This is a genomic window from Halorubrum salinarum (assembly GCF_013267195.1).
Classification (GTDB): Archaea; Halobacteriota; Halobacteria; order Halobacteriales; family Haloferacaceae; genus Halorubrum; species Halorubrum salinarum.
In genome coordinates this window covers 1,669,218-1,722,923 of the sequence record NZ_CP053941.1, presented here as the reverse complement: position 1 = coordinate 1,722,923, position 53,706 = coordinate 1,669,218, and the positions used below count along the sequence as shown (strand labels likewise).

At 71.4% G+C, this 53,706-nt stretch carries 61 protein-coding genes (2 of these 61 running past the window's edge); 33 read left to right on the top strand and 28 right to left on the bottom strand.

Annotated elements, in window-relative coordinates; translation table 11 throughout:
- Both HPS36_RS08715 and HPS36_RS08710 read right to left on the bottom strand, forming a co-directional pair.
- Positions 1-18, bottom strand: partial view of a 4Fe-4S dicluster domain-containing protein gene (locus tag HPS36_RS08715; RefSeq protein ID WP_137716728.1) — the 5' portion only. Its footprint begins 312 nt before the window's first position; only the first 18 of its 330 coding nucleotides appear in the window; it begins with the start codon at positions 16-18; its stop codon lies beyond the left edge, outside the window.
- A gap of 92 nt (positions 19-110) precedes the next feature.
- The gene (locus HPS36_RS08710; RefSeq protein WP_173229846.1) at positions 111-1,883 is read right to left on the bottom strand and encodes a glutamate--tRNA ligase; all 1,773 of its coding nucleotides are present in this window, start codon (positions 1,881-1,883) and stop codon (positions 111-113) included.
- A 358-nt stretch (positions 1,884-2,241) separates the two neighbouring features.
- Between HPS36_RS08710 and HPS36_RS08705 the strand changes: the two genes are divergently transcribed.
- Positions 2,242-2,478: a hypothetical protein gene (locus HPS36_RS08705; protein ID WP_121563394.1), complete on the top strand. Its 237-nt coding sequence runs from the start codon at positions 2,242-2,244 to the stop codon at positions 2,476-2,478.
- A 57-nt stretch (positions 2,479-2,535) separates the two neighbouring features.
- Here HPS36_RS08705 and surE read toward each other — a convergent pair whose 3' ends face one another.
- Both surE and carA read right to left on the bottom strand, forming a co-directional pair.
- A complete protein-coding gene (gene surE / locus HPS36_RS08700; protein WP_173229845.1) occupies positions 2,536-3,420 on the bottom strand; it encodes a 5'/3'-nucleotidase SurE in 885 nt (294 codons plus the stop codon).
- A 201-nt stretch (positions 3,421-3,621) separates the two neighbouring features.
- Entirely contained in the window at positions 3,622-4,683 is a 1,062-nt protein-coding gene (gene carA / locus HPS36_RS08695; RefSeq protein WP_173229844.1) for a glutamine-hydrolyzing carbamoyl-phosphate synthase small subunit, read from the bottom strand.
- Positions 4,684-4,779: 96 nt separating this feature from the next.
- Here carA and HPS36_RS08690 point away from each other — a divergent pair, with 96 nt between their 5' ends.
- A complete protein-coding gene (locus HPS36_RS08690) occupies positions 4,780-5,193 on the top strand; it encodes an Lrp/AsnC family transcriptional regulator (protein ID WP_137716732.1) in 414 nt (137 codons plus the stop codon).
- A gap of 417 nt (positions 5,194-5,610) precedes the next feature.
- On the opposite strand, the gene icd is transcribed toward HPS36_RS08690, so the two are convergent.
- Both icd and HPS36_RS08680 read right to left on the bottom strand, forming a co-directional pair.
- Entirely contained in the window at positions 5,611-6,873 is a 1,263-nt protein-coding gene (gene icd, locus HPS36_RS08685) for an isocitrate dehydrogenase (NADP(+)) (RefSeq protein WP_173229843.1), read from the bottom strand.
- A gap of 136 nt (positions 6,874-7,009) precedes the next feature.
- On the bottom strand, positions 7,010-8,014 hold the full coding sequence (locus HPS36_RS08680; protein WP_173229842.1) for a glycosyltransferase: 1,005 nt from the start codon (positions 8,012-8,014) through the stop codon (positions 7,010-7,012).
- Between the two features lie 168 nt (positions 8,015-8,182).
- Between HPS36_RS08680 and HPS36_RS08675 the strand changes: the two genes are divergently transcribed.
- Positions 8,183-9,157: an isoaspartyl peptidase/L-asparaginase gene (locus tag HPS36_RS08675; protein ID WP_173229841.1), complete on the top strand. Its 975-nt coding sequence runs from the start codon at positions 8,183-8,185 to the stop codon at positions 9,155-9,157.
- 54 nt (positions 9,158-9,211) lie between these two features.
- Here the strand turns inward: HPS36_RS08675 and HPS36_RS08670 are convergent, their stop codons facing one another.
- Entirely contained in the window at positions 9,212-9,862 is a 651-nt protein-coding gene (locus HPS36_RS08670) for a potassium channel family protein (protein ID WP_173229840.1), read from the bottom strand.
- Between the two features lie 3 nt (positions 9,863-9,865).
- Entirely contained in the window at positions 9,866-11,329 is a 1,464-nt protein-coding gene (locus tag HPS36_RS08665) for an APC family permease (RefSeq protein ID WP_173229838.1), read from the bottom strand.
- Positions 11,330-11,424: 95 nt separating this feature from the next.
- On the opposite strand from HPS36_RS08665, the gene cofD reads away from it, so the two are divergent.
- From cofD to HPS36_RS08625, 8 genes are all read left to right on the top strand, one after another.
- On the top strand, positions 11,425-12,462 hold the full coding sequence (cofD, locus tag HPS36_RS08660) for a 2-phospho-L-lactate transferase (protein WP_173229836.1): 1,038 nt from the start codon (positions 11,425-11,427) through the stop codon (positions 12,460-12,462).
- Positions 12,459-13,355, top strand: a complete 897-nt coding sequence (locus HPS36_RS08655; protein WP_173229834.1) for a tRNA-dihydrouridine synthase — start codon at positions 12,459-12,461, stop codon at positions 13,353-13,355. The genes cofD and HPS36_RS08655 overlap by 4 nt, the downstream gene beginning before the upstream one ends.
- Positions 13,352-14,329 (top strand): triphosphoribosyl-dephospho-CoA synthase, encoded by a 978-nt coding sequence (locus HPS36_RS08650; RefSeq protein ID WP_173229831.1) that lies wholly within the window; start codon positions 13,352-13,354, stop codon positions 14,327-14,329. Before HPS36_RS08655 ends, HPS36_RS08650 begins: the two co-directional genes overlap by 4 nt.
- Positions 14,326-14,961, top strand: coding sequence for a DUF447 domain-containing protein (locus tag HPS36_RS08645; protein WP_173229830.1), 636 nt, complete (start codon positions 14,326-14,328; stop codon positions 14,959-14,961). Before HPS36_RS08650 ends, HPS36_RS08645 begins: the two co-directional genes overlap by 4 nt.
- Positions 14,962-15,062: 101 nt before the next feature.
- On the top strand, positions 15,063-15,257 hold the full coding sequence (locus tag HPS36_RS08640) for a 30S ribosomal protein S17e (RefSeq protein ID WP_137717916.1): 195 nt from the start codon (positions 15,063-15,065) through the stop codon (positions 15,255-15,257).
- Positions 15,258-15,340: 83 nt separating this feature from the next.
- The gene (locus HPS36_RS08635; RefSeq protein WP_137717915.1) at positions 15,341-16,576 is read left to right on the top strand and encodes a tripartite tricarboxylate transporter permease; all 1,236 of its coding nucleotides are present in this window, start codon (positions 15,341-15,343) and stop codon (positions 16,574-16,576) included.
- Positions 16,577-16,698: 122 nt separating this feature from the next.
- Positions 16,699-16,878, top strand: coding sequence for an HVO_2753 family zinc finger protein (locus HPS36_RS08630; protein ID WP_053770574.1), 180 nt, complete (start codon positions 16,699-16,701; stop codon positions 16,876-16,878).
- 1 nt (position 16,879) lies between these two features.
- Positions 16,880-17,146, top strand: coding sequence for an elongation factor 1-beta (locus tag HPS36_RS08625; protein WP_053770573.1), 267 nt, complete (start codon positions 16,880-16,882; stop codon positions 17,144-17,146).
- A gap of 129 nt (positions 17,147-17,275) precedes the next feature.
- Here the strand turns inward: HPS36_RS08625 and HPS36_RS08620 are convergent, their stop codons facing one another.
- Together HPS36_RS08620 and HPS36_RS08615 are read right to left on the bottom strand one after the other, a co-directional pair.
- Positions 17,276-17,713 (bottom strand): DUF5809 family protein, encoded by a 438-nt coding sequence (locus HPS36_RS08620; RefSeq protein ID WP_121563015.1) that lies wholly within the window; start codon positions 17,711-17,713, stop codon positions 17,276-17,278.
- Positions 17,714-17,749: 36 nt separating this feature from the next.
- The gene (locus HPS36_RS08615) at positions 17,750-18,193 is read right to left on the bottom strand and encodes a DUF5810 domain-containing protein (RefSeq protein ID WP_137716968.1); all 444 of its coding nucleotides are present in this window, start codon (positions 18,191-18,193) and stop codon (positions 17,750-17,752) included.
- 250 nt (positions 18,194-18,443) lie between these two features.
- On the opposite strand from HPS36_RS08615, the gene HPS36_RS08610 reads away from it, so the two are divergent.
- Genes HPS36_RS08610 through HPS36_RS08590 form a run of 5 tightly spaced genes read left to right on the top strand, consistent with a single transcriptional unit; the run spans position 18,444 to position 21,587 of the window.
- Positions 18,444-19,688 carry a translation initiation factor IF-2 subunit gamma gene (locus HPS36_RS08610; RefSeq protein ID WP_173229828.1) on the top strand — a complete coding sequence of 415 codons (1,245 nt, stop codon included), beginning with the start codon at positions 18,444-18,446 and terminating at the stop codon, positions 19,686-19,688.
- A gap of 1 nt (position 19,689) precedes the next feature.
- A complete protein-coding gene (locus HPS36_RS08605; protein WP_137716966.1) occupies positions 19,690-20,145 on the top strand; it encodes a PIN domain-containing protein in 456 nt (151 codons plus the stop codon).
- A gap of 21 nt (positions 20,146-20,166) precedes the next feature.
- Positions 20,167-20,742, top strand: a complete 576-nt coding sequence (locus HPS36_RS08600) for a DNA-directed RNA polymerase (protein ID WP_004597309.1) — start codon at positions 20,167-20,169, stop codon at positions 20,740-20,742.
- Positions 20,742-20,939 (top strand): transcription elongation factor subunit Spt4, encoded by a 198-nt coding sequence (spt4, locus tag HPS36_RS08595; protein WP_053770568.1) that lies wholly within the window; start codon positions 20,742-20,744, stop codon positions 20,937-20,939. Before HPS36_RS08600 ends, spt4 begins: the two co-directional genes overlap by 1 nt.
- Before the next feature lie 24 nt (positions 20,940-20,963).
- Entirely contained in the window at positions 20,964-21,587 is a 624-nt protein-coding gene (locus HPS36_RS08590; protein ID WP_173229826.1) for a GTP-dependent dephospho-CoA kinase family protein, read from the top strand.
- 21 nt (positions 21,588-21,608) lie between these two features.
- On the opposite strand, the gene HPS36_RS08585 is transcribed toward HPS36_RS08590, so the two are convergent.
- Positions 21,609-22,190, bottom strand: a complete 582-nt coding sequence (locus tag HPS36_RS08585; RefSeq protein WP_173229824.1) for a hypothetical protein — start codon at positions 22,188-22,190, stop codon at positions 21,609-21,611.
- Positions 22,191-22,339: 149 nt separating this feature from the next.
- On the opposite strand from HPS36_RS08585, the gene HPS36_RS08580 reads away from it, so the two are divergent.
- From HPS36_RS08580 to HPS36_RS17000, 4 genes are all read left to right on the top strand, one after another.
- Positions 22,340-22,645, top strand: coding sequence for a 30S ribosomal protein S24e (locus HPS36_RS08580; protein WP_173229822.1), 306 nt, complete (start codon positions 22,340-22,342; stop codon positions 22,643-22,645).
- A 9-nt stretch (positions 22,646-22,654) separates the two neighbouring features.
- Positions 22,655-24,355: a bifunctional N(6)-L-threonylcarbamoyladenine synthase/serine/threonine protein kinase gene (locus tag HPS36_RS08575; RefSeq protein WP_173229820.1), complete on the top strand. Its 1,701-nt coding sequence runs from the start codon at positions 22,655-22,657 to the stop codon at positions 24,353-24,355.
- A gap of 83 nt (positions 24,356-24,438) precedes the next feature.
- Positions 24,439-24,738 (top strand): DUF5808 domain-containing protein, encoded by a 300-nt coding sequence (locus tag HPS36_RS08570; RefSeq protein ID WP_121563022.1) that lies wholly within the window; start codon positions 24,439-24,441, stop codon positions 24,736-24,738.
- 106 nt (positions 24,739-24,844) lie between these two features.
- Entirely contained in the window at positions 24,845-24,979 is a 135-nt protein-coding gene (locus HPS36_RS17000; protein WP_017343858.1) for a hypothetical protein, read from the top strand.
- Here HPS36_RS17000 and HPS36_RS08565 read toward each other — a convergent pair.
- The 4 genes from HPS36_RS08565 to pyrH form a co-directional block, all read right to left on the bottom strand.
- Positions 24,963-25,874 carry a sensor histidine kinase gene (locus tag HPS36_RS08565; RefSeq protein WP_173229818.1) on the bottom strand — a complete coding sequence of 304 codons (912 nt, stop codon included), beginning with the start codon at positions 25,872-25,874 and terminating at the stop codon, positions 24,963-24,965. The genes HPS36_RS17000 and HPS36_RS08565 overlap by 17 nt on opposite strands.
- A gap of 88 nt (positions 25,875-25,962) precedes the next feature.
- The gene (locus HPS36_RS08560; RefSeq protein WP_173229816.1) at positions 25,963-26,238 is read right to left on the bottom strand and encodes a DUF7573 domain-containing protein; all 276 of its coding nucleotides are present in this window, start codon (positions 26,236-26,238) and stop codon (positions 25,963-25,965) included.
- Positions 26,239-27,993, bottom strand: a complete 1,755-nt coding sequence (gene lysS, locus HPS36_RS08555; protein ID WP_173229814.1) for a lysine--tRNA ligase — start codon at positions 27,991-27,993, stop codon at positions 26,239-26,241. It abuts the gene before it with no gap.
- On the bottom strand, positions 27,990-28,709 hold the full coding sequence (gene pyrH, locus HPS36_RS08550) for a UMP kinase (protein WP_173229812.1): 720 nt from the start codon (positions 28,707-28,709) through the stop codon (positions 27,990-27,992). The genes lysS and pyrH overlap by 4 nt, the downstream gene beginning before the upstream one ends.
- Before the next feature lie 124 nt (positions 28,710-28,833).
- Between pyrH and HPS36_RS08545 the strand changes: the two genes are divergently transcribed.
- The 4 genes from HPS36_RS08545 (at position 28,834) to HPS36_RS08530 (ending at position 32,556) form a co-directional block, all read left to right on the top strand.
- Positions 28,834-29,703, top strand: a complete 870-nt coding sequence (locus HPS36_RS08545; protein ID WP_173229810.1) for a molybdopterin synthase — start codon at positions 28,834-28,836, stop codon at positions 29,701-29,703.
- A 390-nt stretch (positions 29,704-30,093) separates the two neighbouring features.
- Positions 30,094-30,354 (top strand): DUF7123 family protein, encoded by a 261-nt coding sequence (locus tag HPS36_RS08540; RefSeq protein ID WP_004597322.1) that lies wholly within the window; start codon positions 30,094-30,096, stop codon positions 30,352-30,354.
- A gap of 203 nt (positions 30,355-30,557) precedes the next feature.
- On the top strand, positions 30,558-31,706 hold the full coding sequence (locus HPS36_RS08535; protein ID WP_173229808.1) for a site-2 protease family protein: 1,149 nt from the start codon (positions 30,558-30,560) through the stop codon (positions 31,704-31,706).
- A 7-nt stretch (positions 31,707-31,713) separates the two neighbouring features.
- Positions 31,714-32,556: an FkbM family methyltransferase gene (locus tag HPS36_RS08530; protein WP_173229806.1), complete on the top strand. Its 843-nt coding sequence runs from the start codon at positions 31,714-31,716 to the stop codon at positions 32,554-32,556.
- A gap of 27 nt (positions 32,557-32,583) precedes the next feature.
- On the opposite strand, the gene HPS36_RS08525 is transcribed toward HPS36_RS08530, so the two are convergent.
- The 4 genes from HPS36_RS08525 to HPS36_RS08510 form a co-directional block, all read right to left on the bottom strand.
- Positions 32,584-34,257 (bottom strand): ABC1 kinase family protein, encoded by a 1,674-nt coding sequence (locus HPS36_RS08525; protein ID WP_173229804.1) that lies wholly within the window; start codon positions 34,255-34,257, stop codon positions 32,584-32,586.
- 3 nt (positions 34,258-34,260) lie between these two features.
- Positions 34,261-34,635 (bottom strand): Hsp20/alpha crystallin family protein, encoded by a 375-nt coding sequence (locus tag HPS36_RS08520; protein WP_121563032.1) that lies wholly within the window; start codon positions 34,633-34,635, stop codon positions 34,261-34,263.
- A 120-nt stretch (positions 34,636-34,755) separates the two neighbouring features.
- Complete coding sequence (locus HPS36_RS08515) at positions 34,756-35,451, bottom strand: DUF2391 domain-containing protein (RefSeq protein WP_173229802.1); 696 nt, start codon at positions 35,449-35,451, stop codon at positions 34,756-34,758.
- A 95-nt stretch (positions 35,452-35,546) separates the two neighbouring features.
- Positions 35,547-36,317 (bottom strand): alpha/beta fold hydrolase, encoded by a 771-nt coding sequence (locus HPS36_RS08510; protein ID WP_173229800.1) that lies wholly within the window; start codon positions 36,315-36,317, stop codon positions 35,547-35,549.
- Between the two features lie 213 nt (positions 36,318-36,530).
- Here HPS36_RS08510 and HPS36_RS08505 point away from each other — a divergent pair, with 213 nt between their 5' ends.
- Both HPS36_RS08505 and HPS36_RS08500 read left to right on the top strand, forming a co-directional pair.
- Positions 36,531-36,782, top strand: a complete 252-nt coding sequence (locus tag HPS36_RS08505) for a DUF7127 family protein (protein WP_173229797.1) — start codon at positions 36,531-36,533, stop codon at positions 36,780-36,782.
- On the top strand, positions 36,779-39,046 hold the full coding sequence (locus HPS36_RS08500) for a CDC48 family AAA ATPase (protein WP_173229795.1): 2,268 nt from the start codon (positions 36,779-36,781) through the stop codon (positions 39,044-39,046). The genes HPS36_RS08505 and HPS36_RS08500 overlap by 4 nt, the downstream gene beginning before the upstream one ends.
- Positions 39,047-39,102: 56 nt before the next feature.
- Here the strand turns inward: HPS36_RS08500 and HPS36_RS08495 are convergent, their stop codons facing one another.
- On the bottom strand, positions 39,103-39,345 hold the full coding sequence (locus HPS36_RS08495) for a hypothetical protein (protein WP_121563037.1): 243 nt from the start codon (positions 39,343-39,345) through the stop codon (positions 39,103-39,105).
- Positions 39,346-39,768: 423 nt separating this feature from the next.
- Between HPS36_RS08495 and HPS36_RS08490 the strand changes: the two genes are divergently transcribed.
- On the top strand, positions 39,769-42,924 hold the full coding sequence (locus tag HPS36_RS08490; protein WP_173229793.1) for an adenosylcobalamin-dependent ribonucleoside-diphosphate reductase: 3,156 nt from the start codon (positions 39,769-39,771) through the stop codon (positions 42,922-42,924).
- 152 nt (positions 42,925-43,076) lie between these two features.
- On the opposite strand, the gene HPS36_RS08485 is transcribed toward HPS36_RS08490, so the two are convergent.
- From HPS36_RS08485 to HPS36_RS08470, 4 genes are all read right to left on the bottom strand, one after another.
- The gene (locus HPS36_RS08485) at positions 43,077-43,520 is read right to left on the bottom strand and encodes a hypothetical protein (protein ID WP_173229791.1); all 444 of its coding nucleotides are present in this window, start codon (positions 43,518-43,520) and stop codon (positions 43,077-43,079) included.
- 91 nt (positions 43,521-43,611) lie between these two features.
- Positions 43,612-43,767 carry a hypothetical protein gene (locus HPS36_RS08480; protein ID WP_173229789.1) on the bottom strand — a complete coding sequence of 52 codons (156 nt, stop codon included), beginning with the start codon at positions 43,765-43,767 and terminating at the stop codon, positions 43,612-43,614.
- 95 nt (positions 43,768-43,862) lie between these two features.
- The gene (locus HPS36_RS08475; protein WP_137716949.1) at positions 43,863-44,840 is read right to left on the bottom strand and encodes an aldo/keto reductase; all 978 of its coding nucleotides are present in this window, start codon (positions 44,838-44,840) and stop codon (positions 43,863-43,865) included.
- Positions 44,841-44,929: 89 nt separating this feature from the next.
- Positions 44,930-45,124, bottom strand: coding sequence for a hypothetical protein (locus tag HPS36_RS08470; protein ID WP_137716948.1), 195 nt, complete (start codon positions 45,122-45,124; stop codon positions 44,930-44,932).
- A gap of 123 nt (positions 45,125-45,247) precedes the next feature.
- Between HPS36_RS08470 and HPS36_RS08465 the strand changes: the two genes are divergently transcribed.
- Positions 45,248-46,972: a cryptochrome/photolyase family protein gene (locus HPS36_RS08465; protein WP_173229787.1), complete on the top strand. Its 1,725-nt coding sequence runs from the start codon at positions 45,248-45,250 to the stop codon at positions 46,970-46,972.
- Positions 46,973-47,012: 40 nt separating this feature from the next.
- On the opposite strand, the gene HPS36_RS08460 is transcribed toward HPS36_RS08465, so the two are convergent.
- Positions 47,013-47,258 carry a hypothetical protein gene (locus HPS36_RS08460; RefSeq protein WP_173229785.1) on the bottom strand — a complete coding sequence of 82 codons (246 nt, stop codon included), beginning with the start codon at positions 47,256-47,258 and terminating at the stop codon, positions 47,013-47,015.
- 75 nt (positions 47,259-47,333) lie between these two features.
- Positions 47,334-47,513, bottom strand: a complete 180-nt coding sequence (locus HPS36_RS08455; RefSeq protein ID WP_137716945.1) for a DUF7470 family protein — start codon at positions 47,511-47,513, stop codon at positions 47,334-47,336.
- Between the two features lie 98 nt (positions 47,514-47,611).
- On the opposite strand from HPS36_RS08455, the gene eif1A reads away from it, so the two are divergent.
- The gene (gene eif1A / locus HPS36_RS08450; protein ID WP_004597376.1) at positions 47,612-47,902 is read left to right on the top strand and encodes a translation initiation factor eIF-1A; all 291 of its coding nucleotides are present in this window, start codon (positions 47,612-47,614) and stop codon (positions 47,900-47,902) included.
- A gap of 335 nt (positions 47,903-48,237) precedes the next feature.
- The gene (locus HPS36_RS08445; RefSeq protein WP_173229783.1) at positions 48,238-49,137 is read left to right on the top strand and encodes an ATP-grasp domain-containing protein; all 900 of its coding nucleotides are present in this window, start codon (positions 48,238-48,240) and stop codon (positions 49,135-49,137) included.
- A gap of 26 nt (positions 49,138-49,163) precedes the next feature.
- On the opposite strand, the gene HPS36_RS08440 is transcribed toward HPS36_RS08445, so the two are convergent.
- Positions 49,164-49,544, bottom strand: coding sequence for an Hsp20/alpha crystallin family protein (locus tag HPS36_RS08440; RefSeq protein WP_137716943.1), 381 nt, complete (start codon positions 49,542-49,544; stop codon positions 49,164-49,166).
- Between the two features lie 218 nt (positions 49,545-49,762).
- On the opposite strand from HPS36_RS08440, the gene gap reads away from it, so the two are divergent.
- Positions 49,763-50,815 carry a type I glyceraldehyde-3-phosphate dehydrogenase gene (gene gap / locus HPS36_RS08435; protein WP_137716942.1) on the top strand — a complete coding sequence of 351 codons (1,053 nt, stop codon included), beginning with the start codon at positions 49,763-49,765 and terminating at the stop codon, positions 50,813-50,815.
- Between the two features lie 92 nt (positions 50,816-50,907).
- A complete protein-coding gene (locus HPS36_RS08430; protein ID WP_173229781.1) occupies positions 50,908-52,137 on the top strand; it encodes a phosphoglycerate kinase in 1,230 nt (409 codons plus the stop codon).
- 29 nt (positions 52,138-52,166) lie between these two features.
- On the opposite strand, the gene lrp is transcribed toward HPS36_RS08430, so the two are convergent.
- On the bottom strand, positions 52,167-52,625 hold the full coding sequence (lrp, locus tag HPS36_RS08425; RefSeq protein WP_004597351.1) for an HTH-type transcriptional regulator Lrp: 459 nt from the start codon (positions 52,623-52,625) through the stop codon (positions 52,167-52,169).
- 126 nt (positions 52,626-52,751) lie between these two features.
- Here lrp and glnA point away from each other — a divergent pair, with 126 nt between their 5' ends.
- Positions 52,752-53,706, top strand: partial view of a type I glutamate--ammonia ligase gene (glnA, locus tag HPS36_RS08420; RefSeq protein WP_053770537.1) — the 5' portion only. The gene runs 416 nt beyond the window's last position; 955 of the gene's 1,371 nt are visible here — the first part of the coding sequence; it begins with the start codon at positions 52,752-52,754; its stop codon lies beyond the right edge, outside the window.

The window sequence follows — 53,706 nt, the reverse complement described above, 5'->3', positions numbered from 1 at the left end:
GTTCGAGTCGATAGCCATCGTTGCCCTCGCTTCGCCGGTCGCGGGTTTAAACTCCGCGACGAACGGATTCGGTCGGCCGAGCGAGGGCAGCCGGCCGCCCGGCGACCGATCTACGGGTGCGCGTAGTACGCCAGCGCGTCCTCGGTGCCGTCCGGGCCGTCGTCCTCGTCGGTCGCCGCGGGCTCGAACGCGTCGATCCGGGCGAAGCCGACGCGCACGAACTGGACCACGGTGTCGGGCTCGACGTCGGCGAGGGCGGGCTCGGCGACGCCTCGAACGTCGCCGTCGACCGTGCGGAGGAGGGTGTCGAGGCCCTCGTCGGCCGGCGCCCAGTGGATCACGTCCACGTCGCCCTCGCGGACGACGTCGATGTCGGCGTCGAGGAAGGCCAGTTCGTCGCCCTCGTAGCGGACGCAGCCGTACCCCTTCAGCCAGACGCGCTCGCCCTCGCTCGGGAGGTCCGGCGACTCGACGACGACCGTCCCGGCGGGCACCTCGCGGTCGCCGCGGTCCGGGTGGTCGGGGTGGAGCGGCGGGTGACCGGCCTCGGGCGCGGGCGCGTCGCCGTCGACGACCGGGAGCTCGACCGCGGGGGCGTCGTCGCGGTCGCGGACGAAGAAGTAGCGGTTCGCCGCGTCGTCGACCAGGTCGCGGTTGTTCGCGTAGACGGACGACATCGCGAGGTCGACGTCGGAGGTGGACATGCCGAGCTCCGTCATCGAGTCGACGAGCGCCTGACCCTGGATGCCGCGGCGGCGCATCGACTGGATCGTCGGGGCGCGCGGGTCGTCCCAGCCCGTCAGTTCGCCGTCCGCGATGAGCTGCTTGATCGTCGACGTGGACAGCGTCACGGCGTACTCGTCGACCTGGACGTGGCCCCAGTGGAGCACCTCGGGGTACTCCCAGCCGAAGTAGTCGTAGACGAACCGCTGGCGCTTCGCGGAGTCCTGGAGGTCGATGCCGCGGATGATGTGGGTGACGCCCGTGAGGTGGTCGTCGACGCCGGACTGGAAGTCGAGCATGGGCCAGCAGCGGTACTCGCTGGCCGCCTCGCGCGGGTGCGGCGTGTCGATCATCCGGAAGGCGACCCAGTCGCGGAGGGCGGGGTTCTTGTGCTCGATGTCGGTCTTCACGCGGAGCACCATCTCGCCGGAGCCGTACTCGCCGTCGACCATGGCGTCGAACTCCTCGTGAACCGTCTCGGCGTCCTTCTCGCGGTGCGGACACGCCTCGCCGGCGTTCTTCAGCTCCGAGAAGTCGTCGCCGGAACACGAGCAGGTGTAGGCGCCGCCGGCGTCGATCAGGTCGCGGGCGTGGTCGTAGTACGTCTCCAGCCGGTCGGACGCGCGGAGCACGCGGTCCGGCTCGAAGCCGAGGTACTCGATGTCGTCGAGGATGGCGTCGTACGCGTCGAGGTCGGGGCGCTTCGTCTCCGGGTCCGTGTCGTCGAACCGGCAGATGAACTCGCCGTCGTAGCGCTCCTTGTACGTCCCGATGACGGCGGGCATCCGCGCGTGACCGACGTGCCACGGGCCGTTCGGGTTCGGCGCGGCGCGCATCACGACCTCGCCGTCCTCGGCGTTCGGGAGGTCGGGGAGGACGCGCTCGTCCTCCTCCTCGTCGGCCTCGAGCTCCGCGAGCCGCTCGGGGGCGAGCTCGCCGAGCCGCTCCCGGCGCGCCGCCTCGTCCATCTCGCCGACCTCGTCGACGACCGGCGCGAGGACGCCCGGGATCTCGTCGGCGTGCGGGCGGAACTCGGGGTTCTCGCCCATGATCGGGCCCATGATCGCGCCCACGTCCGGGTCGCTGCCGTGCTTGAGCGCGTTGTAGAGCGCCGCGGCCTCGCCGGCCGCCGCGACGCGCTCGCGGAGTTCGTCGTCCATGGGCGTCGCTTGTCGGGGTCGGGTCAAAAACGCCGCGAAACGGCGGGGAGGGGCGGATCCCGAGGGACCGCCGGGGCGGCGGGCGCCGGTGGCGGCCCGGGAGCGGGTAGGGGCACTCGACAACAGCGGTCGGACGGGCTTAAACGGTCCAGACCGTTCACGCCGGTTGCGGGCCGTCGCCGGCGTGAACGGTCGAGACGCTTTTCACCGATCGTGTCCGATCAGCGTGGTCGGTCGCCGCGTCGACCGGACGTCGCGCCGGGCGGACCGAACGGGTTCGTCGCCTTGATGGTCGCCGGGAGCGTGGGTGACGCATGAGCGTCGCGTCGGTCGCCGTCGGAACGCGGGGGGGATCGCGGTGGTAGGACCAATCTCCGAGGCGGAGCGAGACGCCGGTAACCGGAAGATCAGGCTCGTGCTGCTCGCGATCGTCACGGCCACGCCGCCGCTTATCGCCCTCCAGTTGGACCCGACGCCGGTCGAGCTGCTGGCGGCGGCCGGGGCCGGGTTCGGCCTCGGCCTCGTGGTCGTGTGGTACCTCGGTCGCCTCGCGGCGGAGTTCGCCGGGAGCGGGCGTCGGCGCCCGCGGCGCTGAACTCGATCGGTCCCCCGTTTCTGTCGCGCCAGCTTCCCGCCCGAGCGGCGCGACCGGTCAGTCGGCGCCCGTCTCGGCGCCCGGAGCGGGATCGACAAGCTCGCCCGTCCGCTCGCCCGCGACGGACCGGGAACTCGACAGCGGCGAGATGCTCACCTCGCCCTCGACGGCCGCGCGCCGGTCCGAGCCGGGGTCGTCCGGGACGTTTCCCCGCAGGAACTCCCGCCAGAAGCGGTCGCGGAGCTCCATCCCCATCTCGCCGCGGCGCTCGCCGAACTCCCACCCCTCCGGGACGTTCTCCTCGTCGGGGCCCTCCTCGCCCGGACGGAACTCGATGACGTCGAAGCCGCGCGCGGGCTCGGTCAGCCGGTAGGTCGGGTCCGCCGCCGCCTCGTCGTCGGCGGCCGGGACGTTCACGTTCAGCACGTCGGCGCCGAACGGGAGTTCGAGCCCCCCGTCACTGCCGACCGCGGCGCGGTCGATCAGGTCGGCGACGACCGAGCCGGCGACGGCGAAGTCGCCGTTGTCGAGCGTCGGCGGCACGGGGAGGTTGCCGCGGTCGTACAGCGAGACCGCAATGGCGGGCGTGCCGAGGAACGACGCCTCCATCGCGGCCCCGACCGTGCCGGACTGCCCGAGGATGTGCGCGCCGATGTTCGGGCCGTGGTTACAGCCGGAGACGACGACGTCGGGGTCGAGGTCGAGCGCCACGTCCGCGACCGCGACGCAGTCCGCGGGGGTCCCCTCGACCGCGTAGCCGCGGTCCGTCTCGGTGTAGTCGACCGTCGTGTCCCACCACGAGCGCGCGCCGCCGACGCCGGACTGGTTCGTCGCGGGCGCGACGACCGTCACGTCGTAGTCGCGGGAGAGCGCGTCCGCCAGCGCCCGGAGGCCGACGGCGTCGATCCCGTCGTCGTTGGTGAGCAGGATCTCGGTTGGCATACGACACCGTGCGCGGGGACGGGAGAAAACGTCGCCGGTCCGGGGCGAGGAGGAGGGACGGGCGCGAGAGGAAACGAGGAACCAGCGCGAGAGGGAAGCGAGCGCGAGGGGAACGAACTTCGGGGGCGTCGGCCGGGTGGTACTCCGTGTGGTCAGCGGAGGGCTCGGAACCGCGGAGAACGGGGCGTTCGGACCGTTGGGTCAGTCGGCCGCCACTCGACGCGACGAGGACGCGAGGTCCAGCACCTCGTCGAAGAAGCCGAGCGAGTCGTGCGGGCCGGGGTTCGCCTCGGGGTGGTACTGGCGCGTGATGACGTCGAGCTCCTCGCTGTCGAGCCCCTCGACGGTGTCGTCGTTGACGTTCACCTGCGTCACCTCCAGCGGGCCGGTGTCGTCGACCGTGTAGCCGTGGTTCTGCGTGGTCATCACGACCTTGTCGGTGCGGAGGTCCTTGACGGGCTGGTTGACGCCGCGGTGGCCGAACGCCATCTTCTCAGTCGAGCCGCCGAGCGCGCTCGTGATCACCTGCTGGCCGAGGCAGATGCCCGCGAGGGGGAGCTCGCCCGCGAACTCGTCGACCACGTTTTGCGCGGCGACGAAGTTCTCCGGGTCGCCCGGGCCGTTCGAGACGAAGAGCACGTCGGGCTCGACGGCGGCCACGTCCTCGGGGGTCGCGTCGTACGGGAGGACGTGGACGTCCGCGCCGCGGTCGGTGAGCGAGGAGATGATAGAGCCCTTCGCGCCGCAGTCGAGCAGGGCCACGTCGACGTCGCCGCCGCCCTCGTGGACGGTCGGCTCGGCGACCGACACCTGCGCGCCGATGTCGACGTGGTCGCTCATCGGCTTGCACGCCTCCATCTCGTCGACCGCGTCCTCGGGGGTCGCGTCCGGGCCGGCGGCGATCCCGCAGGCCATCGCGCCCTCCTCGCGGACGGTGGTGACGATCTCGCGGGTGTCGACGTGGTCGACGGCCGGCACGCCCTCGCCGGCGAGCCAGTCGGCGACGTCGTCGGTCAGCTCGCGGGCGATCGCCGCGCGGGGCTGGACCGACTCGGACTCGAACCGCTCGGTTCGGACGCCGTAGTTCCCGATGAGGGGGTACGAGAAGGTGAGGATCTGTTCGGCGTAGGAGGGGTCGGTGAGCGACTCCTCGTAGCCGGTGTACGCGGTCGTGAACACCAGTTCGCCGCGAGTGCGCCCCGGCGCACGGGCGCGCGCTTCGAGCACGCGTCCGTCGGCCAGCGCGATGTAGGCGTCCGACATTACGAGAAACGTACGCGCAGTGGATAATAAATGCGTCGTTCGAAGATTCGTTACGATATTCGTAACGGGTAAGGCGACGGGGAGAAACGCAGTGGTATGGACGACCTCGACCGACGGATCCTCTCGATCCTGCGACGGGACGCGCGGACCCCGTACACGGAGATCGCGGACCGGGTGGGGACCTCCGAGGGCACCGTGCGCAACCGCGTCGACCGCATGACCGAGGAGGGCGTGATCGAGCGGTTCACCGTCACGACCCGCACCGGGAACGTGAAGGCGATGATCGAGATATCGGTGGAGATGAACGTCAACACCGACGAGGTCGGCCAGCGGATGGTCGAGTGGGAGGAGGTCGACTTCGTCTGGCAGGTGTCGGGCGAGGAGGACGTCGTCCTCGTCGTCGACGCGGTCGACACGCGCGCGGTCAACGAACTGATCACGAAGGCCCGGGAGATGGACGAGGTCAAGTCGACGAAGACGCGGCTCATCCTCGACGAGCGGTTGGGGTAGGCGGGCGGCGGCTACTTATAAATGAATTCGCGGTGGCGCGCCTGCGAGCGGCCGCCACCGGCGGCCGCGAGCCCGCCCGCGAGGGAGTCGGTGGTCCGGAGCGGAGCGACGGACCACCGACGAGGCTGGGGAGGCGTGAGGTGCGGTAGCGGGGCGGTGCGGTACGGGGTGGGACTCAAAGGGGCAGCCGGGAGGCGGGCGCAGGCGACGTAAGGACCGCAACGAGGGAGCGAACGCAGTGAGCGACCGAGTGAGGACCGCAGCGAGCGTGCGCCCGCCTCCCGGCTGGGGCTTTGGCGGTGTTCGCCGTCGATCCACTGACAACGGTCGTTTATAAGTAAAGACGCCGCTCACGCCCGCAGGCAGAGAGAGAAAAAACGGAGTCGTCGACCGCGAGGTCGACGCCGCCGAACCGGCCTACGCCAGCTCGTCGATCTTGTCGACGACGGCGTCCGCGAACTCGCTGGTGGCGAGCTTCTCGCCGCCCTCGATCTGCCGGTGGAGGTCGTAGGTGACCTTCCCGGAGGCGATGGTCTCCTCGACGGCGTCGCGCACGAGGTCGGCGGCGTCGGACCAGCCGAGGTAATCGAGCATCTCGCGGCCGGAGAGGATCATCGCGGTGGGGTTCACCTTGTCCTCGCCGGCGTACTTGGGCGCGGAGCCGTGGACGGGCTCGGCGAGACAGCGGCCGTGACCGAAGTTAGCGCCGGGCGCGATGCCGAGGCCGCCGATCTGCGCGCCGGCGGCGTCGGACATGTAGTCGCCGTTGAGGTTCATCGTCGCGATGACCCCGTACTCCTCGGTGCGGGTCAGGAGCTGCTGGAGCATGTTGTCCGCGATGCGGTCCTTGACGACGAGGGTGCCCTCGGGCTGGTCGCCGTCGTGGTCCTCCCAGAGCTGGTCTTCGGTGATCACGTCCTCGCCGTACTCCTCCTCGGCGACCTCGTAGCCCCAGTCGCGGAAGGCCCCCTCGGTGAACTTCATGATGTTCCCCTTGTGGACGAGGGTGACCGAGTCGCGGTCGTTGGCGAGCGCGTAGTCGATGGCCTCGCGGACGAGGCGCTTCGAGCCGAACTCGGAGATGGGCTTGACGCCGATGCCGACCGGGCCGTCGTGGATGACGTCCGCGATGCCCATGTCGTCTTCGAGGAAGTCGCGTACCTCCTCGACCTCGTCGGTGCCGGCCTCCCACTCGACGCCGGCGTACACGTCCTCGGTGTTCTCGCGGAACGTGACCATGTCCATCTTCTCGGGGCTCTTGACGGGCGACGGGACGCCTTCGAGGTGGTAGGTGGGACGGACGTTCGCGTACAGGTCGAGCGTCTGGCGAAGCGCGACGTTCAGCGAGCGGAACCCGGCGCCGACGGGGGTCGTCAGCGGGCCCTTGATCGCGACGCGGTGGTCGCGGATGGCCGAGACGGTGTCCTCGGGGAGGTTCTCGTCGTACTTCTCGCGGGCGGACGCCCCGGCGTAGACGCGCATCCAGGCGATGGAGCGGCCCGTCGCCTCGGCGGCGGCGGCGAGCACCTGCTGTGCGGCCGGCCCGACGTCGGTACCGATTCCGTCGCCGTGGATGATCGGGATGATCGGGTTCGAGGGAACGTTCAGCTCGCCGGTCTCCTCATCGGCGAGCGTGATGGCTTCGCCGTCGTCGGGGACGTCGACCTTGTCGTAGCTCATGAACGTTCGAGGATTTTTGTGCCCCCCTAAAGTGCCTGCCGTTTTCGGCGTGAGCGTCGCGCTCGCAGCGTTTGCCGGTTTTCGCCCCCCGGCGCCGCGGGCGGCGTTCGGCCGGCGCCCCGCAGCCGTCCGGGGGTCAGACCGGCTCGACCTCGACGTCGAACATCGACCGCCAGCGGTAGCGGCGACCGCCCCACACGAAGGTCCGGCGGGCGAGCGCGTACGCCATCAGCGGCGGCGCGATCAGCACGCCGGGCGCCGCGAGCAGGAACGTCGCGCGAGCGATTCCGAACCGGGCGTACGCGGCCCCCGCGAGCGCGGTGACGAGGGACACCCCGACGAACGGCGCGAACAGGCACAGCGCGGCCATCGCGACGCCGAAGGCCGCGTTGAACGCGGTCGCCCTCGGCGCGTGGTACCGGGTGATCGTCAGGAAGCGGACGAACCGCTCCAGCGAGCCCCGGAGCGACCCGCCGGCGCGGACGTAGCGCGTCCGGTCGACCGCCGACACGTCGAGGTGCTCGGTGAGCGTCCCGTCGTCGCTGACGGTGCGCCGGAGGTCCCGGCGGAACGCCGCCTCGCCGTCGCGGAGGTCGTCGCGCTCGAATATCACCGCGCCGCCCCACGCGACGCCGGCCGCGAACACGGCGAGCGTCCCGCCGATGACGTACGCCGGCTCGAACAGCCGGGCGAGGGGGTCCTCGCCGACGAACACCGGCACCTCCGTGGTCGGGCCGCGGCGGTCGTAGTCGGCGTCGAGCGTCGCCAGCCAGTCCGGCGGGTGTCGGAAGTCGTCGTCGGTCCACGCGATCCGGTCGTTCGCCGCCGTCTCCATCCCGGCCGCGATGGCGTTCGCCTTCCCGGAGCACCCCTCCGGCTCGCCGGCGACGAGGATCCGGACGCGGTCCGGGAGGTCGCCGCGGCGCGCCGCGACGGGGTCGTCCGGCGAGTCGCAGATCACGAGGAGCTCGTCGGCGGCGCAGTCGCCCCCGCGCTCGCCCTCGTCTCCGCCAGTGAACGCCGCCGGGCCGCGGAGCTGGTCCGTCACCTCGTCGCACGCCTCGGTCCAGCGGACGGTCGGGAGCAGCACCGACACCGGCGTCGGACGCCGCGACCCCGCGGTCGGATCCGAATCGGTCACGTCGCTCGCTTCGGGCGGCGGGGAGTAAACGCCGGCGGTCACGGGGTCGGGCGCGAGCGCGTCCCGCGCCCGTCGGCCTCGGTCTCCCGGTCTCGCGGTGCGCGTGCGAACGCCCGAGCGGGCCGCCGCCTTCCGGGCGCTTATGTGGCCGCCGCGGGTGCCCCCGGTATGCGAGTCATCGTTCACGGCGGCGCCGGCGGCGCCCCGGACGACCCGGAGCCCAGACAGGCGGTCCTCGACGAGGCGGCCGCGCGCGGCGCCGCGGGCGCGACGCCGCTCGACGCGGTCGAGTCGGCGGTCGGCGTCCTCGAATCGGACCCGCGGTTCAACGCGGGCGTCGGCGGCGCGGTCCAGTCGGACGGCGTCGTCCGCACCGACGCCGGCGTGATGACCGCGGACCGCGAGGTCGGCGCGGCCTGCTCGATGCCGGGCGTCGAGCACGCCGCGAGCGTCGCCCGCGTCGTCCACTCCGAGACGCCGCACGGCTTCGTCTCGGGCGAGCACGCGGTCGACCTCGCGGCCGATTTCGGGATCGAGACCGATGCCGACCTGCTCACCGACGAGACGCGCGAGCGGTACGAGGCCGAGGAGCCGCCGCGGGGGTCGCCGCGCGACCACCTCGACTGGCTCGCCTCGCGGTTCGGGTCGGGCGACGACCAGGCGGGCGGGGCGGGAGACGGCGAGGGCGACGGCTGGGAGGCGGCGGAGAGAGACGGCGAGGAAGCGGGAGCGGCCGAGTCGGGCCGCGCACCCGATCACGACACGGTCGGCGCCGTCGCGACCGACGGCGAGCGCGTCGCCGCGGTCACCTCCACCGGCGGGCGGTCGTTCGCGCTCGCGGGGCGCGTCGGCGACGTGCCGCAGGTCGGCTCGGGCTTCTTCTGCACCGAGGCGGGCGGCGCGAGCGCGACCGGCGCGGGCGAGGACATCGCGCGCGTCACGCTCTCGCGGCGCGCGGTCGACTTCCTCGACGAGGGGCTCGGCGCGCAGGCCGCGGCCGACCGCGCGATCGAGGAGTTCGAGGCGGTCACCGGCTCGGGCGCGGGCGTCATCGTCCTCGACCCGACGGCGACCGGCGCGGAGGCCGCCGGGAGCGCGTTCAACACCGAGGGGATGCAGACGAGCGTCGCGCTCGGCGAGTGAGGCGGGCGGGTCCGTCGCCGCCCGGCGCGGCTCACCGGCTCGGCCCGCCGGCGCCTACCCGCCGAAGAGGTTCAGCACCTCGTCGACGACGGAGGGCTCGACGGCGACGAGGTACGACTCGCCCGCGTGAAGCACCGTCTCCGCGCCCGCGAGGGTGTCGCCCGCGGCGTCGGAGACGATCAGGCTCCCGCGGGGCAGCGCCACCTCGTCGAGCGAGCGCCCGGCGACGGGCGCGCCGTCGGCGACGTGGACCTCCAGGATGTCGAGCGTCCCGGTGACGTCTTCGAGCGCGCTCACGTCGGGTTCGATCGCGTTCACCGCCGCGCGCGCGCCGGCGCGCTCCGGGAAGATCACCTCGTCGACGAAGCGGTCGAACTCCGCGCCCGGCTCGCTCTCGGTCCGGACGACCGTCTGCGTGTCCGGGGCGAGCTCGCGGGTCAACAGGCAGACCGCCAGGTTCGTCCCGGTCTGACTCGTCAGCGCGGCGACCACGTCGGCGCGCTCTAACCCAGCCTGTTCGAGGACGCCCGGGCGCGTGGCGTCGCCCTCGATCACCGTGGCGACGTAGTCGTCCGAGAGCGCCTCCGCCCGCTCTGGATCCCGCTCGACGACGGTCACGTCGTGTCCCCTGTCGTCGAGGATGTGGGCGACCCGGTTCCCGACGCGGCCGCCGCCGGCGATCACGATCCGGAAGTTCCCGTCCATGTGTCAGCCGTCGCCGGCCTCCGCATTAGAACTGTCCGTGCTCCCCGGCGCCGCGCCCTCGCCGCGGCCGCGCAGGGCGTAGTACGCGGCGACGCCCGCGAGGATCCAGCCGACGCTCAGCGCCAGCGCGAGGGGGTCGGTCCGGACGAGGTACACCACGAGGACGCCGGTGAGCAGGAGGTTCAACGCGATCCCGAGCACCGCCGGGATGGGGTAGTACGGCATCTCGTACGGGCGGCGCATGTTCGGGCGGTCGCGGCGGAGCTTGATCACGGCCGCGTTGACGACGATGAACGAGAGCAGGAAGAAGAGGCTGGAGACGTTGCCGGCGCTCTCGGTCGGCAGGACGACGGACCCGAGCATCACGACCGCGCTGAGGAGGATCGCGAAGAACGGGGTTCCGTACCGGTGGTGGATGCGACCGATCCGCGGGAGCAGCTGCCCCTCCCGCCCCATCGAGAAGGCGACCCGCGAGGAGGCGATGACGACCGCGTTCAGCGCCGTCAGCGTCGAGAAGACCGCGCCGAAGACGATGAGCGCGCCGCCGTTCCGGATGATCGGGAGCCCCGTCGGCATGAACGAGGTGGCGGCCTGCGCGATCCCCGCCTCGCCGGCGTCGGCGAGCCCCTGTGCGCCGAGGGTGCCGATGGCGACGACGACCACCAGCGCGTAGACGACCACGGTCGCCCCGAGGCTGTAGAAGATCGCTCGCGGGATGTTCTCGCGCGGGTTCTCGACCTCCTCGGTGACGGTCGTGATGAGGTCGTACCCCTCGAAGGCGATGAACGTCAGGCCCATCGCCGGGAGGATCGAGAACGCGGAGTTCCCGGCGGGGAACAGCGGGTCGAACTGCTGGAAGGTGAAGCTCGTCTCCCCGCCGCCCCCGGCCGAGAGGAACCCGAAGGCGACGAAGACGACGAGGATGGCGACCTTGACGGCCGTGAACAGCGTCTCCGCGCTGCCGCTCGCGGCCGTCGAGAGGGCGTTGACCGTCACGAGGAGCGCGACCGCGACGAGCGCGAGCCCGACCGCCGCCGGGACCGACACCGGGAGGAGCGGCACCGCGATCGCGCCGACCTGTCCCGGGGCGGCCGTGACCCCGTAGACGTGGAGCAGCTCCAGGAAGTTCGGCGCGAACCCGAGCGCGTAGAGCCCGCCCGCGATCATGTACGCGAACCAGAGCATCCACCCCATCAGGAACGAGGGGAGGTCGTCGAACGTCTCGCGGACGAAGGCGTACCCGCCGCCGGACTTCGGGATCGAGGCGGCGAGCTCGGCGTACGAGAGCCCCGTGAACGCCGTGACGATCCCGTTGAACACGAAGACGAGGATCGCGGCGGGCCCGGCGATCTCCGCCGCGAGCCCGGTCAAGACGAATATCCCGGCGCCGATCATCGCCCCCATCCCGATCATCGTCGCGTCCAGCAGCCCGAGTTCGGCGGCTGGCGCGCGCTCACCGGCACTCATCGTCGTGTCCCACCGTCCCCACGCGAATAGTTGTTTGGCCGTCGGGGCCGCCGCGCGAGGCGAGGATACAAATCCGGGCGTCGCCTTGCGCCGGTATGGTAACCTTCCTCGCCGGGGGAACGGGCACGCCGAAGCTCCTCGACGGCGCGGCCCGGGTGTGGGAGCCCGCCGAGACGGCGGTCGTCGCCAACACCGGCGACGACGTGGAGCTGGGCGGCCACCTCGTCTGCCCGGACGTCGACACCGTGCTGTTCGCGGGCGGCGGCGTCCTCGACCGCGAGACGTGGTGGGGGATCAACGACGACACGACCGCGACCCACGCGGAGCTCGGCCGGCTCGCCGAGGCGGCCGGACTCGAAGCGGGCCCCCGGTACCTCGACGCCGACGCGCAGACCGCGGGCCGGGAGATCGCCCGGTGGCGGCGGTTCTCGGCGGTCGCCGAGTTCATGGAGATCGGCGACCGCGACCGCGCGGTCCACCTCACGCGGACGGGCCTGCTCGACGAGGGGCACACGCTCACGGCCGCGGTCCGGACGCTCGCGGACGCCTTCGGCCTCGACGTCGACCTCCTCCCGATGTCCGACGACCCGGTCGCGACGCTGGTCCACACCGAGGCCGGCGAGACGCTCCACTTCCAGGAGTACTGGGTCGCGGGGCGCGGCGAGCCCGCGGTCGCCGACGTGGAGTTCCGGGGCGCGGACGACGCCGAGCCGACCGACGCCGTGCTGGCGGCGCTCGACGACCCGGTCGTGATCGGTCCCTCGAACCCCGTGACGAGCATCGGGCCGATGCTGGCGCTCCCCGGGTTCGAGCGGGCGCTCCGGGAGACGCCTGTCGTCGCCGTCTCGCCGTTCGTCGGCGACGAGGTGTTCTCCGGGCCAGCGGCGGACCTGATGGCGGGCGTCGGTCGCGAGCCCTCGACCGCGGGCGTGGCGGCGGCGTACCCGTTCGCGGACGCGTTCGTCCTCGACGACGCGGACCCGACCGAACTCGACCGACACGTCGAGCGCACCGACACCGAAATCGACGACGCGGACGACGCCGAGCGCATCGCTCGCGCCTGCGAGCGCGCGCTGGCGGCGGTCGACGACGACGCGGCGGACGCGCCGCCGCCGCGGGAGGGCGCGGAGTGACCCGGAGCGGGAGCGAGCGGGAAGCGTCAGCCGAGGGCGATGACGGCGGGAGCGGCGCGCCGACCGACGGCGATCCGTTCCTCGTCGCCGCGAGCCTCAGCGGCGCCGCCGACGCCGCGTGGGCCCGCGCCGCGGCCCCGCACGTCGACGCCGCGCTCCTCGGCGGGGTCGCGCTCGACCCGGCCAGCCGGGCGGCCGCCCGTGACCTCGTCGCGCGCGGCCGCTCCGAGTTCCTCCCCGCCGACCCGGTCGCGTTCGTCGCCGACCAGCTCGACGCGGTCGCCGACGCGCCCGTCCGCCCCGGGATCAACGTCCGGAGCGCGGCGCCCGGACCGGTCCGGGAGGTCGCGCGCGTCTGCGCCGACCGCGGCGCCGTCTGCGAGGTCAACGCCCACTGCCGGCAGCCGGAGCTGCGCGCGGTCGGCTGCGGCGAGTCGCTGCTCCGCGAGCCGGACCGCCTCGCGCGGTACGTCGCCGCCGCGGCCGAGGCGGGCGCGACGACGAGCGTGAAGGTCCGCGCCGAGGTGCCGGGCGTCGACCTCGTCGCGGTCGCGGAGCGGGTCGCGGCCGCGGGCGCGGACTGGCTCCACGTCGACGCGATGGACTCGGAGGCGGTGATCGCGGACCTGGCGGCCGCGGTCGACGCGGCGGCGGCGCGGGACGGCGAGGGGACCGCGCTCGCCGACCTGACGCTCGTGGCCAACAACGGCGTCCGCGGCCGCGAGACGGTCGCCGAGTACGGGGGACACGGCGCCGACGCGGTGAGCGTCGGGCGACCGACGGAGGACCCGCCGGTCCTCGCGCGCGTCGCGGACGCGGTGGAGGCGTGGCGGAGCGGGGGGCTCCCGCGCGAGGCCCGCGGGCCCGAGCCCGGGCCGGGGGCGTCGCCGTGACCGACCCCGTCGACGACGCGACGCTCGCGCTCCTCGTCGAGGTGGCCGGGACGCCGAAGCCCGGGAACGTCGACCGGCGCCGCGACCTCGACGACCTGCGGTTCGAGGCGTTCCTCGGCGGCGCCGTCGGCGCGCGCCCGGGGCTCGAACGGGCCGCGAGGGGGACCGCCGGTGGCGCGGGCCCCGCGGTCGGCGACGCCTTCGAGCGCGCGGTGCGGGGAATGGCCGACCGCGCCGGGACGAACACCCAGTTCGGCTGTCTGCTGCTCCTGGTCCCGCTGGTGCGTGCGGCCGCGGACCCGGGCCGGGACCTCTCGCCCGCCGGCCTCGACGCGCTCTGTCGGGCGACGACCGTCGAGGACGCGGTCGCCTTCTACCGCGCGTTCGAGGCCGTCGACGTCGCGGTCGACGACCCGCCGCCGGGCGCGGACGACCTCGACGTGCGCCGCGGGAGCGACGCGGAGCCCGCGATCCGCGAGCGCGGCGCGACCCTGCGGGACGTGCTGGCGCTCTCGGCCGACCCGGCGGGCGGGACCGACGACGACGAGGGAGCCGGCGACCGCGTCCCCGACCGCAACGCCGCCGAGTGGACCGAGGGGTTCCCCCGGACGTTCCGCGCGGCCGAGTGGATCCTGAGCGACGAGGGACCGCTCGCGGACCGGGCGGCGCGGGCGTTCCTGGGGCTGCTCGCCGCCGAGCCGGACACCCTCGTCGCGTCGACGCGGGGGGCGGCGACGGCGCGCGAGGCGAGCGAGCGGGCGGCGACGCTGCTGGGCGTCGAATCAGCGGGATCAGGAGCGGTCGGCGGCGTCGACGCGGTCCCGACCGACGCCGTCCACGGCGCCGACCTCGACGCCGCGGAGTCGCTGGCGGACGAGTTCGTCGACGAGGGGATCAACCCCGGGACGACCGCCGACCTCACGTGCGCGGCGCTGTTCGTCGCGCTCCGGCGCGGCGCGGAGGTGGCGCCGTGAGCGACGGGGGTCGGAGGGGTCGGGACGGCGTCGTCCCCGACGGCTGGCCGGTCGCGCTCCGCGGCGTCACGGAGTCCGTGGTGACGACCCTGGGCCCGAACGACCGGTGGAACGTCGCGGCGCTCGGGCTCCACGCGCCGGACGAACCAGGGGATCCGGTCACCGCGCGCACCTACGGGCGCACCCGCACGTGGCGGAACTTCAGCGAGCGCGGCGGCGGCGTGGTCCAGTTCACCGTCGACCCGCGGACGTTCGTCGACGCGGCGCTCACGGTCCGCGAGGCCGACGACCCGGTCCTCCCGAGCGCCGACGCGTGGGTCGAGGTCGAGGCCGAGGCGGTCGCGGCCGAGAGCGAGGGCGACACGACGGTACGGACCTGGGAGCTGTCGCCGGTCGAGTCGGCGGTCGTGAGCGAGCGCGTGCCGACGGTGAACCGCGGGTTCGGCGCGGTCGTCGACGCCACGGTGGCCGCCTCGCGGCTCGACGTGCCGGCGTTCGACACCGGCGAACTGCTCGACCGCCTCCGGTACTTCGCCGACGTGGTCGAGCGCTGCGGCGGCCCCGCCGAGCGCGAGGCGTTCGCGCGGATCGACGAGGCGACCGGGTGGCGCGAGCGCGCGGGCGACGAGTGACCCGGAGGGAGCGCGACGAGGCGAACCCCGCCGCGACTCCGGCTCGCGGCCGCTCGCGGCGGAACGAACCCTTTTAGTTCGCCCCTCCGGTACCGCTCGGTATGGCCATCAAACCCAAGTACATCAAACAGCTCGGGAACGCCCTGCTGGAGCGGTATCCCGACTCGTTCAATACGGACTTCGAGACGAACAAGGAGAGCGTCACGGCGCTGACGACCGTCGAGTCGAAGGGCGTCCGCAACCGCATCGCCGGCTACGTCACCCAGAAGAAGTCGCAGGCCGCGCAGACGGCGTAACCGCTCGGTTCGACTCGCACTGATTCTGCGACCCGTCGCGGCGCCCCACACCTTAAGCCCGGAGCCGCGGCCATCACGCCTCGATGGACGCGCTCGTGCGACCGGTGGTCGACCCGACGTTCGCGGCGGGCGCGCTCGCGTTCCTGCTCGGCGGCGTCGCGCTCGGGACCGCGAGCGGGCTGGTGCCCGGGCTCCACGCGAACAACTTCGCGCTGCTCCTCGCGGGCTTCGCCCCGTCGGTGCCGGCCGATCCGCTGTTCGTCGGCGTCGCGATGCTCGGCGCGGGCGTCGTCCACTCGTTCCTCGACATCGTCCCCGCGCTCGCGCTCGGCGTGCCCGACGCCGCGACCGCGGTGGCGGCGCTGCCCGGCCACAGGCTGGTGATCGCGGGGCGGGGTCGGGAGGCGGTCCGGCTCTCCGCGCTCGGCTCCGGGCTGGCGGTCGCGCTCGCGGTGCCGCTGGCGGTCCCGGTCACGTGGCTGATGGTGCGGTGGTACCCGGCGCTGCGCGCGCACCTGCCGCTGCTGCTCGGGGGCGTCGTCGCGCTGCTCGTCCTCACCGAGTCGTCGCGGCGGGCCGCGGTCGGCGGGCTGGTCGCCTTCCTCGCGAGCGCCGCGCTCGGGTTCGCGACGCTCGACGCCGACCCCGCCGCGCCGCTGTCGACCGGCGGGGTCCTCGCGCCGCTGTTCGCCGGGCTGTTCGGCGTCCCGGTCCTCGTGGAGGCGCTCGGCGGCGAGGGGGTCCCGCCGCAGGCGGACCCGCGGATCGCGATGCGAGCGCGCGACCTCGGGACGAGCGCGGGGGCGGGGTCGCTCGCCGGCGCGGTGGTGGGGTACGTCCCGGGCGTGTCGGCCGCCATCGCCGCCGTGGCCGCGATGCCCGCGGTGCCGCGCGCGTCGGCCGACCGCGGGTTCGTCGTGGCGACGAGCGGCGCGAACACGGCGAACACGATATTCGCGCTGTTCGCGCTGGTCGCGCTCGGAACGCCGCGCACGGGCGTGACCGTCGCCATCGATCGGGCCGGCGTGCCGTTCGCACTGCCGGTGCTGCTCGTCGCCGCCGCGACCGCCGCGTGCTTCGGGTTCGCGCTCGTCGTGCTCGTCGGCGACCCGTACCTCCGGGTCGTCGGCAACGCCGACTACACCCGGCTCTCGGTCGGCGTGTTGGGACTGCTCGCCGCCGTCTCGTACGCGTTCGCCGGCGCGTACGGCGTCGGTGTGCTCCTCGTCGCCGGCGCGCTGGGCCTCGTTCCGCCGCGGGTCGGCGCGCGGCGGGTCCACCTGATGGGCGTCCTCATCGGTCCGCTGATCGTCGGGTGACGGCCCGGTTCGGTCCCCGCGCCCCGCCGCCTCGCGCTCCGTCGAGCGGGACGGTACCGGCCCCCACGGTCCGTTCCGGCGAAAAGAACAACGGTTAAAAGTCGCCGCCGGTGAGTACGTGTATGAGCCAGAGCGACTCTCAATCGACTCCGCAGTGCGTCTCCTGTGGAATTCAGGTGTCCGGCATGAACGCCGCGCAGTTCTCCTGTCCGGACTGCGGCGCCACCATCTACCGGTGCGCCAAGTGCCGGAAGCAGAGCAACCTCTACGAGTGCCACGACTGCGGGTTCCGGGGGCCGTAAGATGGGCGACGTCGCCGCCAAGATCAAGGTCATGCCGAACAGCCCCGAAGTCGACCTCGACGACCTCCAGGACCGCCTGGAGGAGGAGCTCCCCGAGGGCGCGAAGATCCGCGGCTTCGAGCGCGACGACGTCGCGTTCGGGCTGGTCGCGCTCCTCCCGACCGTCATCGTCCCCGACGGCGCGGGCGGCACCGAGGCCGTCGAAGAGGCGTTCTCGCAGGTCGAGGACGTCGAGTCCGTCACGGTCGAGAACGTCGGTCGCCTGTAAGGCGCCTACCCGTCCGCCACGAGCGCCGGCACCGGCGTTGGCGGTTCGATTCTGCGGCTCCGCTCGTCTCGGCGAGCGGCTGCTCCGCGGTTCGCGACCGGCGTGTCGGCGACCGCAGCCGCGGTCGGCCTATCGGCCCGACTCGTAGAACTCCTCGCGGTACACGCGTCCGAAGGCGTTGCGCCGGAGGGTGCTGGCGGCCGCGTCCGGCTCCTCCTGGTACGTCGCCGCGATCACCGCGTCCGCGAAGGGGATCGGGTGCCAGACGACGTTGTCGACGTTGTCGGAGCCGATCTGCGTCACGGCCGCGTCGTCGAACTCGCTGTCCGCGAGCCACGCGTCGAACTCGTCTCGGTCGCCGACGTGGACCGCGAGCAGCTCGGCGAACGTCGCGTCGCGGGCGGTCCGGATCACCTCGGGCGTGACGCGCTCGTCGTACTCGTCGGCGTCGAACGACATCGCCTTGGTCGCCTCGCGGACGACGACCTGCGCGACGGGGCCGACCTCCTCGTACCGTTCGAGCGCCTCGGCGCGCGTCTCGGGGGCGAACGTGCCTCTGGTCTCCATACGCGCGGTTGGCCGGGGGCGGGGAAGGGCGTTCCGCTACGCGTCGCCGTCGTCGTCGGTCGCGGGGTCGGCGTCCGCGTCGGCCGCGGCCTTCCGGGTCATCTCGCGCGCCTCGCGCAGCGCCTCGGCGACCTCGGGGTCGTCGACCTGCTCGGGGGCGGGCACGCCGGCGTCCGCGGGGGCGCCGTGTTCGTGGCCGGCGTGATCGTGGCCGGACGCGCTCCCGCCCGACCCCATCCCGACGTCCGGGCGGCCGCGAGGAACAGTGTCCTCGAACACCTCGTCGTACTCGGCGTCCTCGGCGTGCGGGGTCACCTCGGCGGCGAGTTCGGCCGGTTCCCGGTCGCTCCAGTCGTCGACGCGCTCGTCGAGCCACGACTCGTGGTCGCCGCCGTGGAGCATCGCCGTGAACGCGAGGTGGTGCGCGAGGTGTTCGCCGTCGCGCTGCGGCGTGTCGCAGACGGGGCACGCGTATCCCATTACGCGTCCGCGTTACCGCGTGAGGCGTAAATCGGCGTCGAAGGACGCCGACGCCGACGGCGCCCGTTCGCGACCCGGGTGTCGGGTCGCGCGGTGAACGGCGAGACCGCGACCGCCGCGGCCCCGAACCGGACGGACTCGGACGGTCGCCGTCGGCTCGCCCGCGGGCGACTCTCGCACCTATAACAGCAACTTTATCACTCGCACGGGGCGAAATTCGCATAAGACTACTCCGTTAGGAGGTCCAACAGTGACTGAAGCCAACACACAACCGGAGGTGAACATCGGTCTCGTCGGTCACGTCGACCACGGGAAGACGACGCTGGTACAGGCGTTGTCCGGCTCGTGGACCGACCAGCACAGCGAGGAGATGAAACGCGGTATCTCGATCCGGCTGGGGTACGCGGACGCGACGTTCCGACGCTGCCCCGGTGTCGACGAGCCCGAGTGTTACACCGTCGACGAGGAGTGCGACGACGGCTCCGAGAGCGAGCCGATACGGACGGTGTCGTTCGTCGACGCGCCGGGTCACGAGACGCTGATGGCGACGATGCTCTCGGGCGCCTCGATCATGGACGGGGCGGTCCTGGTCGTGAGCGCGACGGAGGACGTCCCGCAGGCCCAGACGGAAGAGCACCTGATGGCGCTCGATCTCATCGGGATCGAGAACATCGTCATCGCGCAGAACAAGGTCGACCTGGTCGGTCGCGACCGCGCCGTCGACAACTACGAGCAGATCCAAGAGTTCGTCGAGGGCACCGTCGCGGAGGACGCGCCGATCGTCCCCGTCTCAGCCCAGCAGGAGGTCAACCTCGACCTCCTCATCGACGCCATCGAGTCCGAGATCCCGACGCCGGAGCGCGACCCGGGCGAGAGCGCCCGGATGTACGCGGCCCGCTCGTTCGACATCAACCGGCCGGGCGCGAGCGCCGAGGACCTCAAGGGCGGGGTCGTCGGCGGCTCGCTCGTCAGCGGCGAGCTGTCCGTCGGCGACGGCTTAGAGATCCGGCCGGGCCGCGAGGTCGACGAGGAGGGGCAGACCGAGTGGCGACCGCTGGAGACGACCGTCCGGTCGCTCCAGGCCGGCAACCGCGACGTCGACACCGCCCACCCCGGCGGCCTCCTCGGCGTCGGCACCGGGCTCGACCCGAGCCTGACGAAGGGCGACGCCCTCGCCGGGCAGGTCGCCGGCGAGCCGGGGACGCTCCCGCCGACCCGCGAGGAGTTCGAGATGACGGTCGACCTCCTCGACCGCGTCGTCGGCAAGGAGGACGACGAGAGCGGCGAGAGCGACATCGAGGAGATCAGCACCGGCGAGCCGCTGATGCTCACGGTCGGCACGGCGACGACGGTCGGCGCCGTCACGAGCGCGCGCGACGGCGAGTGCGAGGTGAGCCTCAAGCGGCCCGTCTGCGCCGAGTCGGGCGCCCAGATCGCGATCAACCGGCGCGTCGGCGCGCGCTGGCGGCTCATCGGCGTCGGGACGCTGGCGTAGCGTGGCCGACGACGCCCGCGCGGACGGTCCGGAGACCCCGGCCGCGGGCGACGCCCGAACCGAGGCCCTCGGCGGCGCGCCCGTCGTCGCGCTCGACACGAGCGCGCTGATGGCGCCGGTCGAGGCCGACCTCCGGCTGTTCGAGGAGCTGGACCGGGTCCTCGGCGGCTACGAGGCCGTGGTGCCGACGGCGGTGCTCGCGGAGCTCGACGGCCTCCAGGGCGGCAACGGCGCGGAGGCGACCGCCGCGAGCGTCGGGGCGGACCTCGCGGAGCGGGCGGAGGCGGTGGAGACTGACGAATCGTACGCCGACGACGCGCTCGTCGCCCTGGCCGCGGCCGGCCGGGTCGACGCCGTCGTCACGGTCGACGGACCCCTCGCGAACCGGGTGCTGGCCGCGGACGCACCAGTAATCGGTTTAAGGGGTCGGAACACACTGGCGATAACGGAACCCTAGCGGCCGCGGACAACCAACAACATGTACAAACGAGTTCGACTCAAGGACACGGTCGAGGTCCCGCCGAAGCACCTGGCGGACGTCACCGACGAGCGGGTGAAGGCCCTGCTCCAAGACAAGCTGGAAGGACGGATGGACGAGGACGTCGGCAGCGTCGTGAGCGTCATCGAGGTTCACGACATCGGCGAGGGCGCGGTGTTACACAACCGCCCCGGCGTCTACTACGAGGCGGAGTTCGACGCGCTCACCTACGACCCCGACATGCAGGAGGTCGCCGACGGCACCGTCGTGGAGACGGTCGAGTTCGGCGCCTTCGTCGGGATCGGGCCGGTGGACGGGCTGCTCCACGTCTCGCAGATCACCGACGAGTACCTCACGTTCGACGGCGCGAACCAGCAGCTCGCCTCGTCGGACTCCGACAAGACACTCGGCGTCGACGACGCCGTCCGCGTCCGCGTCGTGACGAAGAGCATCGACGAGCGCAACCCCCGCGACTCGAAGATCGGGCTCACGGCGAAACAGCCCGGCCTCGGCAAACACGAGTGGCTGGAAGGGCAGCGGAAACACCGCGAACAGACCGGTGAGGAGGCCGACTGATGGCCGAGGACCGCCTGGCGTGTCGGGAGTGCCACCACGTCAACGACCCGGACGCCCAGACCTGCGCGCTCTGCGGGTCCTCGTCGCTGACGGAGGACTGGGCGGGCTACGTCATCGTCACCGACCCCGCGGACAGCCAGATCGCGGAGGAGATGAACGTCTCCGACGCGGGCGCGTACGCGCTGAAGGTCCGGTAACCACCCGTTCCGAGGCGACGGCCGATGAGCGACGCATCCGACCCGCTTCTCACGCTGCCCGAATCGCTGCGCGACGCGTTCAAGGAGCCGCTGGGCCCGGTGACGACGGACGCGGACGCCCTCCTTGCGGCCGCCGACGAGACCCGCGAGCGACACGCCTCGCCCGCGGAGGGGCCCCCGCGGCTGATCGCGGTCGGCGACGTTGTCACCTATCACCTCCGCGAGGCGGGCCGCGTCCCGGACGCCGCGCTGGTCGACGGGAAGACGGAGCGCGAGGCGGTCCGCGAGGAGATAGCGACCGCGCTCGCGGCGACGGACGAGCGGCGCGTCCCCGTCGAGAATCCGGCCGCTGCGCTGTCGGCGGCGCTGCTCGACGCGCTCGCCGAGGCGCTCGCGGCCGACGAGCCGGTGACGATCGAGGTGACCGGCGAGGAGGACCTGGCGGCGCTCCCGGCGATGCTCGCGGCGCCGCTCGGGTCGACCGTCGTCTACGGCCAGCCCGGCGAGGGGATGGTCCGCGTCGCGGTCACGCCCGAGACGCGGCGGCGGGCCCGGGAGCTGTTCGAGGGCCTGGCCGGCGACGTCGCGGCCGCGTACGAGATCCTCGGCGTCGACCCGGACGGGTTCGACGGCACCGACGCGGCGTGAGTCCGACCCGGCCGGTCGGCGTCACTCGCGGTCGACGACGACGGAGGCCCCGAGGACGGCGAGCCCGGCGGCCAGCGCGACGGCGGTCACCAGCCGCGGCGTGACCGGGACCGTCGAGACCGAGAGGTACGGCTCGACGCCGTTGCGCCGGAGTCCGGCGAGCGCCTCGACGCCCCAGTGACCGCTCGCCAGCAGCGCGAGGCCGACGCCGACCCCGAGCCCGCCGGTGACGAAGCCGATCCCCGTGAGCGCGTCCTCGACCGCGAGGAACGACCAGACCGCGTCGCCGCTCGGCTCGGGGCCGCGCGCGAGGCGCCGCTGGAGCGCGAGCAGGCCGAGGCCGGCCCCGCCGGCCGCGACGGTGCCGGCCAGCGCGACGGCCGCGACGCCGAGGGGGGTCGCGGCCGGCGGGCCGGAGAAGTTCGCCTCCCGGACGGCCGCGGGCAGAGTCGCGACGAGGGGAGCGGCGAGCGAGCCGAGGAGCGCCAGCGCGCCGCAGATCCGGGCCTTCCGAAGCGGCGACATCGGGACGATGATGTTGGCCGACCTGGTGAGTTCGTACTCGGAGCGCTCGGTCGGATCGAATCGGGCGTCGTCTGGCATTCGCGTGCTAACGAAACCCACGGCCCGGAGGACTGAAATCCTGACGCCGAACGGGGCGCTCGGTCGACGGTCGGCCGGGAGTTCGACGGCGACACCCCCGCTTCGAAATCCTTTTACAGCTTTCGAGGGGATATACGCCCAACTGAACCATGGACGTCGATATCATCTCCGAGGAGGAGAACCCGATGCTGCACCGCACGGACATCCGTTTCGAGACGACCCACGAGGAGGCCACCCCCTCGCGGCTGTCGGTCCGCGACTCGCTGGCCGCCAAGCTCGACAAGGACTCCGAGGAGGTCGTCGTCCACGAGCTCGACACGAAGTTCGGCATGCGCAAGACGGTCGGCTACGCGAAGGTGTACGACTCCGCGGCCGACGCCCTGGAGGTCGAGCAGGACCACATGCTCGAACGCAACAAGATCGGCGGCGACGAGGCGGACGCCGAGGAAGCGTAACCCCGCCGGATGCGCGTTCTCGGCATCGAGGGTACCGCGTGGTGCGCGAGCGCCGCGCTGTACGACGCCGAGACCGACTCAGTTCTCATCGAGTCCGATCCCTACGAGCCCGACAGCGGCGGCATTCACCCGCGCGAGGCCGCCGAGCACATGTCGGAGGCGATCCCCGAGGTCGTCGACCGCGTCCTGACCGCGGCCGAGGCGGAACACGGACCGGACGCGGTCGACGCCGTCGCCTTCTCTCGCGGCCCCGGGCTCGGCCCCTGCCTCCGGATCGTCGGGACCGCCGCGCGGTCGCTCGCCGGGACGCTCGGCGTGCCCCTCGTCGGCGTCAACCACATGGTGGCGCACCTGGAGATCGGTCGGCACCGCTCCGGGTTCGACAACCCCGTCTGCCTGAACGCCTCGGGCGCGAACGCGCACCTGCTCGGCTACCACGACGGGCGCTACCGCGTCCTCGGCGAGACGATGGACGCCGGCGTCGGCAACGCGATCGACAAGTTCACGCGCCACGTCGGCTGGAGCCACCCCGGCGGCCCGAAGGTGGAGGCGGCGGCCGCCGAGTTCGCCGGGGACGGCGACGACTCAGCTCCCGACCTCCTCGACCTGCCGTACGTCGTCAAGGGGATGGACTTCTCGTTTTCCGGTATCAGTTCGGCCGCCAACGACGCCGCCGACGACGGGGTCCCGGTCGAGGAGGTCTGCTTTTCGCTCCAGGAGCACGTGTTCGCGATGCTCACCGAGGTCTCCGAGCGCGCGCTGTCGCTGACCGGCGCCGACGAGCTCGTGCTGGGCGGCGGCGTCGCCCAGAACGACCGCCTCCGCGAGATGCTGGCCGCGATGTGCGAGGCGCGCGGCGCCGACTTCCACGCGCCCGAGCCCCGCTTCCTCCGCGACAACGCGGGGATGATCGCCGTCTTGGGCGCGAAGATGGCCGCGGCGGGTGACGCGATTCCGGTCCCGGAGTCCGCGGTCGACCCGAACTTCCGACCGGACCAAGTGCCGGTGACGTGGCGGGACGGGGAGTCGGTCGCCCGGGGAGCGGCGGGCAGCGCGGCGACAGCGACGACGAGCGACCCGGACGCGGACCGCCGCGGCGCGGAGGCGACGGTGACGGTCGAGGACGCGGGCGACGACCGTCGGGTGGTCAAGCGGCGGGTCGAGAAGTCGTACCGCCACCCCGAACTCGACCGGACGCTCAGGCGCGACCGGACCGTCGCGGAGGCGCGGCTGACGAGCGAGGCCCGCCGCGCGGGCGTCCCGACGCCGCTCGTGTACGACATCGACCTCGCGGACGCGACGCTGACGCTCCAGTACGTCGGCGAGCGCGACCTCGCGACCGCGCTCGACGAGCGCTCGACCGAGGCGGTCGGTCGCCACCTCGCCCGGCTTCACGGCGCGGGGATCGTCCACGGCGATCCGACGACGCGGAACGTGCGCGTGTCGCCCGACGAGGAAGGGAGCGCGGCCGCGGACGACGAGTCCGCACCGTCGCCGGCGACGTACCTCATCGACTTCGGGCTCGGCTTCCACACCGGCCACGTCGAGGACCACGCGATGGACCTCCACGTGTTCGAGGGGTCGATCCGGGCGACCGCGACCGATCCCGACCCGCTGATAGCGGCGTTTGAGGCGGGGTACGAGGCGGTCGGCGACGGAGAGGTCCTCGACCGGCTCCGGGACGTGGCGGACCGCGGCCGCTACCGCTGAGCGTCGGGGCGCCGCCGCGGCGCCGGCGCGCTCGCCGAGCGATGGCGCCACGATTTATAGTGCCAGCGGACAGACGGACTGGTATGGGAGACAAACCGTCGTCGGGAGAGATTCTCGGTATTCCGTACAACTTCGAGCGTCCGAGCCTCGGGCGCCTGCTGTCGTCGTACTGGCAGCCCGGCAAGGGCATGCTCGTCGAGAAGCCGTTCGGCATCGGCTACACCCTGAACCTCGCCAACTGGCGGTCGTGGATCGTCCTCGCGGTCGCCGGCGGGCTCTACTACCAGCAGCAGTCGGCCGGCGTCGACGCGTCCGGCGGGTCCGACGAGGACGCCGCGGACGACGGCGACGGGCCGGTCGAAGTGATCGTCGACGACGACTGAGGTCGACCGCGGTCCCCGACCGTGCGGGGTGGTACCGCGACCGGCGGTTTTCACCGTTGATTCCGCATCGGTTTCATTTAAATATCAGAAGGACGGTGTTACGGTAATGAAAGTCCAGTTCGAGTGCTCGTGTTCGGAGGAGATCTCCGAGTTCACCCGCGGCGAGGCCAGCCGCGGCGTCCACGTCGAGTGCGGGAACTGCGGCGCCGTCTACGCCGTCACGATCACCGAACTGGAGTAGCGGGCGGCGCCGCGGACTCGAACCGGAGCCGGACCGTGGTCCCGTCGTCCGTCGCGTCGAACCGGACGGTGCCGCCCTGCGTCTCGCACATCCACTTGACGAGCCACAGGCCGATGCTGCTCGCGTGCGAGAGCGGCGTCTCCTCTTCGGCCTGTAACACCGCGCGCTCGTCCGGAGGGATCCCCGGGCCGTTGTCGGTCACCTCCAGACAGGTGGTCGTTCCGTTCTCGCGGATCGTGGCAGCGACGCGGCGCGTCGCCCCGTCGTTGTGGGTGACCGCGTTCTCGAACACCTCGCGGATCGGGAACGCGACCGAGTCGTCCGCGCGGATCCACGCCTCGGAGGGCGTCTCGACGGTGACGGCGGCGCCGTCGGCGTCGACGACCTCGACCGCCTCGTGGACCGCGTCGACGAGGTCGACGCGGCCGTCCGGCGGCTCGGACGAGGCGTCCTCGACGACGCGGAGCTTCTCGCTGATCTCGACGACGTCGTCGGTCGTCTCTCGGATCGTCTCCAGGCACTCCCGGCTCCGCTCGTCGTCGATCCGGTCGGCGAGCAGGTCGGTGTACCCCTGGATCACGTTGAGGTCGTTTCGCACGTTGTGTCGGAACACGCGGCTCAGCACCTGTAGCTGCTGGTTGGAGGTTTCGAGGTCCCGGCGGGCGGTCTCCGCCCGGTGGCGGTGGTGCGTGACCGCGCCGTACAGGAGCCCGCCGGACCCGACGACGAGCAGCAGGTCGCCGACGAGGCGCGCCGGCGTCCAGTCGGCGACGGATCCGACCGCGGACGCGGTCGCGAGGTCGACCGCGACCGTGAACGCCGCCGCGACGCAGAGGTACGCCGCCGTGAGCGCCGTCGCCGACCGCCCGTAGAGCAGTTCCGGATTATATTTCATTTATATTTAATTTTATCCCCAGTGAATTTTCCTCGCACGGGACAACTCGACGGCCGACGGCTTAAGCTTTGACCGCCCGGTAAGCGCGTCACCAGGAGGCACAGTCGGCGCAGACGAAGGCGTCCGCCTCCCGCCACCGGCGGTGGACCCGCTCGCCGCACCGGTCGCACGCCGCGCCGTCGGCGTGCCACGTCGACGTGGCGACGGCGGGGTCGGCGTCGGCCGCGCCGTCGAGGTCGCCGGAGTCGGGTTTCGCGCCGTCGGGGTCGACCGGGTCGGGCTCCGCGTCGCTACCGGTTCTCGCGGCGTCGCCGTCGCCGGCGGCCGCCTCGGCGAAGTCGTCGAGCGAGCGGTCCTCCGTCATCTACGCCTCCCGTCGGAGTCGGTCGACGACGTAGTCGCGCTCCAGTTCGCCGAGGAACTCGCCGAGCCGCGGCCCTTGCGTGTCGTCGAAGAAGAGGCGGTAGCCCGCCGCGAAGAAGTCGCTGACCTCGACATCGTGGTCGCGCGCGGTCTCGTACATCGCCCCCTGGATCTCCTCGCCGTCGTGTCCGGCGGCGACGAAGTCGGCGAGGTCGTCGAGCGCGGCCGCCACGTCGTCGTCGAACTCGACCGCCGGGAGGTCGGTCTGGAGCCGGTAGTCGTACTCGTTACCGGTCCGTTCGGCCCAGTTCCGCGCCTGCTCCACGCGGGCGAGCGCGGCGTCGACCGCGTCGTCGTCGGCGTCGTCCGGGATGTGCCCCTCGTCGCGGGCGAGGCGCTCGCGGAAGTCCGGGTCGTCGACCATCCCGAGGACGGCCGCGAAGGTATACGGGAGCCGGATCGGCCGCTTCGTCGGCGGGTCGTCGGGTCGCCCGACGACGAAGGGGTAGGCGCGCTCGGCGAAGGCGGTGAGGTCCTCGTCGTCCACCTCGCCGAAGTAGGCGCGCTCGAACCGGTCGAAGCGGTCGACCAGCTGGTCGAGCCGCTCGACGTCGAGGTCGCGGGCCTTCTTCGGGTGGAGCGCGAAGAAGAACCGGAGCACCTCGGGCTCGATCAGGTCGAGCAGCTCCTGGACCGTGACGACGTTCCCCTCCGAGGAGGAGAACGCCTCGCCGTTGAGCGTGAACCACTCGTACACCATCGGCACGGGCGGCTCCTCGCCGAAGACGTTCCGCGCGACGTCGACGCCCGAGGGCCACGATCCCTCCGCGTGGTCCTTCCCGAACGGCTCGAAGTCGACCCCGAGGACGCCCCACTGGGCGGGCCACTCCAGCCGCCACGGGAGCTTCCCCTCGCGGAACGTCGCGGTGCCCTCGTGGCCGCACCCCTCGATGGTGTTGCCGCCGGCGTCCATGTCGGTACAGACGTACTCGACGGTCTCACGATCGAGGTCGATCCCCGTCACCGTCTCCGTGACCTTCCCGCACGCCTCGCAGACGGGGTTGAACGGGACGTACTCGTCGTCGACCTTGTCCTGGTACGGCGAGAGCACCTCGCGGACGCGCTCCACGTCGCCGAGGACCGTCCGGACCGCGTCGTCGAACGTCCCGTCGGCGTACAGGTCGGTGTTCGACAGCATCTCGACGGGGACGTTCAGGCGGTCGGCGTCCGCCTTCAGCAGGCCGGCGAAGTGGGCCGCGTACGACTCGGCCTCGCCGAACGGGTCCGGAATCTCAGTGTACGGCTTCCCGAGGTTGCGGCCGAGCGCGCCCGCGTCGACCTCGCCGAGCCCGACGATGTCGCCGTCCGCGTTCGCCAGCTTGCGCGGCACCTTCCGCAGCGGGTCCTTGTCGTCGGAGGTGAACACCTGCCGGACCTCGCGGCCGCGGTCGCGCAGCACCTCGGCGACGAAGTAGCCGCGCATGATCTCGTTGAAGTTGCCGAGGTGCGCGACGCCCGACGGCGAGACGCCGCCCTTGATCACGATCGGCTCGTCGGGGTCGCGCGCCTCGATCTCGTCGGCGACCACGTCGGCCCAGAACGCGTGGAAGGCCTCGCCGGACTCCTCCGCCGCGCCGTCGCCCTCGTCGGCGGCCCCCTCGTCGAGCGCGGCCCGCTCCGAGAGGATGTGCGGGGAGTCGTCGGGCGCGGGGCTCCCCGCGTCCGCCGCTCCGTCCGCCGCGTCGTCCGCGCTCATCGCTCCCCCGTCCAGAAGCTCGGTTCCCCGCCGTCGACGGGGACCACGTCGGTCCCGGTGTGGTCGCCGTACAGCGCGGCGTCGACGACGGCGCTCGGGTCGGTGCCGTCGAGCACGATCGACCGGATGCCGGCCCGGTCGATCAGCTTCGCGGCGAGCAGGTCGACGGGCGCGGAGGCGCCGGCGTCCCGGCTCATCGGGAGGACGACCTCCACGAGCTCCGCGGGCGACAGCTCCGCGTACTGGGTCGCGTCGGGGTCGGCGTTGGGGTCGGCGTCGTACACGCCGTCGGCGCTCGTGGCGTACACGAGCAGGTCGGCGTCGACCGACTCGGCGAAGGCGGCGGCGACCGCGTCGGTGGTCTGTCCCGGGGTGACGCCGCCCATCACCGCGACCTCGTCGCGGCGGAGGGCCGCGCCCGCCTCCTCGTAGTCAGTCGCGGGCGCGAGGCTCGCGCGGTCGCCGAGCGCGGCGATCAGCAGCCGGGCGTTGAGCCGGGTCGTCCCGATCCCGAGCCGGTCGAGTTCGACCTCGTTGGCCCCGATCTCGCGGGCCGTCTCGATGTACTCGCGGGCGACGCCGCCCCCGCCGACGACGACCCCGACCTCGCAGCCGTCGGCCACCAGCCGTTCGATCGCCTCGGCGTACGCGGCGACGCGCTCGGGGTCGAGGTCCGGCGCGAGCACGCTCCCGCCGACAGAAACGACGACTCTCATTGGCGACGAGTATCCCTGTCGCGGTCTTAAGGATTGCCAAGCCCGGACGCGCCGGAAGCGCCCCGCGGCCGCGGGTCCGGGGCGACCGGGAAACGCCTAAGCCGGTCGCGGCCCGCTCTCGGGTATGCGACCGATATCGATCGTCGGCGACGGGGCCCCGGCGCTGGCGCGGCGGCTCGCGGCGCGGCTCGACGGGCGGGTCGCCGTCGTGGAACGCGACGACCTCGACGGAGCGCGCCCGCGCGGATCGGACCCGAGCGACCGGGCGGCCGACGGCGGAGCGGTCGAGGGCGGGGTCACCGACCCCGCCGGGCGCCCCGACGCGGACACCGAGATCGCGTTCGACGCGGACGGGAACTGGAGCGGTCGGGGGCGAGTCGAGGGGTTCGACGACCTGCTCGACGGGCTCGCCCCCGACCACGACTACCTCGTGGCGGTCGGCGAGTCGCGGCTGCGCGTGCCGGCGGTCCTCCTCGGCGCCGACCCGGACCCCGAGAGCGTGCCGGGGACGGTCCTCGCGACCGCGGCGACGGCCAAGGGGGTCGACCTCGATCGGCTCGTCGCCGACCTCGACGCGGCCGAGCCGTGGATCACCCGCGAGACGCTGGTGGACCGCGTCGAGGCGTCCGCGGACGCCGAGCGGTCGGGCGCGATCGCCACGTTCACCGGCCGCGTGCGGGCCCGCGACGCCCCGGACGACGACCGGACGACCCACCTCGCGTTCGAGAAGTACGAGGGGGTCGCCGCGGAGCGGATGGACGCCATCGCGGCGGAGCTCGCGGAGCGCGACGGCGTCTTCGACGTGCGGATGCACCACCGCACCGGGGTGATCGAGGCGGGCGAGGACATCGTGTTCGTCGTCGTCCTCGCCGGGCACCGCCGGGAGGCGTTCCGGACCGTCGAGGACGGGATCGACCGCCTGAAAGACGAGGTGCCGATATTCAAGAAGGAGGCGACGGAGTCGGAGACGTTCTGGGTCCACCGGCGGGACTGAACGGCCCGCGAGGGGAGTTCGAGTCGGCGCGCCGAGGGGATTCGGCCCCCGGATCGCGACCGCGGACGGCCCGAGCGAGGGGCGCACAGAGGACGCACGGCGGGCGCGCGAGGAGCGCGCCGGCCCTCCGAGGCGGATCTAACCGGCCCATTTTGCCGCTTATTCGCCCGGCGAACGCGGAGACAGAGGTGACTCGCTTACCGAGTGGTCAGCGGCGAAAACGCCCTCAGAACCGATTATAAAATTTCTACGCCGTTCTGGAACCGTTGTAAAGAGTCCGTCAGACACGTTTTAGCTCGGAGCGAGCGGTGAAACGCCCTGAAACCCCCTGAACGTCGCCCAACGGTGTTACCTTTATAACACCCTCCGGCGGCAAGCGTGGGGTGTACCATGAGCGCGACAGCGAACCCCTCCACGAACGCGAGCGCGAACGACGACCGCAGCAAGGAAGAGCGGCTGAAGCAGTACCTGCTCGACCGCGCCCAGGACGGCGAGATGTACTTCAAGGGGAAGTTCATCTCCGAGGACGTCGACCTCTCCCCGAAGGAGATCGGCGCCCTGATGGTGAAGCTCCGCGACTCCGCGACGGAGCTCACCGTCGAGAAGTGGTCGTACACGGGCGCGACGACCTGGCGCGTCGAGCCCGCCTGACGCCCGCGGTCCGCCGACCGACGCTCGCAGCACCGCCCCCGACGCACACCGCCGCACCGGATCCCGCGGCTCGGTCCCCGACTCGCGCTTTCTGACCCCGCACGCGTCCGCCGCCCCCGGCGCGCGGACGACCGGTCCCCCGTTTCCGGCTCGCTCGCCCGCCGACGCGGGGTTTATACTCGCCGACCAGTTACGACGTGACGATGCCAGAACACGAGGACGCGGCGGCGGCCGGCGACGGCGCCCCGCGTCCGGAGCCCCTCCGGACGTTCTTTCGGATCGACGAGATCCGCCGCGAGGACGGCCGCGTGCGGTACCGCGGCGAGTCGTACGTCCCGGAGCGGACGCTGTTGCGGAAGCTGACCCCCCACTTCCGGGAGGCGGGCTACGAGGTCGACGTGGAGGCCGTCGACGACGGGCACGTCGTCGTGGCGACCCCGTTCGACCGCGGCCGCGACGGGATCCCCTGGGTGAACGTCGCCATGTTCGCGGCCACCGTGCTGTCGACGCTGTTCGTCGGCGCCTACGGCTGGTACTACGTCCCGCTCGCCGAGATACAGTCGAACCCCCTCACCGTGCTCCAGGCGTGGCCGTTCACCGCCGCCGTCCTCGGCGTGCTGATGACCCACGAGCTCGGCCACTACGCCGCCGGGCGGTACCACGGCGTCCCCGTCTCGCTGCCGTACGTGATCCCCTTCATCTTCCCGTTCGGGACCCTCGGCGCGGTGATCCGGATCCGCGGGCGGATGCCCTCGCGGAAGGTCCTCTTCGACATCGGCGCCGCCGGACCGATCGCGGGGCTGGTCGCGACGGTCGCCGTGACCGCCGTCGGGCTCTCGCTCGACCCGATCGGGGTGCCGGCGGAGCTCGCGAACTCCTCAGGGCCGGTGATCCGCTTCAACAACCCGCCGCTTTTAGACCTCATCGCCGGCGTCCTCGGCCAGCCGACGAGCTACGGCGACCCGCGGCTGAGCGCCCACCCGGTCGTGATCGGCGGCTGGGTCGGGATGTTCTTCACGCTCCTGAACCTCCTCCCGGTGGGCCAGCTCGACGGCGGCCACATGGTCCGGGCGATGCTCGGGCCGCGACAGGAGACGGTGGCGGCGCTCGTCCCCGGCGCGCTGTTCGGGATCGCCGCGTACCTCCACTTCTGGCGGGGGCTCGGCCTGAACGAGTCGGTCGGCCTGTGGGCGTTCTGGGGCGTGTTCGCGACGGTGATCGCGTTCAACGGCCCGGCGAACCCGGCCGACGAGGACGGCGTGGGACTGCCGCGGCTCGCGGTCGGCCTCGCCACGTTCGCCGTCGGCGCGCTCTGTTTCCTCCTCGTCCCGATCCAGGTCGTCGGGGCGTGACGCCGCGATGAGCCGGGCCCTCTCGTCGCTGCGCGCCCGGGTCGAGCGGCTCGGCTTCCGGACGCTGTACCGGCTCGCCGACCTGACGTACGCGCTCGGCGTCGCGACCCCGAAGCGAACGGTCGCGGGCACCTACTGGAGCCACGAGCCGACGAACCCGCACGGCGACGACGCCGGGCTCGCCGCCCTCGATCGGCTGCCGACCGACGCGGTGGTCCTCGACGTGGGCGCGCACGTCGGCGAGCACGCCATCCCGCTGGCGCTCGGCACCGACCGCCGGGTGGTCGCGTTCGAACCGAACGGCGAGAGCGCGGACCGGCTGGCGCGGAACGCCGACCGGAACGGGCTCGGCGGCCGGGACGGCGCCGGGATCGACCTCAGACGCGCCGGCCTCGGGGACGCGAACGCGACGCTCACCTTCTACCGCTCGACGTTCTCGAAGTGCTCCGCGTTCGACCGCGAGTCGGCGACCAGGTGGGGCGCGAGCGTCGCGGGCACGGAGTCGGTCCCCGTCCGCCGGCTCGACGACCTCGTCGAGGGCGTCGGCGACGAGGGAGAAGACGGGGTCGGCGCCGTCCCCCCGCCGGACGCGATCAAGGTCGACGTCGAGGGCCACGAGGCCGCGGTCCTCCGGGGCGCGACGGCGACGCTCGCGACCCACGGCCCGCTGCTCGTCGTGGAGGTCCACGAGGCCGCCGAGGCGGCGGCCGAGGACGCGAAGGGGGGTGCCGAGGAGACCACGTCCGAGCTCGGGTCCGGCTCCGCCGCCCTCCGCGAGTGGCTGGCGGCGCGGGACTACGCGGTCGAGGAGGCGGAAGACGTGTGGATCTGTCGGCCGGAAGAGGCCTGAGACGGCCCGTTTCCGGGAGGGGACGGGTCAGTCGTCGCGTCGCTGCTTCATGCCCTGCCTGGTGAACTGCGGCGTGGCGCGGAGGCCCCGCTTCTTCCGGAACGACCGGTACAGGGCGATCGCGAGCGGCGCCGCCAGCGCGAGGACGACGACCGCGAGCCGCCAGTTCTCGGCGAACGAGTAGAGGATCGTCGCCGAGAGGACGCCGACGGCGAGCAGCACGGAGTAGGCGATCCGCATCGCCAGCTTCTCTAACACCTTCGTGTCGTCCTCCAACACGACGTTGACCGTCAGGTCGTCGCGGTTGGCGCGGTCGAGGAACTCGTCCGCCTTCGGCGGCACCGTGAACAGCGCCTCGGTGGTGCGCTGGACCTGCCGGCCGGCGTCCTCGGCGAGGTCGCGGGCGGTCTGCTCGTAGTACCCCTCCTCGCGGAGGTAGTCGGTCGCCGTCGAAATGAAGTCGAACTCGGGGTCGAGCGTGACGCAGACGCCCTCGACGACGGTGGCGACCCGGAGGACCAAAGCGAGGTTCGGCGGGAGCCGCAGCGGGAACTCGTAGATGGTCGACTCCACCTGCTCGATGATCTGGTTCACCTGGTACTGCTCGATGTCCTCGCCGCTGGCGTCCGCGATGGCCAGTTCCATCACGTTGCCCATCACCTCGCGGTCGGCCTCCGGCGAGAGCGTCCCCATCGAGATCAGGGTGTCGAGGATGGCGTCGATGTCCTGGCGCGCGACCGCGACGTAGAACTCGACGATCTTCTCCTGGATGAACGGGTCGACCCGGCCGGCCATCCCGAAGTCGTAGAAGATCACGGCGCCGTCGTCCGCGACCGCGAGGTTCCCCGGGTGCGGGTCGGCGTGGAACACGCCGTCCTCGATGATCATCTGGAGGTACACCTCCTGGAGCGTCTCCGCGACCTCCGTCCGGTCGTGGCCCGCCTCGTCGAGCGCGTCGATGTCGCTGATCTTCGTGCCCGGGACGTACTCCATCGTGAGCACGCGCGGGCCGGAGACCGGCTCGTACGTCTCCGGGATGCGGATCCGGTCCTCGTCGGCGAAGTTATCACGGATCTCTTCGAGCATCGTCCGCTCGCGGGCGTAGTCCATCTCCTCGCGGATCGTCTTGGCGAACTCGTCGGCGAGGTTCTCCAAGGAGAACGCCCGGCCGGCGCCGGTGAACCGCTTGATGAGCGGGATCGACCAGCGGATCGTCCGGAGGTCGGCCTCGACGAGCGACTCGATGCCCGGGCGACGGACCTTCACGGCGACCTCGTCGCCGTCGTAGGTGGCGGTGTACACCTGCCCGAGGCTGGCGCCGCTTATCGGGTCGCGGTCGAACTCGTCGAAGACGTCGTCGACCGGGCCGAACTCGTCTTCGAGGACGACCTTCGACTCCTCCCACGGCGCGGGCGGCACGTCGTCTTGGAGCCCCTCCAGCACCTCGATGTACGCCGGCGGGAGGATGTCCGGCCGCGTCGAGAGGATCTGGCCGAGCTTGATGAACGTCGGGCCGAGGGTGAGCAGGATGTCGAGCAGCACCGCGGCGCGCTCGCGCTGGGTCTCGGCGTCGACCTCGCGGCTCCCGCCGAACAGGAAGTACCGGCGGCGGTCACGCCAGTAGGCGATGATGAGCGGCGAGAACCGCCGCAGAACGACGACGAACCGCCAGTAGGCGCGAAGGTTGACCAGCGTGACCACCCGTCAGGCGTCGCCCTCGTCGTCGGCGTCGTCGACGGGGATGGTCCGGGAGACGTCCCGCTCCCGCTTGGGGACCGATATCTCGAGGACGCCGCGGTCGATCTCGGCGTCGGCGCCGGCGCCGTCGGCGTCGGTCGGGAGGGGGAGTTCCGCGTCGAGGAACAGCGGGCGGTCCTCGCGGACGTACTCGAACCCGTCGGGGACGGCCTTCTCGCGGCGGCCCTCGATCTCGATGCGCCCGTCCTCGACGAGCACCTCGGTCGTCTCGGCGGCCGCGCCCGGGAGGTCGACGACGAGGACGTACCCGTCGTCCGATTCGAGTAAGTCCGCAAACACCGCGTCCGGGAGGTCCCGGAGCGCGTCGCGTAGCGCTGACATGAACACGGGTAGGGTCGCCGCGGCGAAAAAGCTGTGGAAAGTCGGGATCCGCCCCCGGACCGGATTCGGTCAGACCGCGCGGCGACCGCCGACCGCTCCGCCGCGCGCGACCGCGACGGGTCACTCGGTGTCGCCGATGTCGAGGTCGAACTTCCCGAGGTCCTCGCCCTGGGACTCGCCGGGGAGGATGTCGCCGAGCCCCGCGCCGAACGCGGCGGCGGCCCAGACGACGGCGATCCGCCCGGCCCGTTCGAGCGCGGTCGGGTCGCCCTCGTGGAGCCGCCCCCAGAACAGCAGCATGCTCGCCGACGTGGCCAAGGAAACGAGGAGGACGCCCGCGTACCGGCGGGGGATGAGCCCGAAGATCGGGTGTCTGATCGCGATCTGCCGGAAGTCGGCGAAGTAGAGGAGCCCGGCGGTCGCGGCGAAGATGAACCCCACGTGGCCGATCAGGAGGACGGGGACGCCCGCGACGGTCGTCGCCGCGAACCAGGCCGCGATCTCGAAGACGCCGCCCTCGACGAGCAGGGGGAGCGCGAAGAGCACCGCGCCGACGAACGACTCGGCGAGGTCCCGGGAGGTGTACTTGGTGATCCGCTCGGCGAGCGCGCCGGTCCCGGGCATCCGCTCGACGAGCGAGATGGTCTGCCTGACCTTCTCGCGCTCGTGGCCCTCGTCGACGGTGTCGCTCAGGGCGTCGAGCTTCGCGAGCAGGTCCTCGATGTCGGGCTCGGCGGGGGTGCCCGCGGCGTCCGCTCGCTCCCCGGGTCCGTCCGCGCGACCCGTGTCCGGCTCCCGTTCGTCGCTGTCGACCATGTGGCTCCGCGACGCGCGGGCGGACTAAAAGGGTGCCTCCGAGTTGCGGGCGTGCGCGCGGTGACCGGTGACCGCGGTCCGCGCGGCCGCGGCGACTACAGTCGGCCGAGGAACCCCGCGAGCGCGTCGTTGAACGCCGCCGGCCGTTCGAGCATCGCGAGGTGGGCGGCGTCGGGGACCTCGGTCCACTCCCCCTCGGGGATCTCCGCCGCGAGGTACTCGTGGTACGCCGGCGGCGTGAGCCCGTCGTGCGCCCCGACGACCGCGAGCGCCGGAACCGCGACCTCGTCGAGCCGGTCCCGAACGTCGAACCGGTGGCACGTCAGGAAGTCGCGTTCGGTGACGGCGCGCCCACAGGCGCGCATGGCCGCCTCGGAGAGCTCAACGTACTCCGCGGGCGCGTCGTGGAAGAGCCGGTCCGGCTCGTGGAGGAGCGAGACCGCCCGCGCGAAGTCGTCGGCGAGCGCGTCGCGGAGCGGTTCGGCCACCGCGAGCTTCGCGCCCGTGCCGGCGAGGACGAGGCCGTCGAGCGCGAGGTCCCGCTCTAAGGCGACCCACAGCGCGACCGCGCCGCCGAGCGAGTTCCCGCAGAGGACGGTCGCGTCCGTCGCCTCGGCGACCGCGACGACGTCGTCCGCGTACGCGTCGAGGGTCTCGCGGCCGACGGATGCCGTCGCGTCGTCGCTGTCGCCGTGCCCGGAGAGGTCGACCGCGACCGCGGGGAAGCGGTCCGCGAGCCGCGCCTGCGACTTCCAGACGTCCTTCGTGCCGCCGCTGCCGTGGACGAGACAGACCGTCGGTCCGTCGCCGCCGCGGTCGAAGCGGCGGTACGCCGTCTCGCGGCCGTCGTGGGTGACCCGTTCCATGTCCGGGCGGTTCGGCGGCGAACGGTATAAACGCCGGAGGGGCCGCCGCGCGGATCGGCGACCCGAACCGGCCGCGGATCCGATCGCTCGACGGCGGCCGATCGCCGGGGGGTTCGATCCGAACCGCTACACTACCGATACGCTCGGAAACACTCACGTCATGCGATTTTGAGCAACAAGTTTATATACTTGTGCGACTAACTCGTAGTTAGGATGAATCACATACAGACCCGATCGACCGGCGACGGCGCGCTGTTGCGCCGGTACGAGTACGACGACGAGTGGATCGTCGCCGCCGACCTTGGGGCCGACGACGACGCGGTCACCGTCGACACCGTCGGCGAGACGGCGATCGTCGTCGTGGAGGGACCGGACGGGCCGGTCGAATCGGAGTTCGAGCTGCCCGGAACGGCCGCCGACGCGGCCGTGAACAACGGCGTGCTCACCGTGGAGGGCGAGCGATGAAGCTGACCGTCAAGCCGCTGAAACAGAAGGACGCCGGTCGCCGCCTCGCGGCGATCGACCGCGTCGCGGCCGAGGAGCTCGGGCTCTCCGGCGGGGACATCGTCCGCGTCGAGGGCGGCGACGGGGCCGCGATCGCCCGCGTCTGGCCCGGCTACCCCGAGGACGACGGCACCGGCGTGATCCGCATCGACGGCCGCCTCCGGCAGGAGGCCGACGTGGGGATCGACGACCGCGTCACCGTCGAGGACGTCGACGTCTCGCGGGCGGACGCGGTGACGATCGCCTTCCCGAGCCAGCTGCGGGTGCGGGGACAGATCGCCCCGTTCATCCGCGACAAGCTCTCCGGACAGCCCGTCACCGAGGGGCAGACGATCCGGACCTCCCTCGGCTTCGGGCTGATGGGCGGTCAGTCGCAGGCGGTCCCGATGAAGATCGCCGAGACGAGCCCCGGCGGCACGGTCGTCATCACCGACGAGACCGACATCTCGATCTCGGAGATATCCGCCGAGGAGATCGCCGACCGCGGCGACACCGCCGGCGGCACCGGCGAGGGCCCCGACGTCACCTACGAGGACATCGGCGGGCTCGACGACGAGCTCGAACAGGTCCGCGAGATGATCGAGCTGCCCATGCGGCACCCCGAGCTGTTCAAGCGGCTCGGCATCGACCCGCCGAAGGGCGTCCTGCTCCACGGCCCGCCGGGCACGGGGAAGACGCTGATCGCGAAGGCGGTCGCCAACGAGATCGACGCGAACTTCCACACGATCTCCGGCCCGGAGATCATGTCGAAGTACTACGGCGAGAGCGAAGAGCAGCTCCGCGAGGTGTTCGAGGAGGCGTCCGAGGAGTCGCCGGCGATCATCTTCATGGACGAGCTGGACTCCATCGCGCCCAAGCGCGAGGAGGCCGGCGGCGACGTGGAGCGCCGCGTCGTGGCCCAGCTCCTCTCGCTGATGGACGGGCTCGAGGAGCGCGGCGAGGTCGTCGTCATCGGGGCGACGAACCGCGTCGACGCCATCGACCAGGCGCTCCGCCGGGGCGGCCGCTTCGACCGCGAGATCGAGGTCGGCGTCCCCGACCGCGACGGCCGCAAGGAGATCCTCCAGGTCCACACGCGGAACATGCCGCTGACCGAGGGGGTCGACTTAGACGAGTACGCCGAGAACACCCACGGCTTCGTCGGGGCCGACCTGGAGTCGCTCGCGAAGGAGTCCGCGATGCACGCGCTGCGGCGCATCCGCCCGGAGATCGACCTCGAGAGCGACGAGATCGACGCCGACGTGCTGAACAGCATCCAGGTGACCGAGGCGGACTTCAAGGAGGCGATGAAGGGCATCGAGCCCTCCGCGCTCCGCGAGGTGTTCGTCGAGGTCCCGGACGTCAGCTGGGACCAGGTCGGCGGGCTCGAAGACACTAAAGAGCGGCTCCGCGAGACGATCCAGTGGCCGCTGGAGTACCCCGAGGTGTTCGAGGAGCTTGACATGGAGGCCGCCAAGGGCGTCCTGATGTACGGCCCGCCGGGCACGGGGAAGACCCTGCTCGCGAAGGCGGTCGCCAACGAGAGCGAGTCGAACTTCATCTCGATCAAGGGGCCGGAGCTGCTGAACAAGTACGTGGGCGAGTCCGAGAAGGGCGTCCGCGAGGTGTTCAGCAAGGCCCGGGAGAACGCGCCGACGATCGTGTTCTTCGACGAGATCGACTCGATCGCCACCGAGCGCGGGAAGAACTCCGGCGACTCCGGCGTCGGCGAGCGCGTCGTCTCCCAGCTGCTGACGGAGCTCGACGGGCTCGAATCGCTGGAGGACGTGGTCGTCATCGCGACGACGAACCGCCCGGACCTCATCGACTCGGCGCTGCTGCGCCCGGGGCGGCTGGACCGGCACGTCCACGTGCCCGTCCCCGACGAGACGGCGCGCCGCCGGATCTTCGAGGTCCACACGCGGAACAAGCCGCTGGCGGACGACGTCGACCTCGACGCGCTGGCGCGCAGGACCGAGGGCTACGTGGGCGCCGATATCGAGGCGGTCGCCCGCGAGGCGTCGATGAACGCCTCCCGGGAGTTCATCGGCAGCGTCACCCCTGAGGAGGTCGGCGAGTCCGTCGGCAACGTCCGCGTGACGATGGCCCACTTCGAGGACGCGCTGCGCGAGGTGAACCCGAGCGTCACCCCCGAGACGCGCGAGCGCTACGAGGAGATAGAACAGCGGTTCAAGCGGTCGGAGGTCGACCGCGACGAGGCCGAGCCGGGCGCCGCGTTCCAGTAAGCCGGACGCCCGTCCGCCGTTCCGCGCCGTTCGCGGGACGGCGCCCCGTCGATTCCTTATACGACGCCCAGCGTCGACAGCAGGTAGAACGCGGCGACGACGACGATACCGATCGTGACGAGCCGCCACGCGAGCTTCAGCACGAACTTGCCGACGACGATGATCAGCGCGACGGCGACCAAGGCGACCAGCAGCTGGCCGACCTGACTGCCGAGCAGCGCGGCCTGTGCCGGCGCGACGAGTCCCGCGAGCGCGAGCGACGGTGCGGTCATGTCCGGGGTCACGGCGAGGCCGGGCATAAGCTTGTGGGACGAGGGCGGACCCAGTTGTCGATCGTTGATATATCGGCGGCAAGAACTGCGTCGAGTCCGACGCGCGCTCCGTCCGACGACGGACACAGAGGGACGAGCGGCCGTCGTTACCGCGAGAATCACCGCCTAGCAACCCCCCTTTTGTTCCGGTGGGAGGCCGCTTCTGTCGCTCGGTTTGGCCGTGCGGAGACCAGTTTCACTCCGGTCTGCCCATGCTTATGTGTACGGAGTCCGTTCCTTGCCGACGTACCGTAGTCAGCGTCAGACGCGCCGGACCGACGTTACATACCGAATCGGACATGTAGATGCCGGGCGGGTCCGAACATCCGAACCTACAAGGGCCCGCCTCGCCAGTACACCAACACTACAGATGACCCATATCCCACGCCAAGCCAGCGGGGTGGCCGCCGAATGAGCAGCGACGGCGTCACCGCGGACGGAGTCGAGCTACCGATCAAACGCACCACGGGCGACACCATGGAGGAGCGGCTCACGGGCAACGCCTACCACAACATCCTGCCCGCGCGCTACCTCCGGAAGAACGCGGACGGCGAGCCGGCGGAAGACCAGGAGGAGCTGTTCGACCGCGTCGCGCGCAACGTCGCGCTCGCGGAGGCCGTCTTCGAGGCGGAGAAGCAGGGCGTCGAGGTCACCGTCACGCCCGACCAGCTGAAGCCCGACCACCCGCGACGCGACGAGCTCGCCGAGGAGGTCTTCGGCGCGGGCACGACCGCGGCGGACGACGCAGAGACGACGCTCACCGCTCACAACGTCAACAAGTTCGCGTACGAGACGGTCGTCCCCGAGCTGCCCGAGGACGTGCGCGACCACGTCGAGGCGACGGCGGAGACGTTCCGGCAGGGGATGGAGTCGCTCTCGTTCATGCCGAACTCCCCCACCCTGATGAACGCGGGCGACGAGCTCCAGCAGCTCTCCGCCTGCTTCGTCGACTCGCCGGGCGACGACATCACCGACATCCACCAGACCGCCAAGGAGGCGGCCGAGGTGTTCCAGTCCGGCGGCGGCATGGGGTACGCGTTCTGGCAGCTCCGCCCGTACGGCGACTCCGTCGGCTCCACCGGCGGCATCGCGTCCGGGCCGATCACGTTCATGCGGACGTTCGACCAGATGTGCGAGACCATCGCGCAGGGCGGCGCGCGCCGCGGCGCCCAGATGGGCGTCATGCGCATCTCGCACCCCGACGTCATCCAGTTCATCCACGCGAAGAACAAGGACGTCTCCCTGGCCCACTCGCTGCGCCTGAACGACCCCGACGACTTCACCCACAACTCCTTCGCGGACGCCTTAGAGGAGGCCCGCGACCTCATCGACGAGGACGGGAAGGTGCCCGAGCACCTCCGGAACGCCGTCGAGGGCCACCTCTCGAACTTCAACATCAGCGTCGGCGTCACGGACGACTTCATGGAGGCGCTGGAGAACGACGAGGAGTTCACCTTCACCAACCCGCGCACCGAGAAGCCCCACGTCGCGACGCCGGAGACGAAGGAGCTGTACGACATGTTCGGCCTCGGCGAGCACGTCGAGGTCGGCGAGGAGCTCTCCGTCCCCGCGGCCGAGATCTGGGACCACATGATCGAGGGCGCCCACGAGAACGGGGAGCCGGGCGTCGTATACCTCGAACGGATCAACAAGGAGCACTCCTTCGACGTCGAGGAGCACCCGGACCACCGGATCCTCGCGACGAACCCCTGCGGCGAGCAGCCCCTCGAAGAGTACGAGGCGTGTAACCTCGGCCACATCAACCTCTCGACGCTCGCCGACCTCGACGCGCCGGACTGGCGCGTCTGGTCCGACGAGCACGCCGACGAGTACGACTCCGAGGCGGACGCCGTCGAGGCGTTCTTAGACGAGGCGATCGACTTCGAGGAGTTCGACGAGCGGATCGCGTACGGCACGCGCTTCCTCGAGAACGTCGTCACGATGTCCGACTTCCCAGTCCCGGAGATCGAACAGAAGGTCCGGGACATGCGGAAGATCGGGCTGGGGATCATGGGGCTCGCGCAGCTGTACGTCCAGCTCGGCGTCCGCTACGGCTCCGAGTCGGGCAACGAGATCGCCCGGCAGCTGATGACCCACATCAACCACGAGTCGAAGCTCGCCTCCCACGAGCTCGCCGAGGAGCGCGGGACGTTCAACGACTGGGCGGACTCGAAGTACGCGAACCCGACCGAACACCGCGACTGGTTCGAGCACTACACCGGGCTCGACGCCGACGAGTGGGAAGACGGCTTCCCGATCCGCAACCACAACACGACGACGATCGCCCCGACGGGCACGACGTCGATGATCGGCAACACGACCGGCGGCTGCGAGCCCATCTACAACGTCGCCTACTACAAGAACGTCTCCGACGACGTCCAGGGCGACGAGATGCTCGTCGAGTTCGACGACTACTTCCTGCGCACCCTGGAGGCCAACGACGTCGACGTCGACGCGGTCAAGCAGGAGGCCCAAGAGCAGATGGCCGAGAACGCGTTCGACGGCGTCGAGGGGTTAGAGACGGTGCCGGACGCGATCGGCGAGCTGTTCGTCGTCACCGGCGACCTCTCCGCGAAGGACCACGCCGGCGTCCAGGTCGCCTGTCAGAAGGGCGTCGACTCCGCCATCTCGAAGACGGTGAACGCGCCGAACGACTCCACGCTCGGCGACGCCAAGGAGGTCTTCGAGTACATCTACGAGAACGGCGGGAAGGGCGTCACCTACTACCGCGACGGCACCCGCTCGAAGCAGGTGCTCACGACCCGCGCGCAGAACACCGAGTTCGCCGACGAGACCGAGGCCGCCGAGACCATCGTCGAGCAGATCAACGACGTGTTCGGCGGCGTCGAGGCGTTCCTCGACAACGAGGACGTCCGCGCGGCGATCGACGCCGAGGTCGCGGACCTCCTCGAGGCGACGGAGCAGCCCCGGATCGACTACAGCGAGCGCAGCCCGCGTCCCGACTCCCTGAACGGCGTCACGCAGCGCGTCGAGACGGGCTACGGCAAGCTGTACGTCACCATCAACGAGGACGAGAACGGGCTGCCGTTCGAGCTGTTCGCGAACATCGGCCACTCCGGCGGCTACACCAACTCCTTCACGGAGGCGCTCGCGAAGGTCATCTCGACGGCGCTGCGCTCCGGCGTCGACCCCGAGGAGATCGTCGACGAGCTCCAGGGCACCCGGAGCCCGAAGGTCGCCTGGGACAAAGGCGAGCAGATCCAGTCGATCCCGGACGCCATCGGCACCGCGCTGCGGCGCTACCTCGACGACGACGTCGACAAGGGGATCCCGCAGCAACAGAGCCTCGACGACGTCGAGGAGGCCGCGTCGGGCGCCGGTCGTCCGAGTCAGACCGACGGGGGCGCGGTCGACGCCGGCACGGCGACCGACGCTCCGAGCGGGCCCGGGCCGGCGGCGCAGGACGACGCCGCGGGCGCGGACGACTCGACGCAGGAGCTCATCGCGGCGGGCGAGTCGCCCGAGTGCCCCGAGTGCGGCGGCATGAACCTCTACTACTCCGAGGGCTGTAAGACGTGCGAGTCGTGCGGCTGGTCGGAGTGTTAGACGGGCAACGGCGGTAACGAGCGGTCGGCGACGCGGATTTTTTGCGGCACGCGGATCTCCTCGGGCGCACCGCTACTGTCCAGAAGACCGACAGACGGGCCGCTGTTCGGGAGCCGAAAGCGGAGGAAGACGGCGCGGGAACTGTCGGCGGCTCAGTCGTCTTCGAGCGCCTGCGCGATGCGCTGGAGCTGGCGCGTCGCGTCGCGGACCTCGTCGCGGAGCTGGCGCACCTCGCGGACGAGTTCCTCGTTGCCGCCGTCGTCGCCGCGGGCGCCCTGCTCGCCCTGCGCGCCGGGGCCGCCGCCCATGCCGGGCGGGCCGCCCGCGCCGCCGGGACCGCCGCCGCCCATCATGCCGGACATCATCTGCGCGAATGGGTTACCGCCGCCGCCACCGCCCATCCCCGGCGGGCCGCCGCCGCCCATCATCTCCTCGGGGTCGGGGCGGTCGCCCTCCTCGCGCTCCTGCTCGCGTCGCTCGCGGATCTCTTCGACGCGCTCGCGGAAGGACTTCTCCTCGCCGTCGTCGCCGTCGGCGGCGTCGCCCTGTTCGCCGGCCTCGCCGTTCTCGGGGTCGGTGGCGTCGTCGTCTGCCATGCGCCACGGTTCGGCGGCGCCGCCGAAAAGGGTTGCCGTGGCGTCCGCGACGGTGTATTTATACGTCGTCGTCGAGCGGCCTCGCCGGTCGTCAGGTCCGGACCATGCGGTGGCAGTTCGGACACTCCGTGGCCTCCGTGTTCCGGCCGGCCGCGGGCACGCGGTCGCCGCAGTTCGGACACCGCCTCCGGGCGCGGGCGTACTCCGTGCTCGACCGGACCGCGGAGCGGTCGCCGTCGTCGCTCATAGGTGCGTGCTATTGTTTACCACACAAATAGCTTGCCGGCATATCCCTAAAACACCATTTAGGCCGCGGACGGCGGCCCTCCGTGCCCGTCGTTCCTACTCGTGGCCGGAGACGCGGACCGGCTCGTACGGCGCTTCGAGCCACTCGACGTCCGAGTCGGAGAGGTCGACGTCGAGCGCCTCGACCGCGTCTTCGAGGTGTTCGACGCTGGTCGTCCCGACGATGGGCGTGTCGACCCACTCCTTGTGGAACAGCCACGCCAGGGCAATCTGCGCCATCTTAACGCCCTTCTCGGCGGCAAGCTCCTCGACGCGCTCGTTGACCTCGCGCCCGCCGCCCTCGCGGTACGGGTGCGCGTAGAGGTGCTCTTCGGTCTCGCCGCGGAGGGTGGCGTCCACCTCCTCGTGGGGGCGCGTCAGGTAGCCGCGCGCGAGCGGGCTCCACGGCATCACGCCGACGTTCTCCTTCTCGCAGAGCGGGAGCATCTCGCGTTCCTCCTCCCGGTACGCGAGGTTGTAGTGGTTCTGCATCGTGGCGAACCGCTCGTACCCCTCGCGCTCGCTGACGCGGAGCGACTCCGCGAACTGGTGGGCCCACATCGAGGAGGCGCCGACGTATCGCACGTCGCCGCGCCGCACCGCGTCGTCGAGCGCGGCCAGCGTCTCCTCGATCGGGGTGTCGTCGTCCCAGCGGTGGATCTGGTAGAGGTCGATCGTGTCGGTGCCGAGCCGGTCGAGAGAGTTCGACAGCTCCTGTTCGATCGCCTTCCGCGAGAGCCCGCCCGAGTTCGGGTTCGACTCGTCCATCTGGAAGTACCCCTTCGTCGCCACGACGAACTCGTCGCGGTCGTAGCCGTCGAGCGCCTCGCCGAGGACGCGCTCGCTCTCGCCGTTCGAGTACATGTTGGCGGTGTCGAAGAAGTTCACGCCGAGCTCGATCGCGCGCTCGACCAGCTCTTTCCCTTCTTCCTCGTCGAGGACCCACTCGCGCCAGTCGGGGTCCCCGAAGCTCATACAGCCGAGGCAGATCTTCGAGACGGTCGTCCCCGTGTTCCCGAGCGTCGTGTACTCCATGCCTCGATCAGTGCGAGGCGCGGCAAAAAGCTACGCGCGGCGGCGGGGGACGCGGGGAATCGGTCAGACCGCCGGCGGGCGTCGGCGCGTCAGTTGCGGAACGACGCGGTGTACACGAGGAACGCGCCAGTGAGGATGACGAACGCGAGGAACGTCACGAGCGCGAGCACGTTCGCGACCGGCGCCAGCGGCGCGAGGAAAGACTGGCCGGTCGAGTCGAGCACCAGGACGGCGAGGAGGGCGGCGATCAGGCCGAGCAGCCAGTTCGTGAGGATCTCGTCCATGACCCGCCCGACACGCGGGGGCGACAAAAAGCCGCGGATGCCGCGGCGGTGCTGGACGCTCGGCGATCGGGGAGATCCGCGGCGCCGCCGGAGCTATGTCGGTGGCGCCCGTGGATCGGTACCGTGAGCGACCGGACGACCTGCTGGCTACTCGGCGACCAGCTCAACCCCGACCTCGACGTCCTCGACGCGGCCGACGACGTGCTGCTGATCGAGGCCCACGGGTTCGCCGACCGGAGGCCGTACCACGCCCACAAGCTGACGCTCGTGTTCGCGGCGATGCGGCATTTCCGCGACGAGCTCCGCGAGCGCGGCCACGACGTGACCTACGTGCGGGCCGAGTCGTTCGGCGAGGGGCTCGACGAGTTCTTCGCGGAGCGGGACCCGAGCGGAGGAGACGGCGGCGACGGCCCGCGACTGCGGCTCATGCGCCCCGCGAGCCACGGCGCCGGCGAGCGGCTCCGCGAGCTTGTCGCCGAGCGCGGCGGGACCCTCGACCTCGTCGACAACGAGCTGTTCTGGACGACGCCGGGCGACTGGCGCGAGTGGGCGGGGGAGTCGAGAGCGAGCGACGACGGACCGCTCGTCGGCGACGACGGCGCCGCCGAGCGGAGCTACCGACAGGAGAACTGGTACCGACACGTCCGCCGCGAGACCGGCGTGTTGATGGACGACGGCGACCCGGTCGGCGGGGAGTGGAACTACGACGACCTGAACCAGGAGACCCCGCCGGACGACTGGGAGCCGCCGGCGCGGCCGACGTTCGAGCCGGACGAGCTGACCCGCGAGACCCACGCGTGGGTGTGCGACCGGTTCGACACGTGGGGCAACGACTCGCTCGACGAGTTCGCGTGGCCGGTCACCCGCGGGGAGGCCCTGGAGGCGCTGAACGCGTTCGTCCGCGACGGGCTGCCCGCGTTCGGCCGCTACGAGGACGCGATGGTCGCCGGCGAGCCGTTCCTCTCGCACTCGGTGCTCTCGCCGGCGATCAACCTCGGGCTGCTCGACCCGCGCGAGCCGGTCCGGGCGGTCGAGCGCGCCTACGCGGAGCGCGGGGTCGAGCCGGGCGGGTACGACCCGGCGGAGCACGGCGCGTCGGGCGGGGCGACGGCGTCGCTCGACGACTTCGGCGACGGCGGGGACGGCGCGAACGACGCCGACGGCGGGGACGGCGCGGAGTCGACGGACCCGGCGCCCGTCCCGCTCAACGCCGCGGAGGGGTTCATCAGGCAGGTGATCGGCTGGCGGGAGTTCGTGCGCCACGTCTACCGCGAGGCGATGCCGGAGCTGGCCGACGCGAACCGGTTGGAGCAGGGCCGGGACCTGCCGCCCGCGTACTGGGACGGCGACACCGACATGCGGTGTCTCTCCGAGGCGGTCGACCATGTCCGCGAGTACGGCTACGCCCACCACATCGAGCGGCTGATGGTGCTGTCGAACTTCGCGCTGGTGTACGGCGCCGACCCGGCCGAACTGAACGAGTGGTTCCACCTCGGGTTCGTCGACGCGTACCACTGGGTGACGACGCCGAACGTCGTCGCGATGGGATCGTTCGGCACGGACGTGCTCTCCTCGAAGCCGTACGCCTCCTCGGGGAGCTACGTCAACCGCATGAGCGACCACTGCGCGGACTGCCCGTACGCCGTCTCGCGGACCACGGGCGAGGGCGCCTGCCCGTTCAACGCGCTCTACTGGGACTTCCTGAAGGAGAACGAGGAGACGCTGCGCGGCACCGGGCGGATGGGGCTGATGTACTCGCACGTCGACGACAAGGACGACGCGGAGTGGGAGTCGATCCGCGAGCGCGCGGCCCGGGTGCGCGAGCTGGCGGCCGACGGAGAGCTGTGAGCGCTCGGGGAGCGTGCGGGACCGAGGGGAGAAGTGGGTCCTACTCGCCGCTCGCGAGCCGACGCAGCCGCGGGAGCGCCTGCTCGTAGCCGAGCCCGACGAGTCCGACGTACAGCGCGAGCAGTCCCATGCCGACGGCCCAGGCGCCGAGCACGAGGTCGCCGCCCGAGACCGCGGAGAGCCCGAACCGTTCGAGCACGACGCCGACCGCGGCGGCCGCGCCGGCGCCGAGGGTGACGGCGAGGAGTTCGACGAGTTCGACCGCGACGGCGGGTACTTCGACCATACCGGAGGGGAACGGTCGGTGATTATGACTCTTTCGGGACGCCGGGATTCCGCGCTCGGGGCGACCGCGGCGGCGTCACTTCAGTCCGAACGACCGCATGGCGGTGTCGACGAGTCCTTTCGCGATCAGCGCGAGGCCGGCGATCAGCACCATCATCGCCCCGGCGATGACCGGGTCGCGGACGGCGATGATACCGACGGCGACGACGACGGCGAGGAGGCCGGCGATGCCTTCGAGTCCGAGCGTGTCACGCATGTCGTCGGGTGGTCGTCGGTCGTGCTTAAAAGGGGCGGATGCGCGCTCCGGCGGAGAGCGGCCCTTTTATTTCGACGAGCGCGTATCACCGCGTACGCATGAGCAACGGAGACGGCGGCGGTCGGAACGACCTCCGGATGCCCGACGACGACGAGGTGTTCGCGGAGGTCGTCGAGATGCTCGGCGCGAACCGGGTCAAGGTGCGCTGCGCGGACGGGAAACAGCGAACCGCCCGCATCCCCGGTCGCATGCAGAAGCGCGTGTGGATCCGCGAAGACGACATCGTCCTCGTCGAGCCGTGGGACTGGCAGGACGAGAAGGCCGACATCTCGTGGCGCTACGAGAAGAGCGAGGCGGAACAGCTCCGCGAGGAAGGCCACCTACAATAGATCGGTAGACGTAGACCGGTTGAGAACATCGTCAAGTACCTGGTCGGGTGTTTATAAATCACTGACACCGGGTAGACCGCGATCGCCTCCAAAGCCCCGGCCTCGCCGCTGGCACCCACCGCTTCGCTCCGGGAGCCAGCGACCCCAGCGAGAATCGAAGATTCTCTGGCAGCCGGCGGCTCCGCCGCCGGCGACCTCGCGCGTGCTGTCTCGCGACCGCATCCGGCGGCCGCTCGCAGGCACGCGCCACCGCGTACCGTAACCTGTCGGTGTGCTCGCCGCCGTCGTCGCACCGCTCACGCGGTTTTTAAGTCCGAACGGGCCCCAGCGAGCGTATGCTCCGGCTCGCGATGACCACCGACGCGGAGACGTTCGAGCGCGTGCGCGAGCCGCTCGCGGACCGCGGCATCGACGTGGGCCACGTTCAGGCGAAAGAGCGGACGCTGCGGGTCTCGGAGGACGAGACCGGCGAGGGAGTTCCGGCCGACTCCGACGAGTTTGCCGGCTTCGACGTGGGACTCGTCTACCCCACCCGCCTGATGGAAGGCGCGGTCGTCGACGAGCGCCTCGGCGTCCCGTGGGTGAACGGCCGGGACGCGGTCGTGACCTCGCGGAACAAGGCGGGCGTGCTCGCGACGCTGTCGGCCGCGGGCCTGCCCACGCCGAAGACGACGCTCGTGTCGAACCCCGTCGACGAGTCGGCCGTCGTCGACGCCGCCGCGGAGTTCTCCTATCCCGTCGTCGTGAAGCCGAACTCCGCGACCCGGGGCGTCGGCGTCGCGACCGCGACCGACCTCGACTCCCTGCTCGGCGTCGTCGACTACCTGAACCTGATCCACGACTACCGCGCCACCGGCGACAAGTCGTACCTGATCCAGGAGTACCTCCCCGACGCGCGCGACTACCGGGCGATGGTCGTCGACGGCGCGTACGCCGGGGCGGTCGAGCGCGTCCTCGACGACGACGCGCTCGCGGCCGGCCGGTGGAAGCACAACGTCCACCGCGGCGCGACCGCCCGCGGCGTCGACCTCGACCCCGAGGCGCGCGACCTCGCCGAGCGCGCGGCCGCGACGCTCGGGATCGACTACCTCGGCGTCGACCTGCTCGCGACGGGCGACCGGCTCGTCGTCAACGAGACGAACGCGCGGCCGACCGTCGACGCCGCGACGAAGTACGAGGACGGCTTCTACGACCGGTTCGCGGCGCTGATCCGACGGACGGCGAACGGGGAGTAACGGAGCGGCGGCGAGCGGCCGCGGACTCAGACCAGGTCGATCGACGCGCTGTCGTCGTCGCGGTCGAACGAGACCTCGAGGACGCCGTTGTTGAACGTCGCGTCCGCGGAGTGCTCGTCGACGGGGGCGGGGAGCTCGACCGTCTCGTCGTACTCGCGCCGGTCGGAGACCGCGGAGATGGTGAGCGCGTCGCCGTCGCAGCGCAGCGAGAGGTCGTCCTTCGAGACGGCGGGGAGGTCGGCGACGAGACGCACCGACTCCTCGGTGGTGTACGCGTCGACGTGGGTGTCGGAGCCGAACCCGGCGTCGTCGGCCGACGGGGCGTCCGCGTTGGCCATCTCGTTCATCATCCGCTCGATCTCCTCGAAGAAGTCTCCGAACGGATCGTCGCGGTCGTCTCTGTCCATACCTTCCGTGAAGTCGGTGACCCCGATAAGCCTTCTGTCGGTCGCCGTATCGGCCGCTATCCGCCCCGTGCCGGGGGACCGGCGGTCGGCGTCGGGCGACGGCGCTCGGCCGACCGCGCCGGCGATCGGCGACACCGAGCGTAACAAATTCCAACGATTATGACGGTCTCGGCGCGACTGGGCCGGATTTAAGTAGTTGCGTCTCGGCTTTTTCGAACATGAGTAAATCGTATCTGTCTGCCGGTGACGACGTGAGCGACGACGAGGTCGTGCGGGTGGGGCTCAACGGCTTCGGTCGCATCGGGCGCAACGTGTTCCGCGCGGTGGTAGAGCACCCGCGGATCGAGCTCGTCGGGATCAACGACGTGATGGACTTCGACGACATGGGGTACCTCGCGAAGTACGACACCGTCATGGGCCGGCTCGACGGCGTCGAGCGCGACGGCGACGAGCTGACGGTCGGCGGCACGTCGGTCCCGCTGTTCAACGTTCAGGACCCCGCGGACCTCCCCTGGGACGAGCTCGACGTCGACGTCGCCTTGGAGTGTACGGGGGTCTTCCGCACCCGCGACGACGCGAGCGCGCACCTCGACGGCGGCGCGGACACCGTGATCATCTCGGCGCCCCCGAAGGGCGAGAAGCCGGTCAAACAGCTCGTCTACGGCGTCAACCACGACGAGTACGACGGCGACGACGTGGTCTCGAACGCCTCCTGTACCACGAACTCCATCACGCCGGTCGCGAAGGTGCTCGACGCGGAGTTCGGCATCGACGCCGGCACCCTCACCACCGTCCACGCCTACACCGGCTCGCAGAGCCTCATCGACGGCCCGATGAGCAAGCGGCGCCGCGGGCGCGCCGCCGCGGAGAACATCGTCCCCACGTCGACGGGCGCCGCGGGCGCCGCACAGAAGGTCCTCCCGCAGCTCGAGGGCAAGATCGACGGGATGGCGATGCGCGTCCCGGTCCCCACCGGCTCGATCACCGAGTTCGTCGTCAGCCTCGACGAGACGGTCACCGAAGAGGAGGTCAACGCGGCCTTCCGCGACGCCGCGGACTCCGGCCCGCTCGCGGGCGTCCTCGGCTACACCGACGAGGAGGTCGTCTCCTCCGACATCGTCGGCCTCCCCTTCTCCAGCTACGTCGACCTCCAGTCGACGAACGTCGTCGCCGGCGGGAAGCTGCTGAAGATCCTCACCTGGTACGACAACGAGTACGGCTTCTCGAACCGGATGCTCGACATGGCCGCGTACGTCCACGACGAGGCGTAAGCGCGGCCTCCCGCCCGGCCCCGAACCGCTTCCCGACGGCACCGCGCCCCGGAGCGCCACCGCTTAAGTGACCCATCGACGACCGTTCACCCATGCCCACCTTCGACACCATCGACGACCTCCCGGCAGACAGTCGCGTCCTCGTCCGACTGGACCTCAACTCCCCCATCGAGGACGGTGAGCCGCAGGACAACCGCCGGTTCGAGCGCCACGCCGAAACCGTCCGCGAGCTGGCCGACGCCGACCACCGCGTCGTCCTCATGGCCCATCAGGGACGCCCGGGCCGCGACGACTTCACGTCGCTCGCCGGTCACGCAGACATCCTCGCCGACCACGTCGGCCGCGACGTGGCGTTCGTGGCCGACACGTACGGCGAGGCGGCGCTGGACGCCATCGACGCGCTCGGCCCGGGCGAGGTCCTCTTACTGGAGAACACCCGGATGTGCGAGGACGAGCTCCCGGAGGCGTCGCCGGAGGAGAAGGCTGAGACCGAGTTCGTCCGGACCCTGGCCCCGCGCTTCGACGCGTACGTCAACGACGCGTACTCGGCGGCCCACCGGAAGCACGCCTCGCTGGTCGGCTTCCCGCTGGCCCTCCCCGCGTACGCGGGCCGCGTGATGGAGACGGAGTACGAGGCCAACACCGCCATCGCGACCCGGGAGTTCGACGGGCCGGTCACGATGGTCGTCGGCGGGACGAAGGCGACGGACGTGATCGGCGTGATGGACGCCTTAGACGACCGCGTCGACCGCTTCCTCCTCGGCGGCGTCGCCGGCGAGCTCTTCTTGCGCGCCGCGGGGCACCCCGTCGGGCGCGACGTGGGGGAGATGGACCTGTTCGACGAGCAGTGGGAGGGGAACCGCGAGCTGATCGAGTCGGTCCTCGACGAGCGCGGCGACGCGGTCCGGCTCGCGAGCGACCTCGCGTACGAGGGGGCCGACGGCGACCGCGCCGAGGTCGCCGTCGACGACGTCGAGGAGAAGCGGGAGGCGTTCCTCGACGTGGGCGCCGCGACGGTCGCCGACTACGAGCCGGCGATCCGCGAGTCCGACGCCGTCTTCGTGAAGGGCGCGCTCGGCGTCTTCGAGGACGAGCGGTTCGCCGACGGCACCGTCGGCGTCCTCGAGGCCATCGCCGAGACGGACTGCTTCTCGGTCGTCGGCGGCGGCGACACCTCGCGCGCCATCGAGATGTACGGCCTGAGCGAGGACGACTTCTCGCACGTCTCCATCGCGGGCGGCGCGTACATCCGCGCGCTGACCGGCGAGCCGCTCCCGGCGGTTGAGGTCTTGGAGGCGGCGGCGGAGCGGCGAGAGCGGTAGGCGGGGAATCGGTCCGAATCCGGGGCGAATTACTCCTCGACGTCGAGGTCGAACTGCTCGTTTTCCGTGACCGCGTTGAGGACGACGCTCGTGTTCGACTCGCGGATGTCGGCGTCCGTGAGGATCGACTTGATCTGGTCGTTCATGCCGTCCGTGTCGGTGAACTTCCCGATGGCGATCACGTCGTAGTCGCCGGTGACCTCGTAGACGCTCACCATCTGCTTCTCCTGGCGCAGCTTCTCGGTGACGTCCGGCAGCGCGCTCCCCTCGACTTTGAGCTGGAGCACCGCGGTCACGTCGTAACCGAGCTTGTCGTAGTCGACGACGGGCGTGTACCCGCGGATCACGCCCTCCTCTTCGAGGTCGCGGAGGTGGTTCGAGACGGTCGTCACGGACACGTCGAGCTCGTCGCCCAGGCTCCGGAGGCTCGCGCGGCCGTTGCTGAGCAGCGAGTTAATGAGCTTCGCGTCGAGGTTTTCGTACGTCATCACACCCAACCACGCTTTCGGGGGTTTAGAATTTTACGAACGTCCAGCAGTTTTGCCTGTCCGGCGGTTCATGCGCCAAGCGATAAGGCCTTTATACTGGCAGATAACGAATCAAACGTCCAGAACATGACGGACGAACAAGCGAAACCGGACGGCGGCCTCACGGCCGAGGAACAGGCTGTACTCGACGAGATCGAAGAGAAGAACGTCGACTTCCTGCGGCTACAGTTCACCGACATCCTCGGCGTCGTGAAGAACGTCTCCGTGCCCGCCCACCAGGCGGAGAAGGCGTTCACCGAAGGCATCTACTTCGACGGCTCCTCCATCGAGGGGTTCGTGCGTATCCAGGAGTCGGACATGCGGCTCGTCCCCGACCCCGACACGTTCGCGGTGCTCCCGTGGCGCAGCGACGGCGACGGCGACAGCGGCGCCGCGCGGCTCATCTGTGACATCGTCGACACCGACGGCGAGCCGTTCGCCGGCGGTCCGCGGCAGGTGCTCAAGAGCGTCCTCGCGGAGGCCGAGGAGATGGGCTACTCCGTCTCGATCGGTCCGGAGCCGGAGTTCTTCCTGTTCGAGAAGGACGAGGACGGCAACGCGACCACGATCCCGCACGACAACGGCGGCTACTTCGACCTCGCCCCGAAGGACCTCGCGTCCGACGTGCGCAAGGAGATCATCTTCACGTTAGAGGAGATGGGCTTCGAGATCGAGGCCTCGCACCACGAGGTCGCCGAGGGCCAACACGAGATCAACTTCAAGTACGACGACGCGCTCTCGACCGCGGACAACATCGCGACGTTCCGCGCCGTCGTCCGTGCCGTCGCCGAGCAGCACGACCTCCACGCGACGTTCATGCCCAAGCCCATCGCCGACATCAACGGCTCGGGCATGCACAGCCACATCTCGCTGTTCGACGAGGACGGCAACGCCTTCGCCGACGACGACGACGAGTTCAACCTGAGCGAGACCGCCTACCAGTTCATGGGCGGCATCCTGAACCACGCGCCCGCGTTCACGGCCGTGACGAACCCGACAGTGAACTCCTACAAGCGGCTGGTGCCCGGCTACGAGGCGCCGA

Coding starts and splice junctions, on each gene's coding strand:
- HPS36_RS08430 (WP_173229781.1), top strand. CDS start 50,908: ATGCCCACCTTCGACACCATCGACGACCTCCCGGCAGACAGTCGCGTC.
- HPS36_RS08670 (WP_173229840.1), bottom strand. CDS start 9,862: ATGGACGGGAACTTCCGGATCGTGATCGCCGGCGGCGGCCGCGTCGGG.
- HPS36_RS08635 (WP_137717915.1), top strand. CDS start 15,341: ATGGACGCGCTCGTGCGACCGGTGGTCGACCCGACGTTCGCGGCGGGC.
- carA (WP_173229844.1), bottom strand. CDS start 4,683: ATGTCGGACGCCTACATCGCGCTGGCCGACGGACGCGTGCTCGAAGCG.
- HPS36_RS08460 (WP_173229785.1), bottom strand. CDS start 47,258: ATGGTCGAAGTACCCGCCGTCGCGGTCGAACTCGTCGAACTCCTCGCC.
- lysS (WP_173229814.1), bottom strand. CDS start 27,993: ATGAGCGCGGACGACGCGGCGGACGGAGCGGCGGACGCGGGGAGCCCC.
- HPS36_RS08690 (WP_137716732.1), top strand. CDS start 4,780: ATGGACGACCTCGACCGACGGATCCTCTCGATCCTGCGACGGGACGCG.
- HPS36_RS08470 (WP_137716948.1), bottom strand. CDS start 45,124: ATGGACGAGATCCTCACGAACTGGCTGCTCGGCCTGATCGCCGCCCTC.
- surE (WP_173229845.1), bottom strand. CDS start 3,420: ATGCCAACCGAGATCCTGCTCACCAACGACGACGGGATCGACGCCGTC.
- HPS36_RS08575 (WP_173229820.1), top strand. CDS start 22,655: ATGCGCGTTCTCGGCATCGAGGGTACCGCGTGGTGCGCGAGCGCCGCG.
- HPS36_RS08480 (WP_173229789.1), bottom strand. CDS start 43,767: ATGAGCGACGACGGCGACCGCTCCGCGGTCCGGTCGAGCACGGAGTAC.
- HPS36_RS08490 (WP_173229793.1), top strand. CDS start 39,769: ATGAGCAGCGACGGCGTCACCGCGGACGGAGTCGAGCTACCGATCAAA.
- HPS36_RS08710 (WP_173229846.1), bottom strand. CDS start 1,883: ATGGACGACGAACTCCGCGAGCGCGTCGCGGCGGCCGGCGAGGCCGCG.
- HPS36_RS08615 (WP_137716968.1), bottom strand. CDS start 18,193: ATGGGATACGCGTGCCCCGTCTGCGACACGCCGCAGCGCGACGGCGAA.
- pyrH (WP_173229812.1), bottom strand. CDS start 28,709: ATGAGAGTCGTCGTTTCTGTCGGCGGGAGCGTGCTCGCGCCGGACCTC.
- HPS36_RS08540 (WP_004597322.1), top strand. CDS start 30,094: ATGAGCGCGACAGCGAACCCCTCCACGAACGCGAGCGCGAACGACGAC.
- HPS36_RS08565 (WP_173229818.1), bottom strand. CDS start 25,874: ATGAAATATAATCCGGAACTGCTCTACGGGCGGTCGGCGACGGCGCTC.
- HPS36_RS08590 (WP_173229826.1), top strand. CDS start 20,964: ATGAGCGACGCATCCGACCCGCTTCTCACGCTGCCCGAATCGCTGCGC.
- gap (WP_137716942.1), top strand. CDS start 49,763: ATGAGTAAATCGTATCTGTCTGCCGGTGACGACGTGAGCGACGACGAG.
- HPS36_RS08485 (WP_173229791.1), bottom strand. CDS start 43,520: ATGGCAGACGACGACGCCACCGACCCCGAGAACGGCGAGGCCGGCGAA.
- HPS36_RS08500 (WP_173229795.1), top strand. CDS start 36,779: ATGAAGCTGACCGTCAAGCCGCTGAAACAGAAGGACGCCGGTCGCCGC.
- lrp (WP_004597351.1), bottom strand. CDS start 52,625: ATGACGTACGAAAACCTCGACGCGAAGCTCATTAACTCGCTGCTCAGC.
- icd (WP_173229843.1), bottom strand. CDS start 6,873: ATGAGCTACGACAAGGTCGACGTCCCCGACGACGGCGAAGCCATCACG.
- HPS36_RS08440 (WP_137716943.1), bottom strand. CDS start 49,544: ATGGACAGAGACGACCGCGACGATCCGTTCGGAGACTTCTTCGAGGAG.
- HPS36_RS08495 (WP_121563037.1), bottom strand. CDS start 39,345: ATGCCCGGCCTCGCCGTGACCCCGGACATGACCGCACCGTCGCTCGCG.
- HPS36_RS08560 (WP_173229816.1), bottom strand. CDS start 26,238: ATGACGGAGGACCGCTCGCTCGACGACTTCGCCGAGGCGGCCGCCGGC.
- HPS36_RS08475 (WP_137716949.1), bottom strand. CDS start 44,840: ATGGAGTACACGACGCTCGGGAACACGGGGACGACCGTCTCGAAGATC.
- HPS36_RS08600 (WP_004597309.1), top strand. CDS start 20,167: ATGTACAAACGAGTTCGACTCAAGGACACGGTCGAGGTCCCGCCGAAG.
- spt4 (WP_053770568.1), top strand. CDS start 20,742: ATGGCCGAGGACCGCCTGGCGTGTCGGGAGTGCCACCACGTCAACGAC.
- HPS36_RS08640 (WP_137717916.1), top strand. CDS start 15,063: ATGGCCATCAAACCCAAGTACATCAAACAGCTCGGGAACGCCCTGCTG.
- HPS36_RS08505 (WP_173229797.1), top strand. CDS start 36,531: ATGAATCACATACAGACCCGATCGACCGGCGACGGCGCGCTGTTGCGC.
- HPS36_RS08535 (WP_173229808.1), top strand. CDS start 30,558: ATGCCAGAACACGAGGACGCGGCGGCGGCCGGCGACGGCGCCCCGCGT.
- HPS36_RS08630 (WP_053770574.1), top strand. CDS start 16,699: ATGAGCCAGAGCGACTCTCAATCGACTCCGCAGTGCGTCTCCTGTGGA.
- HPS36_RS08520 (WP_121563032.1), bottom strand. CDS start 34,635: ATGTCAGCGCTACGCGACGCGCTCCGGGACCTCCCGGACGCGGTGTTT.
- HPS36_RS08570 (WP_121563022.1), top strand. CDS start 24,439: ATGGGAGACAAACCGTCGTCGGGAGAGATTCTCGGTATTCCGTACAAC.
- HPS36_RS08580 (WP_173229822.1), top strand. CDS start 22,340: ATGGACGTCGATATCATCTCCGAGGAGGAGAACCCGATGCTGCACCGC.
- HPS36_RS08445 (WP_173229783.1), top strand. CDS start 48,238: ATGCTCCGGCTCGCGATGACCACCGACGCGGAGACGTTCGAGCGCGTG.
- HPS36_RS08510 (WP_173229800.1), bottom strand. CDS start 36,317: ATGGAACGGGTCACCCACGACGGCCGCGAGACGGCGTACCGCCGCTTC.
- HPS36_RS08515 (WP_173229802.1), bottom strand. CDS start 35,451: ATGGTCGACAGCGACGAACGGGAGCCGGACACGGGTCGCGCGGACGGA.
- HPS36_RS08665 (WP_173229838.1), bottom strand. CDS start 11,329: ATGAGTGCCGGTGAGCGCGCGCCAGCCGCCGAACTCGGGCTGCTGGAC.
- eif1A (WP_004597376.1), top strand. CDS start 47,612: ATGAGCAACGGAGACGGCGGCGGTCGGAACGACCTCCGGATGCCCGAC.
- HPS36_RS08625 (WP_053770573.1), top strand. CDS start 16,880: ATGGGCGACGTCGCCGCCAAGATCAAGGTCATGCCGAACAGCCCCGAA.
- HPS36_RS08545 (WP_173229810.1), top strand. CDS start 28,834: ATGCGACCGATATCGATCGTCGGCGACGGGGCCCCGGCGCTGGCGCGG.
- HPS36_RS08620 (WP_121563015.1), bottom strand. CDS start 17,713: ATGGAGACCAGAGGCACGTTCGCCCCCGAGACGCGCGCCGAGGCGCTC.
- HPS36_RS08675 (WP_173229841.1), top strand. CDS start 8,183: ATGCGAGTCATCGTTCACGGCGGCGCCGGCGGCGCCCCGGACGACCCG.
- HPS36_RS17000 (WP_017343858.1), top strand. CDS start 24,845: ATGAAAGTCCAGTTCGAGTGCTCGTGTTCGGAGGAGATCTCCGAGTTC.
- cofD (WP_173229836.1), top strand. CDS start 11,425: ATGGTAACCTTCCTCGCCGGGGGAACGGGCACGCCGAAGCTCCTCGAC.
- HPS36_RS08455 (WP_137716945.1), bottom strand. CDS start 47,513: ATGCGTGACACGCTCGGACTCGAAGGCATCGCCGGCCTCCTCGCCGTC.
- HPS36_RS08530 (WP_173229806.1), top strand. CDS start 31,714: ATGAGCCGGGCCCTCTCGTCGCTGCGCGCCCGGGTCGAGCGGCTCGGC.
- HPS36_RS08585 (WP_173229824.1), bottom strand. CDS start 22,190: ATGCCAGACGACGCCCGATTCGATCCGACCGAGCGCTCCGAGTACGAA.